51 protein-coding genes (2 of these 51 cut by a window edge) are annotated in these 57,671 nt (G+C 41.9%); 28 read left to right on the top strand and 23 right to left on the bottom strand.

Annotated elements, in window-relative coordinates:
- The 8 genes from QZT69_RS02820 to QZT69_RS02785 all read left to right on the top strand — a co-directional run.
- Nucleotides 1-103, top strand: the 3' end of a protein-coding gene (locus QZT69_RS02820; protein ID WP_294670314.1) for a hypothetical protein. It extends 614 nt beyond the left edge of the window; only the last 103 of its 717 coding nucleotides appear in the window; its start codon lies beyond the left edge, outside the window; its stop codon occupies nt 101-103.
- A gap of 281 nt (nt 104-384) precedes the next feature.
- Nucleotides 385-1,005 (top strand): TetR/AcrR family transcriptional regulator, encoded by a 621-nt coding sequence (locus QZT69_RS02815; RefSeq protein ID WP_294670313.1) that lies wholly within the window; start codon nt 385-387, stop codon nt 1,003-1,005.
- Nucleotides 1,006-1,031: 26 nt separating this feature from the next.
- Nucleotides 1,032-2,333 (top strand): TolC family protein, encoded by a 1,302-nt coding sequence (locus tag QZT69_RS02810; RefSeq protein ID WP_294670311.1) that lies wholly within the window; start codon nt 1,032-1,034, stop codon nt 2,331-2,333.
- Nucleotides 2,334-2,372: 39 nt separating this feature from the next.
- Nucleotides 2,373-3,422, top strand: coding sequence for an efflux RND transporter periplasmic adaptor subunit (locus QZT69_RS02805; protein ID WP_294670309.1), 1,050 nt, complete (start codon nt 2,373-2,375; stop codon nt 3,420-3,422).
- Between the two features lie 12 nt (nt 3,423-3,434).
- Complete coding sequence (locus QZT69_RS02800) at nt 3,435-6,575, top strand: efflux RND transporter permease subunit (protein WP_294670307.1); 3,141 nt, start codon at nt 3,435-3,437, stop codon at nt 6,573-6,575.
- A gap of 115 nt (nt 6,576-6,690) precedes the next feature.
- On the top strand, nt 6,691-7,713 hold the full coding sequence (locus tag QZT69_RS02795) for a hypothetical protein (RefSeq protein ID WP_294670306.1): 1,023 nt from the start codon (nt 6,691-6,693) through the stop codon (nt 7,711-7,713).
- Nucleotides 7,710-8,597, top strand: a complete 888-nt coding sequence (locus tag QZT69_RS02790) for a hypothetical protein (RefSeq protein WP_294670304.1) — start codon at nt 7,710-7,712, stop codon at nt 8,595-8,597. Before QZT69_RS02795 ends, QZT69_RS02790 begins: the two co-directional genes overlap by 4 nt.
- 4 nt (nt 8,598-8,601) lie before the next feature.
- Nucleotides 8,602-9,396, top strand: a complete 795-nt coding sequence (locus QZT69_RS02785; RefSeq protein ID WP_294670302.1) for an alpha/beta hydrolase — start codon at nt 8,602-8,604, stop codon at nt 9,394-9,396.
- Between the two features lie 81 nt (nt 9,397-9,477).
- On the opposite strand, the gene QZT69_RS02780 is transcribed toward QZT69_RS02785, so the two are convergent.
- Complete coding sequence (locus QZT69_RS02780; RefSeq protein ID WP_294670300.1) at nt 9,478-10,194, bottom strand: pyridoxine 5'-phosphate synthase; 717 nt, start codon at nt 10,192-10,194, stop codon at nt 9,478-9,480.
- Nucleotides 10,195-10,392: 198 nt separating this feature from the next.
- Between QZT69_RS02780 and QZT69_RS02775 the strand changes: the two genes are divergently transcribed.
- From QZT69_RS02775 to QZT69_RS02760, 4 genes are all read left to right on the top strand, one after another.
- Nucleotides 10,393-11,091, top strand: a complete 699-nt coding sequence (locus QZT69_RS02775) for a YdcF family protein (RefSeq protein WP_294670297.1) — start codon at nt 10,393-10,395, stop codon at nt 11,089-11,091.
- Nucleotides 11,092-11,189: 98 nt separating this feature from the next.
- The gene (locus tag QZT69_RS02770) at nt 11,190-11,852 is read left to right on the top strand and encodes a CBS domain-containing protein (RefSeq protein WP_294670295.1); all 663 of its coding nucleotides are present in this window, start codon (nt 11,190-11,192) and stop codon (nt 11,850-11,852) included.
- A 1-nt stretch (nt 11,853) separates the two neighbouring features.
- A complete protein-coding gene (locus QZT69_RS02765; RefSeq protein ID WP_294670293.1) occupies nt 11,854-12,732 on the top strand; it encodes an NAD kinase in 879 nt (292 codons plus the stop codon).
- A gap of 10 nt (nt 12,733-12,742) precedes the next feature.
- Complete coding sequence (locus QZT69_RS02760; protein WP_294670291.1) at nt 12,743-13,735, top strand: LacI family DNA-binding transcriptional regulator; 993 nt, start codon at nt 12,743-12,745, stop codon at nt 13,733-13,735.
- 361 nt (nt 13,736-14,096) lie between these two features.
- On the opposite strand, the gene QZT69_RS02755 is transcribed toward QZT69_RS02760, so the two are convergent.
- Both QZT69_RS02755 and QZT69_RS02750 read right to left on the bottom strand, forming a co-directional pair.
- A complete protein-coding gene (locus QZT69_RS02755) occupies nt 14,097-15,674 on the bottom strand; it encodes a hypothetical protein (protein WP_294670289.1) in 1,578 nt (525 codons plus the stop codon).
- A 153-nt stretch (nt 15,675-15,827) separates the two neighbouring features.
- Nucleotides 15,828-17,561, bottom strand: a complete 1,734-nt coding sequence (locus tag QZT69_RS02750; RefSeq protein ID WP_294670287.1) for a DUF4139 domain-containing protein — start codon at nt 17,559-17,561, stop codon at nt 15,828-15,830.
- Nucleotides 17,562-17,704: 143 nt separating this feature from the next.
- Here QZT69_RS02750 and lysA point away from each other — a divergent pair, with 143 nt between their 5' ends.
- Complete coding sequence (gene lysA, locus QZT69_RS02745; RefSeq protein WP_294670286.1) at nt 17,705-18,940, top strand: diaminopimelate decarboxylase; 1,236 nt, start codon at nt 17,705-17,707, stop codon at nt 18,938-18,940.
- A gap of 53 nt (nt 18,941-18,993) precedes the next feature.
- Here lysA and QZT69_RS02740 read toward each other — a convergent pair whose 3' ends face one another.
- Nucleotides 18,994-19,647 carry a class I SAM-dependent methyltransferase gene (locus QZT69_RS02740; protein WP_294670284.1) on the bottom strand — a complete coding sequence of 218 codons (654 nt, stop codon included), beginning with the start codon at nt 19,645-19,647 and terminating at the stop codon, nt 18,994-18,996.
- Between the two features lie 37 nt (nt 19,648-19,684).
- On the opposite strand from QZT69_RS02740, the gene QZT69_RS02735 reads away from it, so the two are divergent.
- The 3 genes from QZT69_RS02735 to QZT69_RS02725 all read left to right on the top strand — a co-directional run bounded on the left by QZT69_RS02735 (nt 19,685) and on the right by QZT69_RS02725 (nt 23,939).
- On the top strand, nt 19,685-20,716 hold the full coding sequence (locus QZT69_RS02735; RefSeq protein ID WP_294670282.1) for an alpha/beta hydrolase: 1,032 nt from the start codon (nt 19,685-19,687) through the stop codon (nt 20,714-20,716).
- Between the two features lie 122 nt (nt 20,717-20,838).
- Nucleotides 20,839-21,117: a hypothetical protein gene (locus QZT69_RS02730; protein WP_294670280.1), complete on the top strand. Its 279-nt coding sequence runs from the start codon at nt 20,839-20,841 to the stop codon at nt 21,115-21,117.
- Nucleotides 21,114-23,939 carry a PKD domain-containing protein gene (locus QZT69_RS02725; RefSeq protein ID WP_294670278.1) on the top strand — a complete coding sequence of 942 codons (2,826 nt, stop codon included), beginning with the start codon at nt 21,114-21,116 and terminating at the stop codon, nt 23,937-23,939. Before QZT69_RS02730 ends, QZT69_RS02725 begins: the two co-directional genes overlap by 4 nt.
- A 68-nt stretch (nt 23,940-24,007) precedes the next feature.
- Here the strand turns inward: QZT69_RS02725 and crtD are convergent, their stop codons facing one another.
- On the bottom strand, nt 24,008-25,474 hold the full coding sequence (gene crtD / locus QZT69_RS02720; RefSeq protein WP_294670276.1) for a 1-hydroxycarotenoid 3,4-desaturase CrtD: 1,467 nt from the start codon (nt 25,472-25,474) through the stop codon (nt 24,008-24,010).
- A 102-nt stretch (nt 25,475-25,576) separates the two neighbouring features.
- Here crtD and QZT69_RS02715 point away from each other — a divergent pair, with 102 nt between their 5' ends.
- Nucleotides 25,577-25,984 carry a VOC family protein gene (locus QZT69_RS02715; protein ID WP_294670275.1) on the top strand — a complete coding sequence of 136 codons (408 nt, stop codon included), beginning with the start codon at nt 25,577-25,579 and terminating at the stop codon, nt 25,982-25,984.
- 101 nt (nt 25,985-26,085) lie between these two features.
- Entirely contained in the window at nt 26,086-27,048 is a 963-nt protein-coding gene (locus QZT69_RS02710; RefSeq protein WP_294670273.1) for an NAD(P)-dependent alcohol dehydrogenase, read from the top strand.
- Between the two features lie 60 nt (nt 27,049-27,108).
- Here QZT69_RS02710 and QZT69_RS02705 read toward each other — a convergent pair whose 3' ends face one another.
- The 4 genes from QZT69_RS02705 to QZT69_RS02690 all read right to left on the bottom strand — a co-directional run bounded on the left by QZT69_RS02705 (nt 27,109) and on the right by QZT69_RS02690 (nt 28,972).
- A complete protein-coding gene (locus QZT69_RS02705; RefSeq protein ID WP_294670271.1) occupies nt 27,109-27,684 on the bottom strand; it encodes a Crp/Fnr family transcriptional regulator in 576 nt (191 codons plus the stop codon).
- 10 nt (nt 27,685-27,694) lie between these two features.
- Nucleotides 27,695-28,012, bottom strand: coding sequence for a hypothetical protein (locus tag QZT69_RS02700; protein ID WP_294670269.1), 318 nt, complete (start codon nt 28,010-28,012; stop codon nt 27,695-27,697).
- Nucleotides 28,013-28,068: 56 nt separating this feature from the next.
- Nucleotides 28,069-28,494 carry a hypothetical protein gene (locus tag QZT69_RS02695; protein WP_294670267.1) on the bottom strand — a complete coding sequence of 142 codons (426 nt, stop codon included), beginning with the start codon at nt 28,492-28,494 and terminating at the stop codon, nt 28,069-28,071.
- 175 nt (nt 28,495-28,669) lie between these two features.
- Entirely contained in the window at nt 28,670-28,972 is a 303-nt protein-coding gene (locus tag QZT69_RS02690) for a hypothetical protein (protein ID WP_294670265.1), read from the bottom strand.
- A 187-nt stretch (nt 28,973-29,159) separates the two neighbouring features.
- On the opposite strand from QZT69_RS02690, the gene QZT69_RS02685 reads away from it, so the two are divergent.
- Nucleotides 29,160-29,504, top strand: a complete 345-nt coding sequence (locus QZT69_RS02685; RefSeq protein ID WP_222101995.1) for a PadR family transcriptional regulator — start codon at nt 29,160-29,162, stop codon at nt 29,502-29,504.
- Nucleotides 29,497-30,654, top strand: coding sequence for a hypothetical protein (locus tag QZT69_RS02680; protein WP_294670262.1), 1,158 nt, complete (start codon nt 29,497-29,499; stop codon nt 30,652-30,654). Before QZT69_RS02685 ends, QZT69_RS02680 begins: the two co-directional genes overlap by 8 nt.
- A gap of 67 nt (nt 30,655-30,721) precedes the next feature.
- Here QZT69_RS02680 and QZT69_RS02675 read toward each other — a convergent pair whose 3' ends face one another.
- The 7 genes from QZT69_RS02675 to QZT69_RS02645 form a co-directional block, all read right to left on the bottom strand.
- Nucleotides 30,722-32,686 carry a tetratricopeptide repeat protein gene (locus tag QZT69_RS02675; protein WP_294670260.1) on the bottom strand — a complete coding sequence of 655 codons (1,965 nt, stop codon included), beginning with the start codon at nt 32,684-32,686 and terminating at the stop codon, nt 30,722-30,724.
- 115 nt (nt 32,687-32,801) lie between these two features.
- The gene (locus tag QZT69_RS02670) at nt 32,802-38,285 is read right to left on the bottom strand and encodes a T9SS type A sorting domain-containing protein (RefSeq protein ID WP_294670258.1); all 5,484 of its coding nucleotides are present in this window, start codon (nt 38,283-38,285) and stop codon (nt 32,802-32,804) included.
- A 49-nt stretch (nt 38,286-38,334) separates the two neighbouring features.
- Nucleotides 38,335-39,258 carry a formyltransferase family protein gene (locus tag QZT69_RS02665; RefSeq protein ID WP_294670256.1) on the bottom strand — a complete coding sequence of 308 codons (924 nt, stop codon included), beginning with the start codon at nt 39,256-39,258 and terminating at the stop codon, nt 38,335-38,337.
- The gene (locus QZT69_RS02660; RefSeq protein ID WP_294670254.1) at nt 39,255-40,391 is read right to left on the bottom strand and encodes a hypothetical protein; all 1,137 of its coding nucleotides are present in this window, start codon (nt 40,389-40,391) and stop codon (nt 39,255-39,257) included. The genes QZT69_RS02665 and QZT69_RS02660 overlap by 4 nt, the downstream gene beginning before the upstream one ends.
- A 21-nt stretch (nt 40,392-40,412) precedes the next feature.
- Nucleotides 40,413-40,943 carry a phage tail protein gene (locus tag QZT69_RS02655; protein WP_294670252.1) on the bottom strand — a complete coding sequence of 177 codons (531 nt, stop codon included), beginning with the start codon at nt 40,941-40,943 and terminating at the stop codon, nt 40,413-40,415.
- Nucleotides 40,944-40,983: 40 nt separating this feature from the next.
- Complete coding sequence (locus tag QZT69_RS02650; RefSeq protein WP_294670249.1) at nt 40,984-41,520, bottom strand: phage tail protein; 537 nt, start codon at nt 41,518-41,520, stop codon at nt 40,984-40,986.
- 45 nt (nt 41,521-41,565) lie between these two features.
- Complete coding sequence (locus tag QZT69_RS02645) at nt 41,566-42,111, bottom strand: phage tail protein (protein ID WP_294670247.1); 546 nt, start codon at nt 42,109-42,111, stop codon at nt 41,566-41,568.
- Between the two features lie 560 nt (nt 42,112-42,671).
- On the opposite strand from QZT69_RS02645, the gene QZT69_RS02640 reads away from it, so the two are divergent.
- Together QZT69_RS02640 and QZT69_RS02635 are read left to right on the top strand one after the other, a co-directional pair.
- Entirely contained in the window at nt 42,672-42,866 is a 195-nt protein-coding gene (locus tag QZT69_RS02640; protein WP_294670245.1) for a cold shock domain-containing protein, read from the top strand.
- 89 nt (nt 42,867-42,955) lie between these two features.
- Complete coding sequence (locus QZT69_RS02635; protein ID WP_294670243.1) at nt 42,956-43,402, top strand: cold-shock protein; 447 nt, start codon at nt 42,956-42,958, stop codon at nt 43,400-43,402.
- 101 nt (nt 43,403-43,503) lie between these two features.
- Here the strand turns inward: QZT69_RS02635 and QZT69_RS02630 are convergent, their stop codons facing one another.
- The 4 genes from QZT69_RS02630 to QZT69_RS02615 form a co-directional block, all read right to left on the bottom strand.
- Nucleotides 43,504-43,761, bottom strand: coding sequence for a hypothetical protein (locus QZT69_RS02630; RefSeq protein WP_294670241.1), 258 nt, complete (start codon nt 43,759-43,761; stop codon nt 43,504-43,506).
- Nucleotides 43,742-44,056: a co-chaperone YbbN gene (locus tag QZT69_RS02625; RefSeq protein WP_294670239.1), complete on the bottom strand. Its 315-nt coding sequence runs from the start codon at nt 44,054-44,056 to the stop codon at nt 43,742-43,744. Before QZT69_RS02625 ends, QZT69_RS02630 begins: the two co-directional genes overlap by 20 nt.
- A gap of 6 nt (nt 44,057-44,062) precedes the next feature.
- The gene (locus QZT69_RS02620) at nt 44,063-44,680 is read right to left on the bottom strand and encodes a peroxiredoxin (RefSeq protein WP_294670237.1); all 618 of its coding nucleotides are present in this window, start codon (nt 44,678-44,680) and stop codon (nt 44,063-44,065) included.
- Between the two features lie 155 nt (nt 44,681-44,835).
- Nucleotides 44,836-45,282 (bottom strand): DNA starvation/stationary phase protection protein, encoded by a 447-nt coding sequence (locus tag QZT69_RS02615; protein WP_294670235.1) that lies wholly within the window; start codon nt 45,280-45,282, stop codon nt 44,836-44,838.
- A 174-nt stretch (nt 45,283-45,456) separates the two neighbouring features.
- Here QZT69_RS02615 and QZT69_RS02610 point away from each other — a divergent pair, with 174 nt between their 5' ends.
- Both QZT69_RS02610 and QZT69_RS02605 read left to right on the top strand, forming a co-directional pair.
- Nucleotides 45,457-46,377: a LysR family transcriptional regulator gene (locus QZT69_RS02610; RefSeq protein ID WP_294670233.1), complete on the top strand. Its 921-nt coding sequence runs from the start codon at nt 45,457-45,459 to the stop codon at nt 46,375-46,377.
- Nucleotides 46,378-46,480: 103 nt separating this feature from the next.
- Complete coding sequence (locus QZT69_RS02605) at nt 46,481-47,011, top strand: gamma carbonic anhydrase family protein (protein ID WP_294670232.1); 531 nt, start codon at nt 46,481-46,483, stop codon at nt 47,009-47,011.
- A 101-nt stretch (nt 47,012-47,112) separates the two neighbouring features.
- Here QZT69_RS02605 and QZT69_RS02600 read toward each other — a convergent pair whose 3' ends face one another.
- Nucleotides 47,113-48,687, bottom strand: a complete 1,575-nt coding sequence (locus QZT69_RS02600; RefSeq protein ID WP_294670230.1) for a hypothetical protein — start codon at nt 48,685-48,687, stop codon at nt 47,113-47,115.
- Between the two features lie 314 nt (nt 48,688-49,001).
- On the opposite strand from QZT69_RS02600, the gene QZT69_RS02595 reads away from it, so the two are divergent.
- Nucleotides 49,002-49,349 (top strand): group III truncated hemoglobin, encoded by a 348-nt coding sequence (locus QZT69_RS02595; protein WP_294670228.1) that lies wholly within the window; start codon nt 49,002-49,004, stop codon nt 49,347-49,349.
- A gap of 203 nt (nt 49,350-49,552) precedes the next feature.
- On the opposite strand, the gene QZT69_RS02590 is transcribed toward QZT69_RS02595, so the two are convergent.
- Nucleotides 49,553-52,237, bottom strand: coding sequence for a PKD domain-containing protein (locus QZT69_RS02590; RefSeq protein WP_294670226.1), 2,685 nt, complete (start codon nt 52,235-52,237; stop codon nt 49,553-49,555).
- A gap of 196 nt (nt 52,238-52,433) precedes the next feature.
- Between QZT69_RS02590 and QZT69_RS02585 the strand changes: the two genes are divergently transcribed.
- The 3 genes from QZT69_RS02585 (at nt 52,434) to QZT69_RS02575 (ending at nt 57,104) form a co-directional block, all read left to right on the top strand.
- A complete protein-coding gene (locus tag QZT69_RS02585) occupies nt 52,434-55,451 on the top strand; it encodes a sensor histidine kinase (protein ID WP_294670224.1) in 3,018 nt (1,005 codons plus the stop codon).
- A 3-nt stretch (nt 55,452-55,454) separates the two neighbouring features.
- The gene (locus QZT69_RS02580; RefSeq protein WP_294670222.1) at nt 55,455-56,180 is read left to right on the top strand and encodes a LytTR family DNA-binding domain-containing protein; all 726 of its coding nucleotides are present in this window, start codon (nt 55,455-55,457) and stop codon (nt 56,178-56,180) included.
- Between the two features lie 93 nt (nt 56,181-56,273).
- Nucleotides 56,274-57,104 carry a DUF4412 domain-containing protein gene (locus QZT69_RS02575; RefSeq protein WP_294670221.1) on the top strand — a complete coding sequence of 277 codons (831 nt, stop codon included), beginning with the start codon at nt 56,274-56,276 and terminating at the stop codon, nt 57,102-57,104.
- Between the two features lie 247 nt (nt 57,105-57,351).
- Here QZT69_RS02575 and QZT69_RS02570 read toward each other — a convergent pair whose 3' ends face one another.
- Nucleotides 57,352-57,671, bottom strand: the 3' end of a protein-coding gene (locus tag QZT69_RS02570) for an NAD(P)-binding domain-containing protein (RefSeq protein WP_294670220.1). 466 nt of this gene lie beyond the right edge of the window; 320 of the gene's 786 nt are visible here — the last part of the coding sequence; its start codon lies beyond the right edge, outside the window; it ends in the stop codon at nt 57,352-57,354.

Raw genomic sequence — 57,671 nt, 5'->3', positions numbered from 1 at the left:
CCTGAGAGCGCCAACGCAGTCTATATTTGTTGGTTTTGCAATCTCCCTTTACTTCAATAATCAACGCTCCGACGTATTCCTGGATGAACCATCAGGAGAATAGAAATGTTCAAAAGTTTAAAGAGTTCAAAATAAATTCAATTGAACTTTGAGCATTTTTTTCTTTTTATTTAGCAGTTTCCACCATTCACGGTGTTCTGGTTACCATTCGCCGATTTTTGGTGGTATGCTAATCGTTCCGTACCGAAATTTGCCCTGTTTAATAGCTGATTTAATTCAAAGCACTTGATTTTACTGGTGTTTTTGGTAATTCATCTAATTAAATCGAATTAATTTAAACGCTTGTTTAAAATTGTTGTTTAAATTTGTCGCGATTTTAAAAATATGAGCAAAGAACTATCTACAGAAGAAAAGATCCGGGAAGCTGCAAAGAATGTCTTTATCGCTAAGGGATTTGACGGCTGTACCTCCCGCGAAATAGCGAAAGCTGCGGGAATGAATGTGGCGCTTGTAAACTACTATTTCTGCTCCAAAAAACAACTCTTTAAGCTTGTCTTCGAAGCGGTATTGGAAGATTTTATGCTTTCAACAATTGAGGTTTTTCGAAAAGACCTGAGCCTGGAATCAAAAATGCGGATTTTCATCGAACGGGAATTTGAATTCCTGACTTCTCATCCGGATATTCCGCGTTTTATTCTATCTGAACTTTCAAGAGGGGATAAGTGTGAATTCGATCATGCCGGAATCCTTGATAAGATTGCCAGTACAGGTGTTTTTGAAGAATTGTTGGAAGCACAGGAAAAAGGAGTGATACGCAAAATAGACCTCACAAATATCATGTTGCTGATCATGTCAAACTGTCATTATCCATTTATGGCAAAACCCCTGATGAAATACCTGAACAATTTGTCGGAGGAACAATACCAGGAGCGTTTGATGCTCCAGAAACAATATGTTACGGAAATGCTTATCGGGTATCTGTTTAACCCGAAAACAAATAGTTAAACACTTCATTTAAACAAAGATTTAATATGAGAAATGGTTTTTTAGGTGTACTCATGGTTTTAGGAGTCGGAAGCAGTGCTTCGGCTCAGGTTCTGGACCTTGAAACATGTTTGAAGATGGCGGATACGGCCAATTTATCCATTGTTAATTCCCGTTTGGACGTAGCAATGAATAAAAGTCAGGTTTCTTCCTACTTAACTGCGCGTTACCCGAAGATTGTCGCGAATGCCGATTATCGTTACAACGCAGTTATTCCCGGACAGCTCTTGCCGGCAGAGATTTTCGGAGGTGCTCCGGGACAGTATGCAACCGTAAAGTTTGGGGTTCCATACGTTTTCAGTAACTCCGTTCAGTTACAGCAGATTTTGTTCAATCCGCAGATTAATTATGGGATCAGTACCCTGAAAATTCAACAGCAGGTTGTAGAGATCCAGCAGAAAATCACTGAGCGCGACAGTAAAACGCAGGTTGCCAACACGTTTTTCAATCTACAGGCAGTGAATAAACAAATTGATTTCGTGGACTCAAACCTCGTAAATATTGATCGACTGATCGCGAATATGGAGGCGATGGAGAAGCAGAAAATGATTGTTAAGACAGAAGTGGATAAACTGCGTATTAACCGTTTGAATTCAATAAATGGAAAGCAGACGCTCCTGGCTAATAAAGATCAGTTGGAAATGCTGCTGAAGATCCTGATAGGTTTGCCGGAGGATCAAAAGATTACACTTGCTTCGGATGATTTGGTGGAGAAGTCCATTTTGGTTGATGCATCTACGATCAATTACCCGGAATTGGAATTAATTGCCGCGCAGGTCCGTATGAATGAAGAGGAAAAAAAAGGAACGAACATGAATTACCTGCCGTCACTTTCTTTTATTGCCGGATACAATTACACCTATAACATGAAGCCGGAGGATAATGTGCGCCAGGGAATTCCTTCTGCATTTTTAGGGATCCGCCTGGATTGGACTTTGTTTGACGGAATGGAAAAGTATTACAAGCAAAAGGTTACGAAGGTGGCTCACATGAAACTGCAAAACCAGGAAGAATTATTGAGTCAGCAGCTGCATATGCAGACTGAAAATTCAAAACGCCAGATCGGGATTCAGGTAAATTCACTGGCAATTGCACAGGAACAACTGAAACTTTCTCAAAGTGTTTACAAACAAACAGAACTGCAATATAACGAAGGAACGGTTGATTCCAACGATCTTGTAAGGGCAAGTACGGATTTGCAGCAGGCCCAGACAAATGTTGTTTTGGCATACGTTCAGTTGCGCCAGGCAGAATTAGAGTATTTAAAGAATATCGGAAACGTTAAATAAGAGAAAGCATTGCTTTTATAAAAATATAAAAAAAGTAAAATGAAAAGAGTTATCACTATAGTCATCGTAGCAGTAGTCTTGGTAGGACTAATTGTATTCAAATTAAAGACGAATCAGAAAGAGGTTAAAGCGAAAATTTTCATCAACGACGTAAACGCAGCGGTTTTGGTAAAGACCGGCTCTCCGACTATTCATTCATTTGAAAGTTCATTGGCTTTTCTTGGAACTTTCGAGCCTTCCCGCCAAAACACGATTGGATCGGATGCGAACGGGAAATTAGTAAGTATTCGTTTCGAAGAAGGAGACCAGGTACGACAAGGTCAGCTGCTTGCAAAAGTAGATGATGAAATGCTGCAGCTGCAGCTTGAAAATGCTGAAGTTGGTTTGGAAGGACAAAAGAATGATGACAGACGCTATTCAAACCTGGAGAAAGAAAACGCAGTCTCCGGAGTTCAGGTAGAGAAAACACGTTTGGGAGTCCGCTCCGGTGAATTGCAGAAAAAGCAAATCCAGAAACAGATTAAAAGCACTTCAATTGTTGCACCGTATTCCGGGGTTGTGACTAAGAAAATGATCGATTTGGGATCATTTGTAGGACAGGGAACTCCATTGTTTGAACTAACAGATATTTCGAGCCTGAAGTTGACCGTAAATGTTCCGGAAAGAGATGTGTTGAAATTCCGTTTGGGACAGGCGGTTGCTGTTCGTGCTGATATTTACGGAGACAGAGAATTCTCCGGGAAAATCACCAATATTTCCGTAGTAGCCGATAGAGCACACAACTTCAAAGTTCAGATCACGGTTCCGAACCCGAAAAGAGAATTGATGGCTGGAATGTATGGTTCTGTTCGTTTGAAGAACAATGCAAGTGTTACAAGGCTTGCGGTGCCGCGTGTTGCTTTGGTTGGTTCGTCTAAAAATCCGCAGGTATATGTGGTGCGTAATAACGTAGCTCATTTGACCACATTCAATGCCGGAACTTCAGACGGAGATTACATTGAGGTAGTGAGTGGAATTAATAAAGGAGATGTCATCGTTGTAAAAGGACAGGTGAACCTTCAGGACAAAGCAAAGATCAAAACCAATTAATAAACTAAGGTCATGACATTAACGGAACTATCCATTAAGAGACCGTCCTTCATTATTGTAATTTTTACAATTCTGATTGGTGGAGGTCTGATAAGTTACAATCAATTAAGCTATGAATTATTGCCGGATTTCTCACCGCCAATTCTTACAGTGACTACTTTATACCCGGGGGCTTCTCCTGCAACTGTCGAAACGCAAGTTGCCAAACCCTTAGAGGATGCCTTGAGCGGTTTGGAAAATATTTCCGAGGTGACAACTTTCTCGATGGACAATGCATCCATTGTAATGCTTGAATTCAAGGCTGCGGCAGATATTGACGTTGCTTTGGAAGATGCACAACGAAAGGTGAATACGATCCTGAACGATCTTCCGGAAGGAGCAAAATCGCCCACCATTGCCAAAATCGAACCGAATGCGGCGCCGGTATTGCAGGTAAGTGCGATTGCTAAGAATATGGATGACCGGGAATTCATGGAGTTGATGGACAAGCAGCTTCTTCCGCAGATCAAACAAACAAAAGGGGTTGCTGAAGTACAGGTGATCGGAGGTGAAAAACGAGCATTCCGTGTGGATGTAGACAAAGACCGCCTTAAAATGTACGGATTGACTTTAGGGCAGGTAAACCAGATTGTTGCTGCTGCAAACGTTGAATTTCCAACGGGTAAACTGAAGAATGAGACCGAACAGATGACCGTTCGTTTGGCTGGAAAATTCCAAACGGTGGATGATTTGAAAAACCTGATCATATATACGGACGGAGCTTCATCTGTTCGTTTAGGAGATGTGGCTGATGTGACGGACGGATCGGAAGATGTAGTAACTGTTAGCCGTTTCAACGGATTGAATGGTATCGGTCTTCGGATTAAAAAGCAAAGTGATGCGAATGCCGTGGATATGGCAAACCTGACGAAACAGAAGTTCAAAGAGATCGAAGAGAAATACAAAGAAGAAGGAATCAAGTTTACGGTTGCAACAGATACTTCACTTCCGACAATCGAATCCGTAGATGCGGTATTGCACGATTTGGAATTGGCTGTCTTATTGGTAGCGGCAGTAATGATGCTGTTCCTGCATAGCTTTAGAAATGCATTGATCGTATTGATTGCTATCCCGGCATCATTGATCTCTACATTTATTGCCATGTATATGCTGGGGTACACACTTAACTTGATGACGCTTCTTGCCATGTCTTTGGTTATCGGTATCCTCGTGGATGACTCCATTGTGGTACTTGAAAATATTTACCGCCACTTACAAATGGGTAAAGGGCGCAGAAAAGCGGCATTGGACGGACGTAACGAGATTGGATTCACGGCATTGGCAATTACCCTTGTAGATGTTGTGGTATTCTCGCCGGTTGTTTTCATCGAAGGAACTATTTCGGATATTTTGCGCCAGTTCTCAGTGGTTGTTGTGGTTTCTACATTGATGTCGCTATTGGTTTGTTTCACCCTGACTCCATGGCTGGCTTCCCGTCTGGCTAAGGAAGTAAAGTTGAATCCGAAGAACCCGTTCCAGTTGTTCCTGATCTGGTTTGAGAACATGATCAAATCGTTTACGGAAGGATATGTGAAACTGGTTGCGTGGTCTTTGAGACATAAGATCATTATGGGACTGGGAATCGTTGTAATCTTCTTTGCAAGTATGGCTACGATGGGGCTTGGAATCGTCGGACAGGAATTCGTTGCCCAGGGAGACCAGGGGAAATTCATGATTAAACTGAAATACGATAAGAGTACAACGTTCGAAGAAAACAATGCAACGACTCTGGAGATCGAACAGATGATCCTTGCCCAGAAAGATGTGATCGATATCGTTTTTGCCAATGTCGGCGGACCTTCTTCCGGAATGGGAGCGGCTTCTTTCGGACAGGAAAACAGATCAGAGATTACTGTGAAAATGAAGAAGGATATGCAGAAAAAGTATCCGACTTTGAATTACATGAGTGAGATCCGAAAGAAAATCCAGGACAAATACCCGGGAGTTGAAGTGAAAGCTTTGAACATGGGAATGGTTGATTCGGAAGAAGCACCTATTGAGATTTTCCTTTCTTCAGATGATTCTGACTTATTGATGAAAGAAGCAAAAAGGCTGAAAAAGCACATTTTGACTATTCCGGGAGCCAAAGATCCGAGTATTTCCACGGATGAGTTCTCTCCGGAAGTACGTATCGATCTGGACCGCGAGAAAATGGGTCAATTGGGATTGCCGATTGCAAGTGTCGGAATGCAGCTCCAAAACGGATTAACCGGGAATGATGATGCCCGCTTTGATGTGAAAGGAGAAGAATACGATATCCGCATCATGTTGGATAAATACGACAGAAGCAATGTAGATAACATCAATGAAATGACTTTCGTTACAAACGACGGAAAACAGGTGCGCCTGAGTGAATTTGCAGATGTTTCTATTGAGAATGGTTACGGTCAGCTGGAAAGAAAGAACCGTATTTCGAACACTACTTTGAGATCTTACGTGTTGGGTACAGCATCCGGTACGGTGGCGGATTCCATTACAGCCTACCTGAAAAAAGAACCATTGGATAAAAATGTCCGCATGCTTTGGGGTGGTGAAGTGAAACGTCAGAAAGAATCGATGGGAGCATTGGGTATGGCTATGGGAATCGGTTTGATCCTGGTTTACCTGATCATGGTAGCACTTTACGACAACTTTGTATATCCGTTCGTAGTATTGTTCTCCATCCTGGTTTCATTGATCGGTGCGATCCTGGCATTGAACTTAACGCAGTCGAACATGGGAATCTTTACCATGCTCGGAATGTTGATGCTCCTGGGGCTTGTGGCCAAGAATGCCATCCTGATCGTTGACTTTACCAATCACCTGAAGACGGAGGGAAGATCAACATACAGCGCGCTTCTGGAAGCAGTTCGTGAACGTATGCGTCCGATCCTTATGACAACGATTGCGATGGTAATCGGTATGATTCCTATTGCAACTGCAACAGGTTCAGGAGCTGAATGGAAGAACGGATTAGCATGGATTTTGATCGGCGGCTTGACAAGTTCAATGTTCTTGACTATTATTGTAGTACCAATTATGTATTATGTCGTAGACAGATTACAGGTAAAATTGACTAGAAAGAAGATAAACCTTGAGGGGGAAGACGATGCTACCGTTCACGGAGTGATCTAATATTTAACTAGCACAAAAGAATGGGGAATCCGGCAGACTATCACTGCCGGATTTTTTGTACTCAATTTCGATGTCAACTGAGTATTTATTGTAATTTCGATGAAGTTTGTTTTAAATGAGGAACTTATCAGCTTTTTTATGTCTTTTCATCGCTTTTTGGAGCTTTTCCCAGGAAGATGAGACTTTTCATCCAACCGATATTTCATTTGATCTGAATCGACTGAAAACCTCGGATTTTGGCACAGATTCTCTCGATGGAGACAAAGTCCTTTTCCAATTATTTCCGGCTCCGATGCAGGAAGAAGATCCGGAATTATCTGAGTGGAAAACATCCGCTTTCTGGAGTTGTTCTTCTTGTGCCAGGTATGATTTCGTTTCCTATGAAGACGATGAAATTACCGAGAAGGAAACACTTCCTTATGCTGCGAATTATACCTGGTGTACAAATATTTTGTATTACCAATCGGAAAAAGGGAACTTACGCGCAATTGTGAGTTTTTCGACTTCGCAGATGAATGACGGCACCGGAAGATTTACACGCGGTTTATTGAGTTTGGCGAATTTTGAAAAGCAGAACGGAACCTGGAAATTAATGAATTTCGAGCCATTTGTCAATTTCCAGGGATCGTTTACACAGGCTTCCCCGGTTGATGAGGTCATGATCGGAGAAAATGGCAAGATTTACTTCCTGATTCATGGTGGAGAGGCAAATGGGGTTTCTGCAGAAGAATACTGGCCGTTATACCAGGGATTGTACATCCTGGACGGGGACTCTCTGAAAGAAATTTTTCACCAGCAGGCTGCCAGCTGTTCAGAAAACGGAGATGCTGTTGGGAGTAACTGGATAACTGCAGTGAAAAAAATAAAAGGAACTTCGGAGGGAGTTCAATTTATCCTTGAAACAAAAGGATTGTTAGTAAAGGAGTTTGATTGGTACAGACCCGGGATGCTTCAATTCATCAGTAAGGAGGATTTTGATCAATTACCGCCGCGTTTCGAATTTGAAGCTGTCCAGCATGTAACAAAGCCGGAAAAAGGACTGAAAGTTGAAAAACCGCTTGTTTCTGTTACTTATAAGGATGAAAAAGGAACGATTCGAAAGCAGATCATCGAAACTCAAAATACACCCGTTAAATGAAAACACTAATTACAAGCTTACTAATTTTTACAGGAATCTCATTGGTGCAGGCACAAGAGAAAAAAGTATACATTGATGAGTTTCGAATAACAGACCAGGTTATTCACGGAACAATCGATGATAAATATGCGATCACCATGTACCTGAAATTTGAAAATTTCTTTGATGATGGTACCAGTCACACGGTTTCGGGATGGTACTATTACGACAATGTCAAAAAGAAAATTCCCTTGATTGGAGTTTGTGCGGACCGGTTTTCCCTTTACCAATTCACGGATCAAAAACGGGCGGACAGTATCCGTGAATTCAATTCACCGGTTTCCAGTATGTGGGAAGTTATGGATGATCTGAGCAATCGCTCGGGATACGTCGAAAAGTTTGAATTTGAGTATTCGGACTATGCTTACAATGGAACCTGGAAAAACGACAAAAAGGAACTGAAAGTCAATTTCAATACCAGTGATATTAATTTGACCGGCAGAAATGAGTTTTTGGTGCTTCAGTTTGGTGCTCAGAACAAAAAGCATTTTGATATGAAACAGTTTGGCCCCTATTATTACGGCTATTCTGTTTTTGCCAGTAAGATGGATGCAGCAGGCTGTAAGGTGTTGTTGAAGTACGAACTGAGTTCCCGGTTGAATCCCAATGGGATGTGCGGGGCCGGACAGGAAATAGGATTCTTGCTGTTAACTTTTGATACTAAAGGTAATTTACTGGATTACCGGGATGAACAAGTAGAAAGCTGTTTGGGAAATATTTGGTCTGAAGTAACCGAAACTCCGGATACAGGCGGAAAGAAACTTACTTACAAAGTCATGTACTCCGACGATAAAGAGCGCTCAGTTATCATAGACGGCATAAACTTTACCCTGACCTCTAAGTAAATTCATGAAACGAAGGACAAAGCGGTTTTACATGGTGTTGTCCGGGATTTTTGTCCTGACAATTACGGCTTTTGCTTCCATGTCATCCGAATACGAAGCCGTTTCTACGGATATCCAAATTGAAACATTTGAAGTGCTTGATAGTGTGCGGAACCGCCTCATTCCATACGCCTTGTATTCACCGGTTCCAAAGGAAAAGGTCAAAGATTCTATCCGGTTGGTTATTTTTAGTCATGGATATGGTTCCAATTATTCGCGGAATTACCTGAATTATTCTTACCTCACGAAAAGATTGGCCAAATCGGGGTTCTGGACTGTGAGTATCCAGCACGAATTATTGGGTGATCCGTTAATCCCCAAAGAAGGGATCATACAGGTTGTTCGCATGCCTTTTTGGATTCGTGGAGAAGAGAATATTTTGTTTGTACTGAACGATTTTAAGAAGAAATTTCCCGAATTAAAAATTAGATCAATCGACCTAATAGGCCATTCAAACGGGGGAGATATGAGCATTTTAACAGCAAAAGATCATCCTGAGCTGATTCGGAAAGTCATTACGCTGGACCATTTGAGAATGCCTGTTCCGCATGTTCTAAAGCCACAGTTTTCGAGTTTGCGTTCTACAGATAAGACGGCCGATTCGTTGGTGATTCCTTCCAAAGACGACTGTCAGAAATATGGAATTCAAATTGTTCAATTGAAAAAGATTACGCACAATGAGATGAACGATGAGGGATCGCGAAAGCAGAAAAAGCAGATCAATTCGTACATTCAGAAAATCCTGGAAGACAGGTTTTAACCACATAGGAACATAGCACACATAGAATATTGTGCTGTATTTATGAAACTATGTGACCTATGTTCCTATGTGGTTTTTGAATTAGTCTCTCAGCAAGTAATTATACCGCTGTATCGTGTTTTCCAATCCCAAATAGATCGAATCTGAGATCAAAGCGTGCCCGATTGAAACTTCCGCCAGTTGAGGGATTTTTTCTTTGAAATAACGCAGGTTTTCCTGGTTCAGATCATGTCCCGCATTCAATTCCAATCCCAATTCCAAAGCGCGGTTCGCAGCTATCACAAAAGGTTTGATAGCCTCTTCCCGGTTTTCAGCATACTTATCAGCATAAGGTCCCGTATACAATTCTATACGGTCAGTTCCTGTCTTGACAGCGTATTCAATATTTTGCAGGTCGGTATCGACAAAAATGGAGGTGCGTACTCCCCAGGATTTGATCCGCCGGATGATATCCTGAAGCACTTCCAGGTGCTCTTTGGTATTCCAGCCGGCATTGCTTGTGAGAACATGAGGTGGATCAGGTACCAGGGTTGCCTGTGCCGGGCGAATAGCTTCGATCATCTGCATGAAACGTTCATCCGGATATCCTTCGATATTGAATTCGGTGGTGACAACTTTCGATAAATCCACCACATCCTTTCCGGTAATGTGTCTTTCATCCGGTCTTGGATGAACCGTGATTCCCGCGGCACCAAAGCGCTCACAGTCAATGGCTACCTGTACGACATTAGGGGTGTTCCCCCCGCGTGCATTTCGAATAGTAGCAATTTTGTTGATGTTTACGCTTAGTTTTGTCATAACTTTCTTTTCTTTGAGTTGCGAACGCTTAGGCTTGTCCTGCTTCACCAAAGCGGTTAAGCAAAGGTGAAAGCTTCAGCGACAGGACCAAAGATAACGAGGATTTAACTTTTAAAGATGTTAAAGTTATTAAAGTTCTATCTCTGATTTTAACGTTTTCTAAGAATATATATATTTTCAAAACCGTATTATTGACTTATGAAAATCATTTCAGTAATCACTTATTTATCCCTGACCATGCTGCTTGGCGGGTGTTTTTTGTTTGCTCCGTCAGCAGAAAAAACGAATCGAAAGTACTTACCTAAAGCACCTTACGATGTCATCATTGTTCCCGGAGTTCCTTATGATGGAAAACATTGGAGCGAAGCTATGAGGAACCGTGTTCAGTGGTCAAACTACCTTTACAAAAAAGGAATTGCAAAAAATATCATTTATTCCGGATCTGCCGTTTATACCGAATATGAGGAAGCGCATGTTATGGCACTGTATGGAGAAGCGCTGGGAATTCCGAAAGAACATATTTTTCGGGACCCCAGGTCGGAACACAGTACTGAAAATGTTTACTATTCTTATCGTTTGGCGAAGAAGCAGGGTTTTCAAAAAATCGCATTAGCCACAGATCCGTTCCAGTTGAACGGCATGCGCCAGTTCATTAAGAAGTTTGAGCTTCCGGTTGACCTGCTTCCGATCATTAAAGATACTTTGTTGAAACAGGATCTTCGCGAACCAACTATTGATGCCAGTGCCGCAAAGCGACCTGATTTCATTTCAATTGTAAACAGGCAGTCCAAATGGCAGCGGCTGAGAGGGACTTTCGGACAATACATTTGCTGGAAAGAAGAGGATCTGAAAACAAAACACCTGCGCAAAAAATACGGGGATCGCATTGAACCTTAGAGACAGCGAATAAAGGCCCGAAAATTGCTGGTTGCAATAGATTAAATTTATACAAAGTTTTCGCTCATAGCGACCTTTTTAGTACTTTGGCACACAACATGACAGCAAAAGAAGTAATAACAGACGAGATTCCCCCGTTAATTCATACAGATTCAGGGGAGAAGGCATTGATATGGATGGAAGAGTTCAAAGTTTCTCATCTCCCGGTATTAAAAAACGGCAACTTTGTAGGGGTGATTTCCGAAAGCGATATCCTGGATAAAAAAGACCTTGAATTGCCGCTTGATACACTATTTGATCATCTTCCAAGACCTTACGTACCGGAAACAGCTCATATATACGAAGTATTAGCAAAAATGGCTGAACACCGCATTTCCGTTTTGCCGGTATTGGACGGCGCCGAACAATATTTGGGGTGCACCAGTGTTCATCAATTGATGACACTGATCGCAAATACCGCAAGTATCAAGGAAGTGGGGGGGATTGTTGTCCTGGAAATGAACCGGGTGGATTACTCCCTGGCTCAGATTGCCCAGATCATTGAGAGCGAAAATGCAAAAATCCTTTCTTCATTTATTATGTCTTCGGGAGACAGTACGAAGCTGGAAGTTACTCTTAAAATATCCGAAGTAGACTTGTCGCGCATTATCCGTTCTTTTGAACGGCACGATATGGTGGTTAAGGCGAGTTTCCAGCGTTCAACGGATCAGGACGATATGCAGTTCAGGTACGACGCACTGATGAATTATCTAAATATTTAAGATGCTTGTAGCTGTTTATAGTAAGAAAGTCAATAAAGTTACGATCCCGATATTTAAACATTTCGTAGCCCTGACCGAACGTTTCGGCTGGAAGCTGGTACTTGAAAAAGAACTCAAAGAGCAATTAGTAAAGAAGGTCGGTATTTGCAAAGATGCAGAGGTGTTTACAAACCATTCGGATTTTCACAGCGGAATTGACCTGGCATTCAGTATTGGAGGCGACGGAACATTTTTAAGAACCGTTGCTTACATCCGGGATTCGGGAGTTCCGATCCTGGGGATCAATACCGGAAGATTAGGTTTTTTAGCAACATTGGGTGATGAATCCTTTGATAATGCGTTGGAAATGGTCAACCAAAAACGCTATGATTTTCAGAAAAGATCCCTGCTTCGCGTGGAAACTGAGCGAAGTATCTACGGTGCAGATAATTTTGCGATGAATGAGGTGACACTTTTAAAGAAGGATACATCTTCCATGATCACGGTGGATGCTTTTTTGGATGATAAATACCTGAATTCTTACTGGGCAGACGGTTTAATTGTTGCTACTCCGACAGGTTCTACCGCATATAACTTAAGTTGCGGCGGACCAATTGTAACGCCTGGCTGCCAGGTTCATATTATTACACCGATTGCACCTCATAACCTGAATGTTCGTCCGGTAGTGGTTCCCGACAATATGCCCATCAAATTAAGAATTGAGGGTAGAGAACGGAATTATTTGATCTCCATTGACGGGAATGCCAAAAGTATCAAACAGAACGAAGAAGTTTTGATCAGAAAGGCCGAATATATGATTAATGTAATTAAATTAGAGGACACTAATTTCTTGGATACTATTCGAAACAAAATGTCGTGGGGAAAAGACCAAAGAAACTAACGTTTTAGGAATGAAATCAAAAAGGACATCACTTGCGGATATTGCCGAAAGTTTAAATGTTTCAAAATCTACGGTATCGTTTGTATTGAATGGCAAAGGAAAACAATTCAATATCAGTGAAACGACACAGAAATTAATTTTGGATAAAGCAAAAGAGTTGAACTATGTTCCGAACTATTTTGCGAAAGGTTTGAGAGAAGGTAAGACACAGACCATCGGTTTGGTGCTGGCGGATATTTCGAACCCGTTCTATTCCGAATTAAGTAAAGCCATCCAGGAGGCACTTTACGAAAAGGGATACAGCTTGTTCATCGTTTCTACCAATGATGACAGTACAATGGAATTGAAGCTGATTCGTGACTTGATATTGCGCTCGGTAGATGCGTTGATTATTGCTCCGTGCAATGGGATCCCGGCATTGAAACCAGTTTTGGATGAAACACCTATCCCGGTTGTTTGGGTAGATCGTATCGGAGATGAATTTGCTGACTTTGTGGGAGTTGATAATTATATGGAAGCTTCTATGCTGGTCAGGAGATTCTCGGTAAAACCTAAAAAAGTGGGAATTCTCTATCCTAAAAAATCCGATGTAATGACTATTCAGCTGCGTATCGACGGGACAAAATCAGCTTGTGAAAAACAGGGAATTCCGTTTGAATATGCCCAGTTGAGCGAAAACCAGGACGAAAGTGTGGAAAGCATCAAACAGTTAATCGACAATGGCGTGGATTCGTTTGTGGCATTAAACAATAAAGTTGCACTTCATGCAATCAATGCATTGAATATTTTGAAAGCAGAAATCCCGAAAAAAATCCGGATTATCTCATTTGATGATTCAGAGGCATTTTCTTATTTCGCACCTCCGGTAACAGCTTTGAGACAGCCGGTAAATGGTATTGGTAAAGAAACGGTGGAGAGATTGATGGATCGATTGAAAGAATCTACTGAAAATCGCAAACACCTGATGATGGAATGCTCATTTATTGAGCGTGGATCACATTAAATAAGTTCAAAATGCTTACGCAGACCTTGCTCCACCATCTGCGTGCCGCTGAAGCTTTAGCAGAGGCGCAAGCGGTTACGCAAAGGTGAAGAGCTTCAGCATAGGCGCAGAATTCAAAGGTTCAAAGATTTAATTTGAACCTTTTTTTACGCTTAAACTTTTTTAACTTCTCAATAGGGCAAAAAAAGCCGCAGACAAACTCTGCGGCTTTGTGTCGGTAATAGATGTGTTAGAATTTCTTCTCTAACAAATATATCCAAGGCCGTAACTACTTCCAAATTAAAACACTAGTTCATTTAAATTATTCGGCAAGTGTTAAAAAAAATGGGGCGAACACCTATAGATAACAGTATGAATGATTTTATTTTTCAATGAAAAAGCGTTGGTTTTCAAAGATTGTTTCCTGTTTGTTCCACGATTTAAGGATGTAAATCCCTTGTGATGCAGATGTAATTAATTGGTTTTCAGATTTTTCATCATTATTTAAGATTTCAGTGATCGCTTTTCCATTCAGGTCGAATACCTGGTAATAAATAGATTTGTCCGCGAAATGAATGGATATCACACCGTTATCTGAAGTAAGTCCTGTAATCAGTTTTTTCGAATCCACAGAGCAATTGAAGGCAGCTATGAGATCGCTGTATTCCAGTTCTCCGTTAAGATCAACAGATGTCAGGCGATAATAAATCTGCTTGTCCCATTTGCGTTGATCTAAATAAGTATATTCCAATGGCTCATCCGAATTACCACTGGCCTGGATAATTGCAAGCGGGTAGAAAAGTTGGCCGTCATAAGTGTATTCAATAGAATAATGGTCCAGACGGGTTTCGGTTTCAGCCCTCCAGAAAATTCGGTTGAATTCACCTTCGCAATTGGTTTTAAAAGCGCTTAACTCGACCGGAAGCACGACTGTTGAGGGACAGAAATACTGCTGATTGTTCAAACCACCTGTTGCGGCAGTAGCTCCCCAGTATACCGTATTGTCCCCTCCGAATACGGAAGTTACAAAATTTCCATTGCAGGTAAGGCGCAGGCTTCCGTCGACATAGACTCTGAGATTCTGTGTTGCAGGATCCCATGAGATCATAATAGTATGAACAGCACCATCATCTAAGTTCGCAAGTGAAGCAAATGCTGCTACAGGACCACAATAAGGAGCCCCTGGTCCCTGGAGGTTTCCATCTATTTCAACAGCAATGTGATCTGCGAGCATATCGTAGACGTGAGCAGGATTGTCATTGTCATAGGTGTCAAATTCGATCACCAGTGAATTGGAAATATTTCCTGCTCCGAGTTGTCCTCCGGCAGTTCCGCATGCTGTTGGATTCGGCTGGAATGTAAATGTGGTTCCATCCGCACCGTTGATATTGTTCCCGAAATAATAATTCAAAGAGAGATTGAACGGCTGATTGAAATCAATTACGGTATTGTTCCATGCACATCCTGTTTGATCGGACGTTTCAGGAGTGAGTTGGATACAGCTTTGCCCGCCGATTGTCTGATAGCTGGCATTTCCGTTTAGACAATAACTTCCTGTGTTTGCAACCATTTTGTAAGCCAGGGTTACATTTGAAGTCAGATCGTGTACACAGTTGTATTTCGAAATCAGGATACGGATTGTACCTGTAAAGGTTGCAGTCCAGTTAATTGAGGCATTGGTTCCGCAAATATCATCGGCGTAAACGATTTCGGTCGCTCCGGCTGCATCCAATATCGTTAATTGCGAATCCATGGAAGACGAACTGCCTCCCGCGCAAAAGGTAAATTCATATTGGTTGCATTGAACGACGTTTACCGTGTAATACGTTCCGTTTTGAGTTGCCACTGTTTGATAGACTGCTGTTGGAGTGAGTGCTCCGGATGAGGTTCCGCCGGTGCATGCATATGCACGAATGAGGAACAAACCACTAAAAATTAGTAGTAGGATAGTTTGCTTCATAATCATAGTTTGAAACAAACATACTAAAACGATGTAGTTAATTCCTAATGTTTTAACAAAAAATTTACTAAAGATTTAGGTTTGCTTTACATAACATAAAAAAACTCCCTATTAAATAAGGAGTCTTTCATTTTTAACAGTATGTTTTGGGCCTTAAAAACTTGGGCTGCTAACCGTTTTGAAAGTCCTGGTCAAAATTTTGGCATTTTTAGGATATCTGACCGAATAACCGATCTCCAGGTTTGCGGTTTCTCCCGGCTGGAGGGTCACCATGTAGGATACTTCACCGGTGAGGTCATTCTTTTTGCCTGTACCGATAGTTTCTACCGTAACGGTGATCTCGCTTGAATTTGATAATGGAATTTGATCAAATACATTGATTTTTACAGGGACTGTTCGGTTGTTTCGGACCTGAATATCATAGTAATAGGTGTCCTTTTTCGTGCTTCCGGAAATTTTCTTGGTGCTCATTTCAGATTTTAGCTTACGCAATACCTGTATCTTTGAATCACGCCCGAAAGAAAGACTGAGCGTATCGTCTACGTTATTCGTATTGATTTCGCTGACTCCCACATAATTTCCTGCAAAATATACATTCGTTGGTCCGGGAATGAGATCCAGGTCCTGCCATCCAACAATGTTTGCCAGCAAGAAAGATCCCTGGTCTAATTTCGGAATAGAAACATGTGTGAATGTTGCCGGCATGTTGATTTCCTTGATTTCTACAATATAAGGTTTTGCATCTGTCGGGCAGGAAAACGGATGAGTGATCACGAATTCTGCATTCAGATCAGAAATCTCAATTTGCTTCATGGCAACCGTGCTGACTTTTTTACCTTCATTTTTACCGCCGAATCGATCAGAACTCAGGAAACCTGCCGTATTCTCGGTTACTTTTTGATCAAGCACGTAATTATCATAAGCGCGTTGGTTGGCCATGTTAATCTCGTTCATTACTTCATTGCGGTAATCAGCTTTTTGCTGGATAGGCTGAACGTATGATTTTTTAGTGTATTCCGCCTGCTCTCCGTAACGGATATAAAACGGGTTTAAAACAGGAGAAGCGGCACTCAAAAGCGGATCGGATGTACTTAAAGTCAAAATAACGTTTTTCCACTCGTTTCCGGTGTTGTTATACACCTGTGCCTTATATTTCAGGTTGATGGGCTGATTCAGGTCTGTTGCCGAAAGGTCGTAAGTTGCTGCCCAGCCGCAATCAGAAACGAGGTATTTCAAAGTGCCTGAAATATCGGTGTTATTATCTGCATCGATCAATACAATCACCTGGTTACTGCGTTGATTTTCCGTATAATTCAATTCCGTCAGCTGGAAACGGGTGTCGTTGATCTTTGCGGAAAGAATATCTTGTTCTTTTTTGATTTTGGTAATCGTTTTATTGATCTCAAAAGTACGGGTGCGGTAGTATTCTCCGGCTGCTTTGATTTGATCAATCGTCAGCGTGTTTTGGCCTTTTAAATCCTTATTGGTGTTCAAAATCCCCAGTTCAGCCTGGTAAGAACTCAATAAATCCACATTCAGTTGATGGCGGTCTTTCAAGTGTTCCAAAGAATCTGCAAGGATCTTAATTTTCGGATTCCATTGTTCGGCAGCTAAAAAATCCATTTCTGTTGAAATAGAAACCATTCGAAAAGAACCTGAACCGGTAAATTGGATGGTTCGTGGGTCTGCAAATGCCGAAATTCCCGAAAAGATGATCTTATTTCTTCCCTTCGTTAATTTCACCTGCGTTTCGTGGGTCATTTCACCGGCAGTAAGGAAAAGCTTTACACGTTTGATTTCCGTTTTAAGAACCTGCTCATGAATGTTCTGTGCAAAAATTGCCAGGGGAAAAAGAACCATCAATAGGTTTAAAAAGTGTTTTTTCATAGAATTGGTTTTAGCGTAATACATATAAGCAGTATTTCCGTTCAAAAATAGAGTGTTTTATTTCGAACAAATTGTGTTAAAACAAAAAATTTGTGAAATAAATTATTTGTTTTTAATTTTGCACCCTGAAAAGTAGTAATAAAATGAACTCAAGACTCTTAGAATCTGTAGCCGGTGAATATGGAACCCCGGTTTATGTGTACGATGAAGCAAAAATTATTTCGCAGTACAATCGTCTGAAGAACGCCTTCGGAAAGCAGGAAGTGAAATTACACTATGCCATGAAGGCATTGAGCAATATCAACGTATTGAAAACACTCAAAGAGCAGGGAGCAGGTTTGGATGCTGTTTCTATAGAGGAAGTTCATTTGGGGATTAGAGCAGGTTTTGAGCCGGAAGAAATTATGTATACTCCGAATGGTGTGGCATTTTCTGAGATTGAAGAAGCGGTTGCTTTGGGAGTCATGATTAACATAGACAACCTGAGTGTACTGGAACATTTCGGGATGGTATTCGGTGGTTTGGTTCCGGTTTGTATCCGGATAAACCCGCATATTTTAGCTGGGGGACACGCCAATATCTCAGTCGGTCACATCGATTCCAAGTTCGGAATTTCAATTCACCAGTTAAGACATATTCAGCGAATTGTTGAACACTATAAATTACATATTGTTGGTCTGCACATGCATACCGGAAGTGATATCGTGGATGCAGATGTGTTCCTCCAGGGAGCCGATTTGCTTTACCAGGCTGCGGGTTATTTTCCGGAATTGAAGTTCATGGATTTCGGATCGGGATTCAAAGTAGCTTACAAAGAAGGTGACTTCGTGACTCCTATCGAAGAAATCGGAACAAAGATTGGAGAGTCTTTTCAAAATTTCTGCAAGGAATATGGTCGTGAACTGGAATTATGGTTTGAACCCGGAAAGTTCCTGGTGAGTGAAAGCGGAGTGCTGTTGGTTTCTGTCAATGTGGTAAAGCAAACAACCTCAACCGTTTTTCTGGGAGTAAACAGCGGACAAAACCATTTGATCCGTCCGATGTTTTACAATGCATATCACCGCATCGAAAATATTTCGAACCCTGCAGGACAGAAAAAATTGTATTCCGTGGTAGGTTACATTTGTGAGACAGACACGTTTGGCTATGACCGGCCGATTTCAGAAGCAAAGGTTGGAGATGTACTTGGGATTTACAATGCCGGGGCTTACGGTTTCAGCATGAGCAATCAGTACAATTCGCGTTTGAGGCCTGCTGAAGTTTATATCAGGGACGGAGTTCCGCATTTGATCAGAAAGAGAGAGACGCTGGATGACGTTATTCGGAATGAAATAGATTTGACTTTAAGTGCTGAATATGTCGCAAAAATGACTGAGTAAGCAACCAGTTTTTGTTCATCAAATCTTTCTTGAGTCGGCAATTGATTGTCGGCTCAGGGAGTTTGAAAGAAACTTTTTTTTCGTGCAATAATGATCAAATCGGTATCAGATTCAGTTTCTGAAACAGCGAAAGGCTGTTTTCGGACAGAGATCATGTGAAAACCGATCTGTTCCAGCAGGCGCAGCAAAAAATCAGCTTCGTAATAATGCATCATCAACTCTTCACCGGTACTCGATTTTTTCAAACGTGAGTTTTCGTAAAGGTCTTCCATCGTGCTTAAGTAAATGATCCCATTTTCATTCAGTTTCTCGTATACTTTAAACAGGAATAGCTCAACCTGGTCTATCGAAAGATAGGGAAAAAGAAACCCGATTACGACCGCATCAAAACTCGATTCCAGCTGATCGATCAGCAGGGCGTCGTAAACCAAAAAGCGGGCACCGGGATTGTTTTTTCGGGCAAGGTCAATCATATTTGGCGCCAGGTCTATGCCCAGCAGTTTTAATCCTGGTAGGTGTTCCAATAAATAGTGACTGATATTTCCGGGACCGCAGGCGATATCTAAAACATTTGAACCATCTTCCAACTGTTCCAAAAGTATTTTTAAGGATTCCTCATAATGATCTACGGAAAAGAAACGTTCCTGGTAAGAATCAGCCAGTTTATTAAAGAGGTCAACTGCTTTTTGATTATTTGTTGAGTTCACAATTTTTTCGGGTAAATTAGCAAAAATAGTTGCTTTTATGATGCGCGTTTTAGGATTTGTGATCGCCTTATTGTTAATGCATCCACTTTTCTCGTCCTGCTCGGATAACGGTAAAAAGAACCCGAAAGGAAAGTCGGAAGGAAATGAAAGAAAAACGAGAAACAAGAAAAGTACGGAGGAGGAAAGATCGACCGCTTCCCCTAAAAATTATGAGTTTGTCCATAATGACTCATTGAGTGATTATATCAACGCTTACAATAAGACGCTATCTCTATTTGAGCTTCCGATAACTGAAAAGGACATTCCGACGCAATTTGGAAATGCACATGTTTTGGTATGTGGAAACTCTAAAAATCCGCCATTAGTGCTGCTTCACGGTATGAATGCGAGTTCGACGATGTGGTACCCGAATATGAAGAGTCTGGCCCAAAAATATCGGGTTTATGCGATTGATTTTTTATTGGAACCCGGAAAGTCGACATGCACTATGAAACGGCTGAATAAAGATGAAATAGCGGGCTGGTACGATGAAATATTCTCAAAACTGGGTTTGAATTCGTTTTACCTGGTAGGATGCTCACGCGGAGGATGGCTTGCTACGGCAGTTGCATTGAATACACCTGAAAAAATAAAGAAATTGGTATTGCTGAGTCCTGCCCAGACATTTACATGGATTCCGCCGAGTTCTGCTTTGTTGAGTAATATCACATACTGTATTTCACCTGACAAAGAGAAGTTAAAGAATATCCTTGCCGGGTTATCTGTAAGGAGTATTAAGATAAGTAAAACCTATTTTGATCAATATTACCTGGGAACAGAAAAAGAAACTATTTCTGCGTGCATTTTTGAAATGACTCCATATTCACGGAAATCAATGAATGCCTTAACAATGCCGGTTTTGGTATTGATAGGAGACAAAGATATCATCAATAACCAGCGGTGTCTGGAGAAAGTAATGAAATGGGTGCCAAATCCTGATACCGGCACAATCCAACATGCAGGACATTTTCTAAGTTTTGATCAGCCGGATATTGTCAATTCACGTATACATTCTTTTTTAGGGAATTAATAAGTTGTTCAATAATTAACACTTGGTTATTATTTAGTTAATCATTTGGATTTCATAAGAATTAGGCAACTACTTTGTTGTAAATTCGTTCCTGAATTAGAATTTGTAAATAATTCAACACTATGAGATTACTACTACTAGCAACAATAGCTACGGCTATTGGGGCAACTACTACGCACGCACACGAAACCGTTGTGCCCTTAAATTCTGTTTGCAAATTATCCGGTGATACACTTTCTGTCGATTCTTTGCAAAAACTCTACCGGCAAATTGATCTGCTATCCGTATTCGATTTGAAGAAATGGCGTGAATCCTACATTTACAAAAACAGGACACAGCCTTCCGATCTGAATAAGCAAATACTGGTATATATCGAAGAACGCTTAAAAGTTGTCAAATGAAAAAGCTGATCTACTTTTTTGTCTTCGTTGTGCTCAGTGTTTCAGGCTTTGGACAGCCGCCCTGCGGGTCAAATCCTGCTGCCGGGAATACTTGCGCTACTGCAACCCCTATTTGTGAATTGAACGGCTATTGCGGGAATACGTCTTCCAGTTACACTCCGGATGCATGGGGTTCAGCAGCAACATCTTTTGGATGCGGATTCTTAGGATTAAGTTCGTGTCCCGGAACAGGACTTCTCGGTTCGTTTTGCGGATCTGTTGAAAATGATTCCTATTTATCATTTGTAGCTTCTTCATCATCGATTTCGTTTAATTGTTGGGTATACAACTCCACATATGGTGACGGAATCCAGATTATGATCTTCTCAGGGACTTGCGGTGGAAATATTACCTCTTATTATTGCGATCAGCTTGCTCCATCAGCATCTTCTCAAACCGTTTCTGCTACAGGGCTTACTCCCGGAAGCACTTATTACATCATGATAGATGGGTACGCCGGGGATATTTGTGATTATACCTTTGCAGCAAATACCGGGGTTGCAATTCCGGTAGATGTTACTCCGGCCACATCAACTATTTGTGCCGGGCAATCTGTAACATTGACAGCTACGGGAGGAAACGGGGTATACAACTGGGCGGCTTCACCGAATTTAAGTGGAACAACCGGTTCTACAGTAACGGCAACACCTCCGAGTACTCCCGGGACGTACACCTACACCGTGAATTCCTCCGGGGGAAATCCTTTGTGCCCGTCGTCTACTGCCGCAACAGCAACAATTACGGTCAATTCTTGCGGTGGATGCACGGTTACAGCCGGAAACAGCGGTGATGTCTGCCAGGGAACAACAACCTTTAACTTAACGGCAACCAATGTAGCGGGTGCTGCCTGGAATTGGGTAGGACCAAACGGATTTACATCCAATGTTCAGAACCCAACGAATGTTCCGGTTCCGGCAGCGGCAGGCAGTTATACCTATACCGTTACAGCAACTGTTGCCGGAACACCGTGTACTTCTACAACAACTATTGTTGTGAATCCTACTCCCGTTATCAATGCTCCGCTGACGACCATCTGCATTGGAGGGACAAGTAATTTAACCGGTACGGGGACTGCACATGCTTCAACTCCATGGGCATCATCCAATACTGCTGTTGCAACAGTCTCAGCTTCGGGAATAGTAACAGCTGTTTCTGCCGGAATAACTACTATCACTTATATGAATTCCGGCGGATGTACAACTACACAAACAATAACCGTTGTTTCCTTACCTACAGCAGCAATTTCAGGAACTTCCAGCATCTGTGAAGGACAGAGTGCAAGCATTACTTTCACCGGAACTCCGGATGCGACAGTCACCTACCAGGCTGGAGGAACAAACCAGACGACCGTTCTGGATGCTGCCGGAAACAGTACTGTTTCGGTTTCTCCAACGGTAACCACAACCTATACATTGGTCAGTGTTCAGGTGAATCCACCGGGTGGGTGCAGTTCAACTTTATCAGGTTCTGCAACTATTACGGTTACTCCGAATCCCTCTGCCAATGCACCCGCTCCGATTACTGTCTGCTCGAATGCGGCAGTTGTAGTTCCTGCATTTACTTCTGTTCCTGCAGGGGCAACCTTTACCTGGGTAAACAACAATACAACAATTGGTCTGGCAGCGAACGGTACGGGAAATATTACATCGTTTACCGGCTTAAATCCGGGATCAGGTTCCAATACCGGAACAATTACCCTAACACCGACTTTGAACGGATGCCTGGGAACAGCAGCAGCTTTTACAATTACAGTTGATTCTCCTCCGGTTGCCAATGCCGGAAATGATATCAGTATTTGTTTAAATGCCCCCGGTGCAAATCAGATCGGTGGGGGATCGACTTCCGGAGTCAATTATTCATGGACACCAATTACCGGATTGAACAATGCAGCTATTTCGAACCCAACTTTCGACGGAAGTGTTCCCGGTGTGACCACTTACACAGTTACAGCAAGTGTAGGAGCTTGTTTTACAACAGATATGGTTACTGTAACTGTTTTTGACCTGCCGGTAATTGCATTTAATAGTGATATTACCTCCGGATGCAATCCGCAGGAAATAACATTTTACAATAGCACTCCGAATGCATCCAATTGTACTTGGAATTTTGAGGGAATTGGAACGGATAATACTTGCGGAACGGTTATTCAAAATTATACCAATGATGGTGTTTTTGATGTGAGTTTAACGGTTACAGATTCGAATGGATGCGTGAATACATCTTCTGTTAATGACATGATTACCATATTTCCGCAGCCGGATGCAAGTTTTGATGCCACTCCGACTGAGCTTTCAACTTACAATCCATTCATAAATACAGACAATAATTCCACCGATGCGGTGAGTTATTCCTGGGAATTTGGCGATGGAACGACTTCCAATGCTTTTAATCCTGGTCATACTTACCCTGACAGGGCAGGATCATACACCATCACCCTGTATGCAATGAATGGGATTTGTATCGATTCGGCAACCACAACGATTGAAGTAAAGGAAGATTTAACATGGTTTATCCCGAATTCATTCACACCGGATGGAGACGAGTACAACAATGTTTTCTTACCGATTTTCAATGATGCGTTTGACAAGCAGTCTTATACCATGCTGATCTTTAACCGATGGGGAGAAGTAATTTTCGAAACGCATGATACGGCATTTGGCTGGGATGGAACATACAATGGAGAACTTTGTAAAGAAGGGGCATACTCCTGGAAGATCGTCATCAAGCAAAAGGTAAAGGATTACCGCGTAGATTTGATTGGACATGTGAATCTTTTGAAATAAGGACCAGAAGCGGATATGAATAAAATCGATAATCCCCGGTTAGCAATTGCTGATTGGGGATTTTTTAATTAGGCATTCGGAATGAGTTCCGTTGTGATTTTAGCTGAAAGCAGACATAAGGGAATTCCACCGCCGGGATGTACGCTTCCGCCAGCGAAATAAAGTCCGTTTATTTTGGAGAAATTCGGATGTCTGAAAAACGCTGCCATGCGGTCGTTTGAGCTTGCGCCGTAAAGTGCTCCGGCAAAGCTGTTGGTGCGTTCTGAAATTCTCAGAGGATCCAGGTAATCTTCTTCTTCGATCAGGGATTCGATATCTGTTTTCAGAAGTCGGTTTATTTTTTCGATAACCTGTTTCCTTATTTTGGGGCGGAGTTCCTCCCAATCCTGTCCCTGATTGCTGGGTACATTGATCATTACAAACCAATTTTCTTTACCTTCCGGAGCGTCATTGGGCACAAGTTTGGATGAAATGTGAATGTAGACTGTAGGATCACTGCTCACCGTGTTTTCTTCAAAAATGGATTTGAATTCTTTTTCGTAATCACCGCTGAAAAGAATGTTATGTACATCCAGCTGCGGAAAGGATTTTCCAATCCCCCAATAAAAAATGAGTGCGGAACTGCTTGGTTCCTGCTCCATCGTTTTTTTGGGCGTTTTCTGATCGGAGATTAACTCATTGTAACTTTGTTTGACATCGCAATTGCTGATCACCAGTTCTGCAGGATAAAATCTTTTACCGGTTTCTATTCCGGCTGCTTTTTTTCCGCTGATCCGGATCTTTTCCACACGTTCATTGAAATGGAATCGTACACCCAATTCTTCTGCCAGTTTCAGGCAGGCTTTCAAAATGTGATGCATTCCTTCTTTGGGGAAATAAGAACCGATCCCGAATTCCAGGTGCGGGATGCTGTTCAAAACGCCGGGAGCTTTGTACGGATTGGAACCATTGTAGGTGGCAAACCGGTCAAAGAGCTGAACCAATTTCGGATGGTTCAAACTTTTCTCATTAACCGCGTGCATGGTATCGAACAAATGCAGTTTAGGCATGGAAGAAACTGTTTTCAGGATATCCAAAGAAATATAAGTGTTGAACTTATGCAGTGATTTTTCCAGGAAAGAATGACGGGTTCGCTCGAAAATATAGGAACTGTGATCCAGGTATTCTTTCAACGGAGCAGAGTCGATCTCTAGCTTTTTTGATACTTCTTCCAGTAGTTTTTCCTGATCGGCAGGCGTGTGCAGAACTGTTCCGTCCTCGTAGAAGTAATGGCAAAGCATTTCGAGTTGCTGGTAATTGAAATAATCCCGGGGATTTTTTCCTGCAAGCTCAAATAATTCGTCAACCAAATAGGGTAAAGTGAATAGGGAAGGACCAGCATCAAAACGGTAATTCCCTAATTGGATGGTGGTGAGCTTTCCTCCCGGGTAGGTGTTTGCTTCAAACACTGAGACCTGGTATCCTTTCAGGCTTAAACGGATTGCGCTTGCTATCCCGGCAATTCCGGAACCTATGACAATGGCTTCTTTTCCCATGATCTAAAGGTAATTAATGCATTTCTAAAGGGAATGATATATTGGCTTCCTTTTTTCATACAGATTTAATAGATTTACACAGATACATTCAAAAACGGGTCTATGGGAAGAGCAATTGGAATCGGTGGGATTTTCTTCAAATTTAAGGACGAAAAAGCCATGATAAACTGGTATAAGGAGGCATTGGGACTCAATCCGAATGATTATGGGGTGTTGTTTTCGTTTAACGGAAATTCCGATCCTCGTGCTTACCTGCAATTGGGTGTCTTCCCGGAGACCAGTGATTATTTCGGAACGGAAAGCCAGCGTGCAATGATCAATTTCCGGGTAGAAGGAATAGAAAGCCTGCTGGTGCATCTTCAAACAATGGGTACGGTCATCTGCGATAATGTTGAGACTTACGAATACGGTAAATTCGTACATATCCTGGATCCGGAAGGAAACCGTATCGAATTATGGGAACCGGTGGATTCGAGTTTTGATACCGAAAATATCCAGCCAATGCGTTAGCATTCAAAATGTAAAACGGGCGAGTGTTTCTTAACCCAGGTCAATGAATTTGAGAAAACGACAGGATACTTTTGTGTTTGTATTCAAAATCGAACAAGCACATGAAAGCAGTCTATTGTACAGCATATGGAACACCGGGAGTTTTAAAAATGGTAGAAATCCCCAAACCAATCCTTCGGGCTAATGAACTATTGATCCGGATTCATGCTACGGCGGTTAATTCCGGTGATGTAAGGATTCGCAAAGCCGATCCCTGGGCAGTGAGATTGTTCTTCGGACTTTCGAAACCCCGAAAACCTGTTTTAGGAGGCGTTTTTTCAGGGGAAGTAGTGGAAGTAGGCAGTGCTGTCAGCAAGTACAAAGCGGGAGATACTGTTTTCGGCTCTACCGGAATGGGGTTTGGAGCTTATGCTGAATTCAAAACCCTTGCAGAATCGGCTACGATCACTTTCAAGCCGGAGTCATTAAGTCATACTGAAGCGGCTATTATTCCTTTCGGAGCCATGACAGCTTTGGATTTTATCCGAAAAGCAAAGATTCAGCCCGGTCAAAAAGTGTTGGTTTATGGAGCATCCGGAGCTGTAGGTTCAGCGGCTGTTCAGCTGGCTAAATTTTACGGAGCTGAAGTCACAGCCGTCTGCAGCGGTGCTAATGCCGAATTGATGCTAAAGATCGGAGCGGATAAGGTGTTGAATTATCAGCGGGAAGATTTGGTATTAAACAAAGAACAATACGATGTCATTTATGAAGCGGTAAACCAATTAAGCTTTTCGGAAAGTATCCGTCATCTGAAGAAAGGAGGGATTCTTATTTTGGGAGCAGCTGATTTTTCAAAAATGATCCGTGCCGATTTCGCAAGAATGGCCGGCAAAAAAGTGATAACAGGTGTGATCAAAGAATCCGCTGAAGGAATGGAATTCGTGAAAGAATTAATCGATCAGGGAAAATACCAGCCCGTTTTGGATCGGGTATATACTTTGGACCAAATTGCAGAAGCACATGAGTATGTGGATCTGGGACATAAGAAAGGAAATGTGGGAATAGAAGTAATTACGAGTTCCTAATTATGAACTCCGAATTCGTGGGGCTGGAGAATTTTTAAAAATGTAGAATGACCTGTTAATTCACTTTTGAACTAATCTTTTTCGGATCCTGCTCAGTGATTCCGGCTTCACACCCACATAACTGGCGATCAGGTATTGAGGTACACGCTGGAATAGCTCCGGTCTTGTCTGCATAAGTTTTAAATACCTTTCTTCGGGAGTATCTGTGAAATACGAACCTGAAAGCTCCTGTTGTTCGGCAAATACTTTTTCCATGACTTTGCGGGAAACGGTTTCCAGTTTGGGAAATTTCGCATAAAGCTGCTCTTCCTTCTCCCGGTTCCCTACAACCAGTGTACATTCATCGACGCATTCCAGGAAATGCTTTGAAGGGGAATTGCTGCTCATGCTCTGCATAGAAATGACCCACTGTTCTTCGGTGAAAAAGTTGTTTGTTTTTTCTTCACCGTTAACCAGGAAATATTGTCTTACGCAGCCCTGAAGTACAAAATAAGCTTCCATGGATACATCTCCTTCTTTCAGTAGAATGGTTCCTTTGGGAAATGTCTTAACCTTAAGTGTTGCCACAATTCCATCGATTTCCTCCTTGGAAAGAGGAAGGATCTTTGAAAAATAAGAGAGAAGTTTTTGTTCCATGAAGTTCAGATTAACATTCCTCCAAACGCAAATAACGGTCTGACGCAATTGTGGTGTAATAAATCGCAGCGAATGTTCCCAAAGGGTTATGCTTTGCAAAACTGGTCATTTGAAACGATTTTTTCTCGTTTTCTCCAAGGGTAATATTAATGATATTGCTTCTTCCCCAATCTATTTTTGCTTGTATGGTATGATTTCCTTCAGCAACCTCAAATATGGTTGTTTTTCCGTTAGCTATGGAACCAACTTGTTGATTGTCGATGAAAATCTTAATCTCTCTCAGTCGATTGGCATATTCACTGGAACGGATAATCTCTATTTGTGGCATATTTGAAGAATGAGTTATCGAACAAAATTATCTTTCCTTTCCAACAAATCCAACCTTTATTTATACTTTAAGCGCACACCAATCCCAATTCCGATATTCCATCTTCCATTTGCAACGGCAGTCTTTGCATTGTAGTAAAGCGGTACCTGGAAAGCGATCATTTTATAACAATAGGTTACACCGATTCCCAGATTAGGGGTTATCGGAGCGTTTTTAAATATTCCGTTGTCTTCTTTATAACGTAAAGACGGAAGCATTCCCAGGATAATTTTAGAGTTTTTATGCGTGAAGCTGATATTCGGACCGGTGAAGTTCAAAAACGCTCCGTTGTCAACATATCCGGCTATGATTGTTCCGTCAAAGGGATTGAATTTGATAACGGGTTTTGTGAAGTCTTTCGGATTTTCATCCGATTTTGTTTCCTGTGCAAAGGAATTAGATAGAAGAAGAGTCAGAAGGTAGAATAAGAGTGTTTGTTTCATCTTTTTTTCTGCAAAGGGAATTCTTTTTGGAAAGAATAGGAAGTGAGGTGTTGATGAATGTACTAAGTAGTATAAAATATGTAATGAAGTTTTTTAAATAGCTTGGTTTTAAAGGGATTCAGAATTGGCGTTGAAATACATACCATGGTAAAAACAGGATAAGTGTACACTTATCCTAGGTAGAGAATGACCAGCGGATTTTCTCCCAGTCTTCCAGGAGATCTTCATTTTTCGCCCAAAAATATTTGTTTCCGATATAGAACCCCTTAATCAAACCACTTCGCTCGATCAAAGTTACATGGTGGTTAATCGTTTTCTCATGTAATAAAATAAATTGCTCTAGCATTGGAACATTCATTATTCCATAACGATCTAAATATTCTAAAATCTCAATGCGCGCCGGAGCAGATAAAACCAATCCCAAATCTGCATTTCTGTTCGTTTGATCACTAAAAATATGTTTCTTTTTTGCTCCCATAAATTGTCTTTTCCTAATTAAATTAATGAAAAACAGCACTTTGTGCAATAGGAGGTGATTTTTTAAAAAAATTAGCATTTAAGTTTAATCAATTGATTTACAGCGTTTTAGTTGTTAAGCAAGAAGCAATACCTAATTTTCTTAGGTAAAAATTTGTATACCTAAAATTCTTATGTATATTTGTCCTATGTATTCATCAGAACTTTTAAAAGGTACGCTTAAAACAATCGTTCTCAATTTGCTCAAGGACAACGGCAGAATGTACGGTTATGAAATTACCCAACGCGTCAAAGATCTCACCGGTGAGAAAATCCAAATAACCGAAGGAGCACTTTATCCGACACTGCATGCGCTTGAGTCACAGGGCGAATTGCAGACGGAAGAAGTCTTTATCGGTAAAAGGGTGCGTAAGTACTACACACTCACCGAAAAAGGGCAGTCGACAGCCAAAGAGAAAGTCAACGAATTGGTAGATTTTATGAATACCATGAAGTTTCTGTTGGATTTAGAGCCAAGAACTGGAAATGGTTAGAGTTTCGGACGAGCAAGTTGATTTTATTCTTCAGGAAATTGAAGCGCGTGGGGTTACTATTGAAGATCTGCAGTATAACCTACTGGATCACATGTGCTGTATTATTGAGGATGAAATGTCTGAAACAGACGACTTTGACCAGTTCTTTCAACGGCTCTTGCCTCGATTTTTCAACGACAACTTGCGTGAAATTCAGGAGGAAACAGAATTGTTATTAACCTTCAAACATTTTTACGCCATGAAAAAAACAGTAAATATTTCAGGACTTTTAGCAGCCGGTTTTACCCTCACAGGGTCGGTTTTTAAAGTCATGCACTGGCCGGGAGCCGGGGTTGCCTTTGTATTAGGGATAGCTATCTTCAGCTTCATTTTTCTCCCATTGATGATTGCTCTTAAATTCAGGGATGAAGGAAGCAGAACCGATAAATTAGTCCTGAGTTTCGGATTTTTAGTCGGGATCATCGCTTCCCTGGGTTTTTTATTCAAATTAATGCATTGGCCGGGCGCGAACATGCTCATGCTTTCAGGCCTGGTGTCATTTACCTTTGTGTATGTTCCCATCTATTTCTTCACAAGAGTCAGAAGACCTGAACTGCGTTTCAATTCGACTGTCAATTCGGTTTTGATGATGGCCTGCGGAGGTTTGTTATTCGCTATGTACAATTTGGGATATTCCACGAAAATAGAGGAATCTTCTCAACAGGCTTACCGCTTGCTGAACGAAGAAGTTCAGAAGATGGAACGGTCAAAAGTGGTGTCTGTGAATCAGCAGGACGTGAAAGCACTTCAAAAACAAGTGGTGAAGCTGAACCGGGAAATTGTGGAAATGAAATCATTGATTATCCGGAGTTCAGCCAAAATGACAGAACAAGAGTACAATAAAACATCAGAAGATGAGGCCTACAGCCGTTTGCCGAAAGAAGAAGCTATGTCGCGAGTGCTAAATGCTTCGATGAAAAATAAATGGGAAACTATTTGCAGGCTTACCGAGGAAGTTAACGGGAAGCTGAAAGCGGCTTACCCGGAACATAAGGACCTGGTGTTTGAGATTACTTCCATTGATTTGCCATCAAATACAACCAAAATAGCATTGCAAAATCTGACATTGATACAGATGCATCTGAACCTGTTGAAATTAATCGCCGCTTAAATCATCATTTTTTGAGTGAACAAAAGCAAGAGAGGGGATTGAAAAATTTCCTCTCTTTGAATGCTGTTTATTTTAAACGCGGACCATATTGAGCAACTTTTTCCCTGTTTCCGGCCTGTTCATAGGAAATGATCATTAAACGCAGGGCATTCGTGTTCAAAGTATCCTTGTTGTAAATTCCTTCAAAAGTCTGTCCTGCTTCTGTGTATTTGGCCGCTGCGCCATAAGTATTTCCCAGGTTTGAAGCCATTTCGGTATCATTCGGATATTTTTGAAGCCCTTTTTTGAAAGCGGCAATTGCTTCTTCATACCGCTTTAAATTAAAGAGCGAGATTCCGTATCGTTTATGGTGTCCCGAAGTCGCATTTTTCCATTTAGTAACCCGTTTTAATGTATTGACTGTTTTTCGATAATCCTTTAAGGCAAAATAAGCATCCCCTAAATTTCCATAAAGAGAAGTGTCTTTCGGGTTCAGTGCAATTGCTTTTTGGGTATAAAGAACAGATTGATCGAACTGATTTAACCGGTATTCGACAACGCCCAGATTTGTGAAAGAATTCAAATCCAATGAGTCGATAGAAATTGCCTTTTTGAAACTGGAAGCAGCGAGTTGCAATTGATTCCTGTTAGCGGATGAACCTTCGCCGGCAGCATTCATAATCACGACGCCGTAATTGAATTGAACCCGTGCACTATTAGGACTGTTTTCAAGATCTGCCGTAAAAAGAGTCGTATTGGATTCCCAGACTTTATTGCGCTGAATGGTTTGAACAGCAAATAAAATTCCGACTACCAGTGAGGTTAAAACGGCCCCGGATTGCCATTTTGATGCTTGTTCTGCTTTAAACAGGGTAAAAAGAACCAGGACGATAGAAAGAATAATACCCAGTGAAGGAGCATAAATTAACCGATTGGCGTAAGTGGTACCGATCAAAGAGAAAATGTTGGTGACCAGGGCAATCGATATTAAAAAAAACAGGATCCCAAATCCGATTTCAGGTTTTGACTTACGTGTTTTTAAGATGACCAGCCCTAAAAGAACTACAGCCGCTAAAGTAGCTATCACAGGAGGAGAAGTAAAGCTCAGGCATGGAAGCTGATTGTAGGAATAATCATAACTCAGATTAAAGGGAGCAACAGTTTCCAGTAGATAACGCCCCAAAATACTTATTCCGGTTGCGTAACGCGAACCATTCTCGCAGGCAACCAACGAATTGTCGTGGTAAGTATATTGAATAGGAGGAGTAGGGTCTGAATGAATGACAAGTTGGTGCAAAATCAACCAAACACCTGCAATGACAATTAGCGGAACCAGTTTTCTGAAAGCAGAGAAAGCAGTTTCTTTTTTCATCATCCAAAAGTAGAGCCCGAAAATGGGGAGGTACATAATGCCGGCTTCTTTGGATAATAAACAGGCCAAAAATAAGAGCGCAGGTTTAACCAGATCCATTGGTTTTCCGCTTCTGACCTTAAGCAAACTTAGAAAAGTGAGCAGGAAGAATAAGAAACAAAGAATTTCATCCCGGCTCTTAATATTTGCCACTACTTCCGTATGACTTGGATGTGCCATAAATATCAGGGTAACAGCGAATGAAACCCAAACCGAATATCCGGGCAGTAATTTGAGCAGTAATTTAAAAAGCAAACCAATTGTCAGCGCGTACAAAAGCACATTTACGAAGTGGTGGAGGGCAGGATTATTCGGAGAAATAGCCCATTCTATTGCGAACATGACCATTGATAAAGGACGATACAATCCGGCATTAGCATCCCAGAAACCTTTCCAGTAGAAGGTGGAAAACAGGTCGGGGATTCCTCCGAAACCTTCCTGTACAAATTTGTTGTTTTCGATTACCGCCAGGTCATCCAAAACGAACCCGTGTCCGATTGTAGGAGCAAAGAGTAAAAACGCAGCAATGGAAAGTATCCAAAAAAGTCTTCGCTGTATTACCAGTGAATTATCAATTAATGGAACTGCTGCAGCTGCTTTTTGTGATGACTGCTTACTGGAAGAGGTGTTTTTCTTTGGCATAGCAATGCTAAATTAGACTTATTTGTTGGTTGTTAGCCTGGTTGATTAAAAAAAAGAGATCCAATAAAAACGGCGGTCAATTTGACCGCCGTTTTTAACCAAGTAGTATTTGGTTTTAATTCTTAACGATTCGTTTTAGAACTTTTCCGTTTTCTGTCTCAATGGATAAGAAGTAAACTCCGTCTTCGTAAGAAGCTAAGTTGACCTGTTCTCCATTAGTGATTTCTCCGGTATAAACCGTTTTCCCCTGAGCATCCGTCATAACCAGTTTTGCCTGATTGAATGTCATGGAAATAGTCACGAAATTCTCCGTTGGGTTAGGGGATACCTGAACAGACGCTGATTCAAATTCCTCTAATCCTACATTGTCAATCACAACACAGTCAGATGTATCCGAACATACTCCCGAATTGGTAACAATTACGGCATAAGTTCCGTTCGCTGTCACAGCAAATGTTTGACTCGTTGCTCCTGCTATCGGAGTATTTGTCGTACAGTTGATCCACTGATAAGAAGATCCGGTAGACGCAGTAATAGTTGCATCTCCGTTATCTGTTGCAGTAACAACAGGAAGACCTGTAACAGTCAGGTTCAATACAAAGATTGAATCACAACCGTTCATATCAGTCAGCGTGTCGGAGTAAATTCCTGAAGCAGTGTAAGTCGTTCCGTTTTGTGTCCATGTATAGCTGTCACAAACAGTTACTGATTCTGTCGAAGTAGAACCTCCGATTGTCAGGTTCAATGTAATAACTGAATCACAACCTGCAGCATTTGGAATGGTATCCGTATAAACTCCAGAAGCAGTATAAGTCATTCCGTTTTGAACCCATGTATAAGTTCCGCAAGCAAACTCAGATGAACTTGAGCTTGTAGGAGTGGTGATTGTCAAATCTAAAGTTACGATTGAATCACATCCGCCTACACTTGGGATAGTATCAACATACATTCCGGAAGTTGTATAAGTCATACCGTTTTGCGCCCAGATATACGAATTACAGCTGCTTTCAGTAACTGTATTTGTAAGTGTTGGGCTGATAGTTAAGGTAAGAGTTACCGTAGAATCACATCCGTTTGTGGCTGTAAATACTTGTGTATAAACCCCGCTTGTTGTATGTGTTTGAGTTCCCCAGGTATAAGAAGCACAAGCTGTATGAGAGAAACTGCTGGTAATCGGTGCAGATTCCGTAATAGTGAAAGCTTGAGTACTTTCGCATGCATTCGCATCAGTAACTGTTACTACATAAGTTCCGGCTGCTAATCCTGTTGCTGTAGCAGCAGTTCCTCCTGAAGGAGCCCAGGAATAAGTATATGTTCCGGTACCACCAGTTGGTGTTACTGTTGCTGATCCTGTAGAACCACCGTTACAAAGCACATTTGTCTGTGAATTGTTTGAAAGATCCAAGGCTGTCGGTTCTGTGATTACAAAAGATTGAGTAGCTGTACATCCGTTAGCATCGGTAACCGTTGCAGTATATGAACCGGCAGTCAATCCTGTTGCTGTTGCAGCAGTTCCCCCGGAAGGAGTCCAGGAATATGTGTATCCTGTAGTTCCGCCAGTTGCAGTTACTGTTGCAGTACCGTTTGCTCCACCGTTACATGAAACTTCCGTTTGTGAAGCGCCCGTTATTGCTAATACAGGAGGTTCAGTAATTGTAAATGAAACGGTCGCTGTACATCCGTTAACATCTGTTGCAGTTACCGAATAAGCACCTGCTGTCAATCCTGTAATAGAAGTAGTTCCATCACCTGTTGGTGTTCCCGGAGTCCAGTCATAGGTAAAGGCACCTGTTCCACCCGTTGCAGGGTTTACCACTGCGGCACCGTTTGCACCTCCGTTACAGGAAACGTTTGTTTGAGAAGCTGCAGTTAATGAAACCGCTGTTGGTTGTGTAACTGTAAAGTTTACAGAAGCAACACATGAGTTTGCATCTGTTACTGTACAAGTCCATGTTCCTGCAGTCAGTCCTGTTACAGAAGTAGTTCCGTCACCGATTGGATTACCCGGAGTCCAGTCGTAAGTGTATCCACCTGCACCACCTGTCGCGGCATTTACTGTTGCAGCCCCGTCTGCACCTCCGTTACAAGAAATGTTTGTTTGAGAAGCCGCAGTTAATGAAATAGCCGTTGGTTGTGTAACGGTAAAATCTATGGAAGCAACACATGAATTAGCATCTGTTACTGTACAAGTCCATGTTCCTGCTGTCAGTCCTGTTACAGAAGTAGTTCCGTCACCTGTTGGATTTCCCGGAGTCCAGTCGTAAGTGTATCCACCTGCACCACCTGTTGCGGCATTTACTGTTGCAGCCCCGTCTGCCCCTCCGTTACAGGAAATGTTTGTTTGAGAAGCCGCAGTTAATGAAAGAGCCGTTGGTTGTGTAACGGTAAAATCTACGGAAGCAACACATGAATTAGCATCTGTTACTGTACAAGTCCATGTTCCTGCTGTTAGTCCTGTTACAGAAGTAGTTCCGTCACCTGTTGGATTTCCCGGAGTCCAGTCGTAAGTGTATCCACCTGCACCACCTGTTGGAGTATTGATAGAAGCTGCACCGTTTGATCCACCGAAGCAAGAAACATTTGTTTGGGAAGCAGGAGTCACCGAAATAGCGGTTGGTTGAGTCACCGTGAAATTTTGTGAAGCAACACATCCGTTTGCATCCGTAACAGTGCACGTCCATGTTCCGGCACTAAGACCCGTTACAGAAACTGTTCCGTCACCTGTTGGTGTACCCGGAGTCCAGTCGTAAGTGTAACTACCGGCACCACCTGTTGGAGTATTGATAGAAGCTGCACCGTTTGATCCACCGAAACAAGAAACATTTGTTTGGGAAGCAGGAGTCACCGAAATAGCGGTTGGTTGAGTCACCGTGAAATTTTGTGAAGCAACACATCCGTTTGCATCCGTTACAGTACATGTCCAAGTTGTTGCAGTTAATCCCGTTACAGAAACTGTTCCGTCACCCGTTGGTGTACCTGGAGTCCAGTTGTAAGTGTAACCACCGGCACCACCTGTTGGAGTATTGATAGAAGCTGCACCGTTTGATCCACCGAAACAAGAAACATTTGTTTGGGAAGCAGGTGTAACAGAAATAGCCGTTGGCTGTGTTACTGTTATTCCGGAAACTGTTCCCGTACAAGCATTAGCATCTGTAATTGTAACAGAATATGTTCCTGCTGTAAGACTTGTTCGGTCTTCCGTAGTTGGTCCGCTGACCCAGGTAAATGTATATGGTCCAACCCCGCCGGTAGGAGTAAGGTTGATTGCACCTGTGTTTCCACCGAAACAAGCTACGTTTGTAACTACTGTAGTTCCTGAAACAGCTGCTGTAGGCTGCGTTACAGTTACGTTAACCGTTCCTGTACAAGCATTGGCATCTGTAATTGTTACAGAATATGTTCCTGCGGTAAGACTTGTTCTGTCTTCGGTTGTTGGTCCGCTTGCCCAGTTAAAGGTATAAGGTCCTGTTCCACCGGTAGGAGTAAGGTTGATTGCTCCGGTATTTCCACCGAAACATGCTACATTCGTTACCACTGTTGTTCCTGAAACCGGAGCTGCAGGTTGCGTTACGGTTGCATTAACTGTTCCCGTACATGCATTGGCATCTGTGATTGTTACGGAATATGTTCCAGCTGTAAGACTTGTTCGGTCTTCCGTAGTTGGTCCGCTGACCCAGTTGTAGGTATAAGGCCCTGTTCCACCTGTAGGAGTAAGGTTAATTGCTCCTGTATTTCCACCGAAGCAAGCCACGTTTGTAACTACTGTTGATCCTGAAACCGCTGTTGCAGGTTGTGTAATAGTGAAATTGGTAGAGGCAGTACAAGTATTCGCATCCATTACGGTGCAAGTCCATGTTCCTGCAGTAAGTCCTGTTACGGATGTTGTTCCGTCACCGGTTGGGTTACCTGGAGTCCAGTTATAAGTATATCCACCTGCACCACCTGTTGCAGTGTTGACACTAGCTGCACCGTTCGCACCTCCGTTACAAGAAACATTTGTTTGAGAAGCGGGTGTTAGAGATAAAGCCGGTGGCTGAGTGACTGTAAAGTTCACAGAAAAAGTACAAGCATTTGCATCCATTACGGTGCAAGTCCATGTTCCTGCAGTAAGTCCTGTTACGGATGTTGTTCCGTCACCGGTTGGATTACCCGGGGTCCAGTTATAAGTATATCCACCGGCCCCGCCTGTTGCAGTATTGACACTAGCGGCACCGCTAGCCCCACCGTTACAAGCAACATTTGTTTGAGAAGATGCTGTGAGATTTAAGGCAGTAGGTTGTGTAATTGTAAAATTTCTGACACCTGTACACCCATTTGCATCTGTAACAGTACAAGTCCAGGATCCGGCGCTAAGGCCACTTACAGAAATCGTTCCGTCACCCGTTGGGTTTCCTGGTGTCCAATTGTAGGTATAACCTCCGGTTCCACCTGTCGCAGGATTCACACTAGCTGCTCCTGTAGATCCACCATTACAAGCAATATTGGTTTGTGACGATGGAGTAATTAACGGAGTAGAAACTGTAAGAGTTGCCTGGGAAGAAGTTGTACTACACGAACCATCTAATGCAACGCATCGGTAAAGGTAGCCGTTCATTCCGGAAGTAACTCCTGTAATTGTAAGAGTTGAGGTCGTGGCATTAGAGTAAACACCTCCATTTGAAATGTTTGTAAATCCAGAACCAGAGTTTTCTTGCCATTGGTAAGTTGTAGCACCTGATGCTGTAATGCTAAAAGTTGTATTACCTGCATTACAAACAACTACACTGGATGGAGGCAAAGTGATTGTTGGGTTTGTACAAGTTGCGTAATAAGTACAACCTCCGGGGATATTTATAACAGTGGTGTTTGTAGAACCTCCTGATGTCCAGTTACCCAGGTTCATGATAGCGTTTCTTAGAGCGCTTACAGTACTGTATGGAGTTCCAGTACAATTGAATTTAGCATGGTCAATGTTCGGAGATGCACCTGGCAATCCTACCATGAAGGCACTTACTCCGTCGTTAAGTCCAGGAGGAATTAGTGATGATTGAGGCCCGTAAGTGCACCCTGCACCATTCCATGAGGTTGTAGTTGTTGTTCCACAACTAACAGCCCAAGTTATACCGGTGATCATGGTAGCAGCTCCGCTGGTAGGATCTCCTGCACCTCCCTGGAAAGCAATGATCTGGTCTCCTGCATTACCAAGTGAAAGACCAGTAATCCCGTTTCCACCTGCAATTATGGCAACTGTTCCGTTTGGAACACCGCCAACTCTTGCTGCGCTTCCGCCGAAACCTGCAATTTCAACCTCCTGCCCAATGGCTAATGCTGAACCGGAAGTCCAGGAGATAGTTCCTTCAGTAGAACCACTTGCTTGCCATGGACCACCTTGATATCCACGGTCGGTAAAATAAATAACCGTATTTGCACTGATTGGTGTGAGCAGCACAAATGAGAGCGTATCCGGTGTAACTCCGGCTACTGCAACTCCGGAGTAACTGGTGAAGAGGATATCTCCCGGAGCCAGTGTGGTCTGAGCTTGTGATCTGTTTTGTATCCCAAAGAGGAGACAAAACAAGAGCATGAGCCCGATGTTAATTTTGTTAGTTTGCTTGTTCATAGAATTTAATTTAGATTAACGCTAAGGGCCAAAGGTAGAATAAATAAATTTAGTTAAGACGACTACCCGGCACTATTCCGAATTCAAATAATTTGTTTCCTTCGAAGTACCCTTCGTCGGAATGTATGATTGTGATGTGAAGTTTTCGATTGTCTATACAATGTACCAAAAGTGTATTGTCATCTCCTTTGGAAATTGTTCCCGGAGATGAGGTATCACTGGTTTCCCCGGCATCCGAAACTGCCAGAATGCGGAAGTTCCAATGACCATAACTGGTATATGCTCCTTTATTCCATGGGTTGCAGGCACGAGTCAGCGCATCGATAGAACTACTATCCATCGTCTGCCAATTGATTTTTACATCATTGAGCCCTGGACGTTTGTAATAAGCCGCATCTTGTTCCGATTGCTGCTGGCCTTCAAGTACAGGAGATTGACGCAAAAGATGAATTAATTGCAGGGACATCTGTGCATTTAAGTTCGCCATCTGATTGCAAAGCACCCCATGAGTGGTGTTTTTATTCAATGAGATTTTTTGAGTCATCAGAATGGGACCTTTATCGATCTCCGGAGTAACAATGTGAATGGTTATCCCCGTTTCACTGCATTTTCTGCGAATACTCTCAAAAATAGGGTCTACGCCTCTCATTTGAGGAAGAAGGCCATAGTGAAAGTTTAAAAAGTTATTTGGAAAAGCAGCTAATAATTGAGCGGGAATCTTCCACGGAAAAGTCATCAAAAAAATATGGGATGCTTCTGTGGTTTCAAGCCAGTTTAAAGTATCTTCCTCCAACGTTTTTCGTGCCAGTTTTCGAATTGAAACTGTACTTTTTTCGAAGAAATAGCGGCATTCCTGTTCCAGTTCATGATTGGTTTCGGGAATGCCTATACCCTCCAAAACCCCATTTTGTGCCATGGTTTGGAGAGCTGGAATAGCCATTCTGTTATTGCAAAACACGATTACTTTATTCATGATTCCAGGCAAGGGTATGCATTGTGCCAACTATTGGTAGTTTGATCACCATACGTTTTTATTTCCTTCAGTAACTGTTCTCTTTCCTCATTGGCGGATGAAATCTCTGAAACGACCTCAAGCTTACAGAAACCATTTTCGGACTCTGTAACCTCGCACTGATAAACAGGAGATTCCAGGTAATGTGTATCCGGATTCATCCGAACATGACCGCGCGGAGAGTTGAATTCACAAGAAGACCAACTATCGATTACGGATTCAACCGGACCTGAAATCACATAGGACAACAATATTCCGGCTTCCCAGGCTATAACCGAAAATACATTTGCTTTTCCGGGTTTGCTGAGTATTTGTTTAAATTCTTCATTTTCAGAATTTTTCAGTGATCTTGCCCAGGAAGAAACTGCTGTGATTTTCTGTCCCGGATATGGGATCTTGTCAAGCCAGACTTCTTCGATCATAAAAGGAGAGCCGAAGACAGCAGCTTTGCCATCAGGATTTATTTCTCCTAGAGATCCGTAAAAATCCATGGCCATATCTCCGCAAAAAGCAGCAAGGATTCCCTGGCCTTCGCGAAGAGCAATCTGTTCTTTTATAGGTTCGACAGTAAATTCAGACCGTTTTAACGCTGTAACATGGTTGAAGGATACTTGCCCGCCATTGTTTTCCAGCGCATTGCTGAAAGAGAGCGGACCGCGGTACCCTGCATCGTAAAAAGAGCAAGTAAAGATGTTGTGAGTAAATCCTGATTTTACGGCAATACTGGCAGTTTCCCGGCAACAAAGCATACCTTCCATAGATATGAAAAAGGCATTGGAAAGTTTGTTTTGTGGGAGGAAATGCATTCCGCTATCCAGTACCAGCAATATTTTATCACTGGCTGCAAACAGTCCGTGGACATATTCCGCCGTTGACGGGTTGATGTATGCAACAACAATGTCCGTACCATTCATAAGAGCTTGTTCACAACTGGCAAAAACATCCTGTTCACGTGCAGCAACGCCGATATTATGAATAGTTAAGCGGGGGTCTTCGACTCCCGCTTTTTTTAAACTTTCCTTTATTCCGTCAACAATATCAAAACCCATGGTCGGATAGAGTACGGAACGTGGTATTAGTAAACTGATATTCATATTAAATAGTTCAGGTTACGATTAATTTCTGGATGGATAAATTCCCTGCAAGCAGATGATTATGTTCATCCCTAAATAAGGCTGTTCAATATTTAAAGGGCTGCTGGCTCCTGCTGTTCCTACAACTACGGCACCGCCGATTGGAGCAAGAAATGAATCTGCCGTTACACCGGTTTTGTAAAGACCATTGATGGATGCAAGTAAGGATCCGCTAGGATCACCCGATGAACCTGATTCTGAATATGTAGGAACACTTATTGTACTGGATCCCGGGTGATTGTGAGCCGGAAGCTGAATTTGGGTTAAAGTGACATTTGGTGTTCCTGCCATTTCTCCTAAACTAACCGTGCTTAGACCCGGGCCCTGACCGGTCCCGACAGGAGTTCTTCCTGCAAAATTGGGCAAAGCGAAAGTTGTTTGTCCATTTCCTCCGTAAGTGGTTCCTAACAGACTGAAGAGAGCTGTGTTTTGTGCAATTGGTAATAGTTGTCCTTGGCAATAAGCCCATGTTTTCGGGCTGAAATTTCCTGCAAAGAAGCGTATTTCTGACATTGTACCTTCCATTTTGTTTCAGTTTTTCAATGTTAATAAATTAGTTTCTGGAAGGGAAAATACCCTCCATGCAAATAATGTAGTTGAGTGCTAAATACGGCTGCATAACCGAGAACGGAATACCCTGACCAACCGGCTGCAGTGTTACAGGCGATGTAAATGCATTTAAGGAACTGTCAGTTGGCTGGTTCGTATATGCATTCGTTAAACTTGAAAGTATAGCACCGTTCGGATCTCCTCCACCAGTTTCCGAGTAGGCAGGTATCCGAATACTGATAGTAGTGGCATGCGTGTGCATTGGCATTGTTTGATTCGTCAATGTTGCATTCTCATGTCCGCCTGTTTGCCCAAGTTCGTAAACAGGAAGCCCCGGACCGTTACCTGTTCCTACAGGAATTCTTCCACGGAAGTCCGGTAAAGCAAATGTGGTTTGCCCGTCGCCACCGTAAGTAGTCCCGATAATTGAAAATAAAGCAGTGTATACTGCAATGCTTTGCAAGGAACCATCGCAAAAGTTCCATGCTCCCGGAGAAAAATTTCCTCCAAACATTCGGATTTCTCCTATATAACCTTCCATAATTTTATTCTTTTTTAGTGAGTGAAATTGATGAGTAACTTTTGATTAGTTTCGATAAGGAAATACCCCGTACATGCAGATAATGTAATTCATTCCTGTATAAGCTTTCGTCAAAGACAGGGGTTGTCCCATTCCGCTTACTCCATCGGTAATAGTTGCGCTGAATGGTGCTAAATGTGAATCGGATCCTGCAGAGGCTGGGGCAAACATTCCGTTCAAAGCAGACAGGTGGTTCCCATTGGGATCTGCCAGTGTACCTCCTTCGCTTAAAGCGGGAATAACCACATTTGCAACACCTGTGTGTGTGTGCGGAGGTAAGTTACTCGAATTAAGTGTAGTTGTATTGGTACCTGCTCGTTGTCCTAAAGAATAAACGGTCCCTGTTACGGCATTTCCGGCACCTAATGCAATCCTGCCACGAAGATCAGGCAGTGCGAATGTTGTTGTTCCGTCACCACCATAGGTTGTGCCCAAAATAGAAAACAAAGCTGTGTTAGCTCTAATAGCAATGATAGATCCATCACAATAGCTCCATGATTTCGGGGCAAACGTAGCGGCAAACATGCGAATTTCGCCAATTGTTCCTTCCATAAGTTAATTGTTTTAGTTTATATTGATTTTTAGTAAATACTGATTAATCACTATAAAACATATAATCAACAAAGTAGAGGGGGGCTCGGAAACCTTGAAATAATTCGTTTTTTGCAGAGAATAGTTCATAGTGAAGTTGTGTAAAATTGGATCGGATCAAAACAGACTGGCTGAACGTATTTCCGATTGTAAATATTAAATTCCTTGTTTAACAGGGGGCATTAAAGAAAATCCGGGCATTGTTAGAAAGTGGTGTTTTCATCAGTGAAAGTTTAATTTATGGTTTCAGACAAATATAATGTTTAAAAAGAAATAACCTAATAATTAAGTCGAAACAAATTTAGGAATCATCTTGTAACAGAAATCATTCAAACTGAATAACAAGGGGAAACCCTTAGGGTTTGTGAGCTTGTATAGCTTGCTGTTTGGACGTGTGAAACACGAAATATTACGGCCGATTTGATAAGTGCCGAAACGTTAATTTAGCCGAAAGAAATTTTATTTCGCCGATTTACTGATTTTAAACCGTACCTTCGTTTAAATATTTAATAATAAGTTTAATGAACAAAGGAACAGTAAAGTTCTTCAATGAAACTAAAGGATTTGGTTTTATTAAGGAAGACGACTCCGCAAAAGACCATTTCGTACACGTTTCAGGATTAGTAGATGAGATTCGTGAAGGGGATTTAGTAGAATTTGAATTAGAAGAAGGTAGAAGAGGAGTGAACGCAGTAAATGTTCGCGTAATCCAATAATTGATTTTAATAAATGAACCAAAGAGTTTGTTTGTCGTTTGACGAATAAACTCTTTTTTATTTTATCAGTGTAAATTTTAAAAAGTTAAATGGCAAGATCACAAGAAAGTTTTAATAAAAAAGAGATCCAGAACAAAAAGGATAAAAAGCGTAAAGAGAAAGAAAAGAAAATGCTTGAGCGCAAAGAGAACGGGAAAGCAAGTTTTGAAGATATGATCGTATATATTGACGAGAATGGAAATCAAACAACTACACCTCCGGATAATTCTAAACGTGTTGAATTCAACGCTGAGGATATCGTTATCGGTGTTCCGAAAAGAGAAGATGTGGAACCGGAAGATAAAATTCGCAAAGGAACAGTTACTTTTTACAACGATTCAAAAGGGTACGGTTTTATTAAAGACAGTACGTCAGGAGACAGTGTATTTGTTCACGCAAATCAATTAACTGAAGCAATTACCGAAGGGAACAGAGTCATTTTCGAAGTTGAAAAAGGACAGCGCGGACCAACTGCGGTAAGGGTTAAGAAAGATTAATACAAAGATCTGAAAGGTTCAAATAGTTCAATAGTTCAAAAAATAAAGTTGGACGGTTGAACTTTTTGAACAAAAAAGGCTCCCTTTCGGAAGCCTTTCAATTATTTATCAATGGAACCGGTAACCCGCTTCATGAATTCATTCAGTGCATCTTTCTGAGATTTTCCTGCTTTGATTTCTTTGTGAACTTCGATTGCCCCGGAGAAATTGGAAAGCAATTCTCCAATAACATCCAGTTCTTCGTCTTTCAATCCCGGTGCATCGATCAAATGCTCCAAAGTTTCGATTGTTTCGTTCACGTAGTCTTCATCGTTCTCTTCGATGAAAGCCACCATGTGTTTAATTACCGGCAACCGCATCTTTGATCTCCTGAATGATTTCCACTTTATTTCCCTGAGCTTGTTTTACCAATTCTCCGTTCACAAAGCCCGCGAAAGTCGGCAGGTTCGAAACATCTGCAAATTTGCGTGAGTTCGGTAATTTCTCTGCATCCACATAATAGAACTCTATTCCGGGATTTTCTTCAGCCATTCGCTTGAATTTCGGCTTCGTGATCTTACAGTTACCACACCAGGATGCTCCGTATTGAACCATCACTTTTGGATTGGTACTCAATAACTGCTCTAAATTGTCTTCCGTTAACTCTGTAAACATCACTTCTTAGTTTTTGCTTAAATATTCTGCTGTACTTGCAAGGCTCGCTTTCATAGCATCTTTTCCTTCTTCCCAGTTTGCAGGACAAACTTCACCGTGATTTTGCACGTGCGTGTATGCATCTACCAAACGAATATACTCTTGTACATTACGTCCTACAGGCATGTGGTTCACTGACTCATGGAAAACTGTTCCTTCTTCGTCAATTAAGTATGTTGCACGGTAAGTAACATTGTCTCCGGCTGAATCCTCATCGTAAGGATCGAAATCCAAAATATCCAACTCTTCAGCCAGACGACGTGTTGAATCTGCAATCAAAGGAAACTTAACCCCCTCGATTCCTCCCTGGTCTTTTGGTGTGTTTAACCACGCAAAATGTACTTCTGCTGTATCACAAGAGGCACCGATTACCAATGTGTTGCGCTTTGCAAACTCAGCTGAAGCTTCCTGGAAAGCATGGATTTCTGTCGGACAAACGAACGTGAAATCTTTCGGGTACCAGAACAAAACCACTTTTTTCTTGTTCTCAATCGCATGTTTCAACACATCGATTTGGAAAGTATCTCCCATTTCATCCATTGCATTTACCAATACCGAAGGGAATTTTTTACCTACTACACTCATTTTCTTGTTTTTTATATTTGATTATTAATTACTAGTTATCGAGCCAGAACTTAATCATTTATCAATGTTCGCAAAGAATAGGAAATATTCCTATGACTTAAATCAAGTTCTTAAGTTGATAAAAGTCATGACTTTTGTCTCCTGGCTCATTTGCTCTATTTCCCCAGCCATGCGGCGAACATCCAGTTTGTTTTTTCCTTTTCACGGACCAGGTCACTCATCATAGCGTTTGTTCCTTCATCACCCAAATCCGCCGATTCGGATAAAATCTCGCGTTCCAGTTTCAGGATGGTTTCCTGCGCATTCAGAATGTAGGTCATTCCTTCTTTCCCATCATGAATAGTCACGTTTTCCTTGATATCGCTGTTCTTCAGGTAATCTTCGAAACGGTGAAGCGGCGTGACTCCTAATGTCAGGATACGTTCTGCCAAATCATCAATGATCACCTGTGTACGGGTGTACAATTCTTCGTATTTCAAATGCAGTTCGAAGAAATTTGAACCTTTTATATTCCAGTGGATCGCACGTAGATTTTGGTAATGTACCTGGTACGTTGCCAAAAGGCGATTCATCTTAGTGTTTAAATCTTGTTGTGAACTCATAGTTATTGTTTTTAGACTAAAAGACTTTGAGAGGCATGAGTCAAGACAGTTTTTAATATTTGTATTGTCTCCTGACTCCTGAAGTCTTGTCTCTTATTTCATAATTCAAAGTTGCCGATTATTCAAATATAAATGTTATTGATTAACTTTATAAATGCATAGAATTAATTTATAATGATTTCACCACAACAAATTGCATACATTCTGGCTGTTTATGAAACGGGATCGATCAGCAGAGCCGCTGAGCAATGCTTTGTAACCCAACCCACACTCTCCATGCAGTTAAAGAAAGCAGAAGAACTACTCGGGCATTTGATTTTTCACCGGGATACCAACTCCATGGAGCTGACAGATTTCGGGAGGTCCTTAATACCGCTTTTACAGCAGATACAGGGTGATTTCGGTGCTATTGACCGTATCAGCCAGATTTATTCCGGAACTTACAAGGAACGGTTGCGAATTGGTGTCATCCCAACGGTGGCGGCTTATTTGTTATTGGATAATTTCCAGGAGTGGCAGACTTTGCTTCCCAGTACGCAGGTATTTGTAGAGGAATTAAAAACCGAGGAACTCATCGAAGCTCTTGACCAGCGAAAGGTTGATCTGGCAATTCTTGCCGGGCCGTTGAACCAGAATAATTACCGTATTACACCTTTGTTTATGGAGGAAATCCTGGCCTATGCACCAAGTGTTTCCGGAGAAGTATTACTGGTAGACCAATTAAAAGACCTGCAGCCATGGCTTTTGAATAAAGGGAATTGTCTGCGAACGCAAATGATGCAATTCTGCGCAATTGATGATGATATGCCTTCCAGGTGGAATTACCAGGGCGGAAATATGGATTTGCTGATGCGGATGGTGGACCAGCAGGGAGGATATACACTCATACCGGAATATTATCATCCGTTTGTTTCGCAAAGCACGGAGTTCAAATCAATTCGCGATAACCAGGGATCTTTTCCGGGGAGGTCTATTATTGCAGTGAGTGCTTTCCGGCATGCGAATTGGGATTCGATGGAAAAAATCATCCGCTCGATTCAGCACAAGTACAGCAAGCCTGTTTCAAAGGAACTGGAGTTGTTGAGTTGGAAGTAAATTATCAATTATGAATGATAGAATTATCAAGAAAAGGAGACTTAGTGAAGCAGAAGTCCCTTGATAATTGATAATTTAGCAATTGATAATTCCAATTAAAAATATGGCCTTAATAAAATCATGCAGAGGAATAGAACCTCAATTCGGAGAAGATGTTTACCTGGCAGAAAATGCAACGGTAGTCGGTGATGTAGTGATGGGAGACCGATGTTCTGTTTGGTTCAATGCAGTTATCCGCGGAGATGTGAATTCCATCCGCATGGGGAACCAGGTGAATGTACAGGATGGAGCAGTGATCCATTGTACTTATGAGAAAACGAAAACGACATTGGGAAATAATGTTTCTATCGGACACAATGCGCTGGTTCACGGCTGTACGGTTGAAGATAACGTACTGATCGGAATGGGATCCATTGTAATGGATAATTGTTACATCGAGTCCAACTGTATCATTGCGGCCGGTGCGGTTCTTTTGGAGAATACACATGTAGAAGCATGGAGCGTATATGCAGGAATTCCGGCAAAGAAAGTGAAAACACTCTCTCCCGAACTATTCGAAGGAGAAGTACAGCGCATCGCGAATAATTACGTGATGTATTCGGGGTGGTTTAAGAAATCCGCAGAGGCCGATTGATTCGATACAGACAAACGGCAGTGCGGTCGTAATAGTAATTAAAAAGTAAGGGTTCTGAAGGTTTTTAAACTTTTGAACCCTTTTTTAATACTCCGGGAAGATCAGATTTGAAGATAGTTTTTCAAATCATCTGATGATTTAATTCTATCAGTGATTTTTTCCATTTGTAAAACAGGTTCTTTTTTCGTGAAATCTACGGTTGATTGAAAGGCATAGATTTCCCCGGTTTCGGTAAACAACAGGAAAATATTTTTTCCCTTGGAATTGCATGTAATCTGGTTCGGATCAAAACTAAACGAAGCGTTGATGTCCTTGTCGATCAAACAAACAATATCTTGATTCTTGATTTGCTTTTTAGTCGATGCATCCAGGTATTTCGGAGAGATAGCTACCTGGTTTTGAACCCGGTAGATCTGGTCACAGTTGTAGACTCCGAAGGCCGGAGAATTCAGTCCTCTGACTAAATTCGGATATTGATGTCCTTTGTCGGATCCTCCTAAAAGAGTGTTGTTTTGATCGCCTTCAATAGCATTGTTATCCCATTCCATCCTGTTGGTTTCATCAAGGATCAGTTGGACCAAAGCTTCCACATATTCCGGACGTACTTTCAATTCGTAATTATCTGAAAGATCCTGTGCAACACTTTCTTGAATTTTTTGTGGTTCCTTTTTTATCAAATTGCGATAAGCTTTCCGGGTATCTTCACGTAGCGTAATCGTTGAGTAAGGTTTGGTTTTTGTCCAAGACAGCCTGGTTTCATCTTCCGGATTTGAGTCTCTCTTAATCCGATTCTTATTAACAACTCCGTTCTCAACCGGATTTGCATGATTACCCAGATTAAACAAATCCTTGTTTAGAACGGCCCATTCACCGGACTTGTCGTCCATCTGGTAGAAATTGATACCTGCTTCCTTTTTCGTGCAATTGAAATCAACAGCCACATCTTTTTGCAGTTTGAGGGATTTTCCCTCTTTTGTTCCACGTATTTCATACATGCCGGCTGAATTGAATTGATAATTTCCCGTCTTATCACTGTAAGTCATTGGAATTCCGGAGAACGCCATTTCTGCAGGATCCTTGTATTCCCGATAGCTAAAGGTATAAGATCCAATCACCTTTTTACCGTCTTCATAAACAACTGCATCTGCAGGAATATGAATTTGTGTTCCGCTGGGATGTGAGAATGTTCCACCCAGGGAATTGTCGATAGTGAACATGCTTGAAGGATTTGATTTATCTTCTCTCGAAACTCGGGCAAAAGCATTCTTTGTAGATTCTCCTCCGGTGTATAAACGGAAACCATGAAAATAATTCGCAGCCTCTACACGCGTTTCTGCTCCGGTTTGTTCAATCCAAATAATTTCAGGATGATCAGTTTTTAACCTTGGCAGTAATTGTTGTAGCCGGTACATCCGGTCTTCATTTAATTGGACCTGGTCAAAATCCGGGTTTTCCTTAAACCGGGTGTAAATCAATTCGACACGCGTTATCTTTTTTGATTGAAGTTGACCCAATGATTTGGATTCGTAAATGGTCTCATGAGAGAATGAACTGGGAATTTCGATGCAATTTTTCTCTTTTGCTTCAACTTTTACGACTTCTTGTTGTTTGTGATCGGTTTGAGACCAACCTATTTGAGCTATAAAAATGATCGGAATAAGAATAAAAGGTTTCATAAGTTCTTTTTTAGGTTCCATGCTATAATGTAGAAAATAGAAAAAGGTAACATTTTAGCCCTTTAGATACAAAAAGCATCCGTCAATTGACGGATGCTTTTTGTTTTGGGTTTTAGATTTGGGTGGCAGCTAAAAAAACTAAACTAAAAAACTACGAAGTATGGATAATTATCAGGTAATGTCCGGATTTCAAAAAGGTAAACAAGGTTTTTGAAAAAAAAATGAAGACGAAGAATCTTTTCTTCGAAATGTCATCTGCAGATAAACTGATTTTTATCAGATTTTCTTCTTCCGAAGAGCGTTACTTTTGAACTATGAAAGAGATCGAAACAAAAGCAGATGTCGAATTACTAATAGATGTTTTCTACCAAAAACTGGTAAAGGATGAACTGGTTTCTCATTTTTTTACCCATCTTAACCTGAAGGAACATTTACCCCGGGTGGTGCAGTTTTGGAGTTTTATTTTGCTGGACGAAGCCGGTTACAGTGCCAATATGATGGAAAAGCATGCGAGCCTGAACCTGGATGAAGCATCCTTTGACCGCTGGCTGAAATTATTCCATGAAACAGTGGATCAGTTCTTTGTCGGGGAAAAAGCCGAATTGGCAAAACAGCGCTCCACGCTCATTGCCTGGACGATGAAAACGAAATTTCTTAAATAATTGAAAATTTAAAAACGCTTGCGCTAAAGCTCTTCACCTTTGCGTAACCGCTTGCGCCTCTGCTAAAGCTTCAGCGGCACGCAGATGGTGGAGCAAGGTCAGCGTAGGCGCATGGATAATTGAAACGGGAATTATTCTTTCAAGGAAAGTAAATTGTTCTACTTACTGATTATTCTAAAACTTTTCAATTTTACAATTCTCAATTAACGCAATAGCGTTACATGTCCTGTGATCACTTCAGCGTTTGCATAAGGTGCGCAGGAAGTATATGTAATCACATAACTGTAAATATCGTCCTTACATGGAATTCCGGCAAACGTTCCGTCCCAGCGCTCCCGGTAATCAGTAGAGCGATAAACTTCTTCTCCCCAGCGGTTGAATATTTTCATATCCCATTCAACAGGTTCTAATCCCATTTTCGGATAGAAATCATTGTTGTGCTCATTTCCATCAGGGGTAAAGGTATTCGGAACATAAACCACGAAAGGTTCAATAGCAATGCTTCGGAAAGTGGTATCGCTGCAGCCGAATTGATTGAATACAATCTGAGTCGGGTAATGCATTCCATCCGAAAAATAAGTGTGTACCGGATTCGGATCTGTACTTCCGGAGTTAAATTCGTTGAAGAAATAAGAAATATGGGTTGCTCCCTGTGATAAATCCGTAAACTGTACTTGCGAATCACAAATAGTGGTTTCTGTTTTATCTACTGAGAAATCTGCTACCGGTTTCGGGTGAATGGTAACCAGATCCTGTTGCAAAAGCACAAAGGTGTCCACACAGCCAACGGTTGATATGACTGTCAGTTCGACCGAATAAGTTCCCGCGTTATAGTAAATATACAGCGGATTTTCTTCAGTGCTGGTACCGCCGTCACCAAATGTCCAGGAATACAGCAACGGTGCTTCGTATTGGCTCAAATTGATGAATTGAGCAGGATAAGGTTCACACTTTAACTCATCACTGATCGTAAATCCAACCGTTGGAACAGAGAAAATGAATACGCTTGATTCAGCGCTTTCCGAACAATTCAGAAAGCTTGCAGTTAGAGTTACCGGGTAACTTCCCGAGGTATCATAAACCACATTATTTACATTCAGACTTGTTGCATTGGACGGATTCGCGTGACTTCCGAAATCCCAGGAATATTGGGTGATTGACGGGCCGGTAACGTTCCCCACAAAATTGAAACTATTATTAGTTACGCAAAGGGAATCATTGTGTGTAAACGAAACATTCAACGGTTCGTAGATCGTAATGTTTTGGACCATCGTATCGGAGCAGTTTGGTCCGCTGCTAGCAATTAAAGTAATCGGGTAGGTACCTTCTGCAGGGAAAGTATATGTTGGCGAAACTGCCGTACTGACATCTGTTGTGATTCCCGGAACACCAAAATCCCAGGAATAGTTCAACATGGCCCCGGTTGAATTGTTGGCAAAGGTCTGTGTATACCCGATACACTCATGATTTGTTTGGAACCCGACCTGCGGATCCGGCTTGTCGTAGAAGAAAATAGGCTTCGAAACAGTATCCGCACAAACATCGTATGTCCCGATCAGGGTTACAACATTCCCGGTCGACGAACTGAATGCGACATTATTCACGGTTGCAGCCGTAGATGTTCCCGGGGTGGCATTCGGGCCGAAATCCCAGCTGAATTGCGTTGCAGGCGGACCGTTGATGATCTGGCTTTGGAAATCAAGTGTATTATCTATAAAACAGGTAGAATCAGCAAACGTAAAATCGACTTCGAAAGGATTTTGAAGGATCAATTCCATATAAGTAGTGTCGGTACAAGGCCATCCGGGATTTGCAACCAGCATGACATTATAAGTTCCCGGCTGTGGGAAAAGATAAGTAGGTTCAAAAGCCGTACTATTGTCCGTTGTAATTCCGCTAACACCAAAATCCCAATAATAGCTGGATGCCCCGAAACTTTGATTTTCGAAGGTAAAGCTCAATCCCTGGCAATAAGAAATAAATCCGGGGGTATCTTCCTGTTCCGTTACAATTGCAGAAAGCTGTACATTACAGTTTACAACACGAAAGAGGAAATCCCTGGTTACGTAACTGATCAAAACCCCGTCTCTCCATTCATTCACCCGGATTCCGACAACGTAAAGTCCCAGGTTGTTCGCATCTACAAACAATTGTCCCGTTACCGGGTTGATAGTTGTAGTTGAGCCCGGGCCAAGCGGAACTGCCTGGTTGAAAGAACCTCCCCAGACTACATCCGGGTATGGAGGATTGGGAATAGGATTCGGAGCCGGGTTCAAGGAGTTTGCGCCGGCATGCGGTGTTACCAATTCATAAGACAAACTGTCTCCGTCGGGATCCGTCGCACTGTGGTCGAAGTTCAGGTTCTCATTATTACAGATAACCAATGGCGGGTAGTTTACGAAACGTGCAGAACTGTTGATGTACTGGTTTTGACCTCCCGGAGGAATGATTGCCTTGATCGTTAAACCGGTATCGTCCGGACTCACCAGGTTCGTGATATTAGGCCCGCGGCAGCAACGCTGGTAAGCCACAATATATCCGCTCACGGAAGGCGGTAAATTCAGGATTACGGTATAAATGGCTCTTTCGGTACAAATACCGCTCGGAGCTGTAATACAGGGATTGTTGAATATGATTGGAAGAACAGTGCTTCCGGGGAAAGTAACATTCTCATCCGATATCCGGATTCCCGTACCCGTAAAAACACTCAATGGCATGGGAGAATCATAAGAGGCACCGGTAGAAGCGCAATCACGGTAAAGTGCTATGTAGAAACGATAATTATTGTTGCCCAGGTAGTCGTAATAAATTTCGCCTCCCACAATGTGTGATGCCTGGGACGGAATCGACCAGAAAATCAGGAATAACAGTATGAGGTTTTTACACATAAGCGGAGAAAAGCAGTATAAAATTCAGTAATTTTTTTTTAATCGTTAAAAGTTTGTGCCTCTATTGATTAAACGGTTTAATTTATCATGTTAACGGGATAATTTTAATCAAAGTTCATGCCAATCGAAAAGTAAACAGATAATATTCTTATCCAAAAACGAACGTTATTTAAAATATAGTTTCGAAATTGGTGACATGAAATTCCGGCTTTGGTTGCTTTTTTCACTGTTAAATCTCTCTCTTTTCGCTCAGAGGGGCCTGATCCAGTATTCCAAAGAGAACGGATTGATTTCGAATGAGATCAGGGATGTTGCCTATGACCAAAAAGGATTCATCTGGCTGGCGACTCCAAAAGGTATCGAACGATTTGACGGGCAGCGTTTCATTCACTTCAAACACGATCCTGTGGATTCCCTTTCCATCGCATCGAACGACATCCAGGGGTTGGTTTTTGACGGTGATAAAACGATCTGGGCTTTTACCTATAACAAAGGATTGATAGCCATTGAAACGGAGACATTCCGCATTTCCAATTACAACAAACGCAATATTCCATACTTCGGGAGTAACCGTATCAGTGCTTTGACCATTTTAAACAAAACGATCTGGTATACTTCCGTTGAGGGGAAACTCTATTCTTTTGACCCGAAAAAGAAGAAAACCCGGCGTTTTTCATTCTACCCAACGGACGAAAAAGTCACAGGTTTAAATGAAATTGTGCCCGACCGATTGGATCCTGATAAATTATGGATTTGTGCAATGGACGGTTTATACAAGTTTGAGATAAGGAAACGCCAATGGAAATCCTTTAAGTTCAAACGTTCCACCGATATCAATCCCGGGTCGACCTTCAGTTACCGGAATGATATGACCTGTGCCGTCCAGGATAGTAAAGGGAATTTGTTTATCGGATTAAGAAAGGGAGGTTTGCTGTATTTTGACCAATACCAGGGCTTGTTCAAATCTTTTCCGATCTCTATAGACGATTTGAAATACCAGGAAATTTCATCCATCGAATGGCGCGACCCAAGGTATCTTTATCTGTGCATTTTGAATAAAGAGATCATACTTTTCGACACCAGCAAGAAAGAATTTGTGCGATACGAAGAATCGGAAAGAAGCGCTGTGATGCCTTTTCACATTACCAAATTCGGTTCTCAACTGGCAATTGCAAGTTCCAATGCCGGACTTTTTGTGCATGACGAATCATTGATTTATGGCACAAAGATCAAAACCGATATGCAATTGCATGCGGTACGCTATTCGCCGGATAAAAAGAATGGTTACCAGCTTTTAGACGGTTCGTTTACCACTTTAAAACGTATATTGGGTAATGGTCCTGAAATGCTGCGGTTGGATGGTTTGGTTGATGTGAAATCGTTCTATTACCTCGCAGACGGAAGCATGGTGGTAGTAGGGGCAAACGGTCTTTTGCGTATTGATCCGCAATACCGGATAGCGAAAAAAATGCTCTATCCTGACCATCAATCCATTGATAAGCGTTTTCAGAATTCGCTGCTAGTCGGGGATTCGTTATTGTTTATCGGTACCCTGGATGCCAGTTTGCTTTGTTACCGGCTTTCCGACTTCTCATTCAGCCGAATCTATTCCATTTCCACAAAGAGCAAACGGGATGAGACCCGGGAACATTTTCCGCTCACAATGGTTAACCAGGGCAATTCGGTCTATTTTTCTGAAAATGAGCAATTGTACCGTTACCATATTCAATCAAGGCAACTGGAGCGTATAAAATTGTTTAACCACGAAAATACCGACCAGATTACTTGTCTGGCAATCTGTCCCCAAAAAAAGTTATGGATCGGGACGCGTGCAAGTGGTGTTTGGTGTTATGACCTTAAGACCAAAAAACTTCAGAACAAATTTACGTCTTTCAACGGTTTGCAGAATGATGAGGTAAACCAGTTGGTTCTCGACCATTCAAACAGGCTGTGGATATTGAATCCGTCTTGCATAGCCATCGTGAATACCATTTCCGGAAAAGTTCAGAGCCTGGAAAAACGGAACGGGGTTAACGATATATTCAGTATAAATATAACTCCGGATTCAATTTATTTCCTGCAGTCAAATTCCTACATCGTCGGTGAGTTTTCCAAGCAGCTGCCAGTTCGCAAAAAAGCGGTCCCTTATATCATGCAGGTCCGGGATATGAACGGAATGAGCAGGTTCTCTACAGATAAGTTTAAGTATGATTATGATCAGAATAACCTTGTTTTCGAATTCGGGATCCGGGATTTTTCAAATGCGGAGAATAACCTGGTGAGTTACCGCATGCTTGGACTGGATAATAAATGGATCAACGGGAATCAAAAGAACGAAGCACTTTACCACAATCTTCCCAGTGGGAAGTATATTTTCCAGGTACAGGTTGCGGAGGGAGATGAATCCACAATTACTTCCTATTCATTCAAAATCACCAAACCGTTCTGGAGGCGCTGGTGGTTCATTACCCTGGCTTCCCTGGTTATTGCTTTTAGTATCTGGTTCTTCATGCGTTCGCGTATTAAACGCATCCAAAGCACCGAGCAGATGAAAGCGGAATTCAGCCTTCAGATCAACGAACTGGAGTCCAGAGCGCTTAGAGCTCAAATGAACCCGCATTTCCTGTTCAATAGTTTGAATTCGATCCGCTTGTTTATTTTGAAAGATGAGGTAGATAATGCGGCTGATTACATTGCTAAGTTTTCCAAATTGCTGCGTATGATCCTGAATTACTCACGCCAGGATATGATCACGGTTTATGATGAAATCCAATCCCTGAAATTATACCTGGAATTTGAACGTCTGCGATTCGACCAGGATTTTGATTTTGACCTCCAGATCGACGGACAGGAGGTGTTGGATTGCCAGATTCCGCCAATGATCATCCAGCCTTTTATTGAAAACGCGATTTGGCACGGCCTGATGCCAAGGACCGAAGAAGGCGGGAAAATTCGGGTCTCCTTCCAGAAACAACACAGCGGATTGTACGTAATGGTGCAGGATAATGGTATAGGAAGAGAGAAGGCCAAAGAAAACAACCGTAAACGTTCGCTGAAAGAAGGAAGCGTCGGTCTTCAGATTACGAAGGATAGATTGCGCTCACTGACTTTACGAACGAAGAAACAGAACGAATTTGAAATTGAAGATTTAATTGACGAAAATGGTCGGGCAATCGGAACTTTAGTTACCTTGTACTTTGAAACTCCAAACTAGAATATGAAATTACGTGCAATTATTGTAGATGATGAAAGGCACAGTTTAGAAACTACTGCTATATTAATTCGAAAGTTTTGCCCTGATGTAGAGGTGATTGCAGAATTGCAAAATCCGATCGACGCAGTCGAAGTAATTAATACCGAAGAGCCGGACCTGCTCTTTCTTGATATATCAATGCCTAAGATGAACGGCTTTGAATTATTGAACGTATTGACCTACAAAGAAGCGGATGTGATTTTCACTACTGCTTATGACGAATACGCATTGGAAGGCTTTAAACAGGGAGCTGTCCATTACCTGGTAAAACCCATCGATGCAGAAGACCTGGTGGAAAGTGTTCAACGAGTAAAAAAGAAGCGCACGGAAGGAAAATCTATGGGATTGAACGGAATGGGCTTAAAACCTAAAATTCCGATTTCATCGCTGAATGGGGTAGAGCTCATCGAAGTTGACCAAATCATCCGTTGTGAATCAGATGGCAATTATACAACCATCGTCCTTCACCAGCGCAAGATCACTGTTTCGAAAACCCTGAAGGAAATCGAAAAACAACTGGTTGATTTCCCTTTCTTTTTTCGTTTGCACAATTCCCATTTAGTGAACCTGAACCAGGTGGTGAAATACATCCGGGGAGAAGGAGGTTCTGTAATCTTGTCCAACCAGGAAGAAATCGGTGTGTCCAGAAGTAAGAAAATGGAACTGCTGGAAGTTTTAGGAATCAACTGATTCGGGAAATTACTCACTGAAAGGAAAGAACCACAAATTTTTAGATATCCTGTTCCGCGTGTTTAATTACATTTGACGGATAATAATGATCTTATGAAAGCACTTCTACTAGCGTTAATCGTATCTTGTTTAGCTTCCGTTGGTTTCGGACAGCAGGGATTGGTAAAGTCCATCGGGAATACTGCCAAAGAAAAAGCAAATGCCCAGGATTTTAATACAACCAGAAATAACAAGGAACGCGGTAACCTGATGGATGTGCAAAAGTCCGGCGAAGCGGCACCGGCACCTGCCTCAGCACCTGCAGAATCTGCTTCACCGGCTGAAACGGAACCATCCGGTGATTACCAGGCATCTTATACATTTACAAGCAGTGTTTCCTACAAGATAGAAAGCGCTAAAAATCCCGGTGAATCCCAGGTAATTGATTATGATTTCGGAGACCAGGTGATCAAAATGGCCGCAACTCCGGATATGTCTTCGATCATCGATTCTAAGAACGGGGTGATGATCCTGTTGAACAACAAAGAGAAAACCGCAATGGTGATGTCGACTAAAGCCATGGAAGCTGCAATGAAACAACAGCAGATGAACCAGGGAAATAAACCGGCAGCGAAAATCACGAAAACCGGAAGAACCAAAACTATTTTGGGATACAAGTGTGAAGAAATGCTGATAGAGACAGATAAGAAAACTGAGGTCTGGATCACTAAAGATGCTGGAATTGATGTAAGCAACACTTTCGCAAATATGAACAAAACATCCCCTTCCCAAATTCCGAACGAAGCGTTTACGGAAGGAGGTATGCTGATGGAAATGACCGGTTATGATACTGCGGGAAAAATGGAAGTGCACATGCTGATGACAGCGCTTTCAAAAGAATCCAAAACTGTAAACATCGGTTCTTACAAGATCACGAAGTTGTAGTAGATTTCAAAACAAAGAATTACATTTTTTAATAAACCGCTAAGAGCGCGGAGTCGCAAAGTTTTTTCGAAGCTCATGGAGCCAAAAACGTATTGATTTTCCGCCTTTACTCTAAATGCTTAGGGGTTAAGCATTATAAAAAAGTATTCTTTTAAAGTGTAAAAACTCTGCCGCAAAGGGAGAAAATCTCATATACTCCTCAGCGTTCTCGGAATCTTTGCGGTGAAAAAAGAGACCATTCTGTGGATTAGGCAATAGGAAAATCTTCCGGGTTCGGATAAATGTATTTGTAACCGAGATCAATAGAAAGTTGATTTGAAATAATCCGCTCGGAGCGTATTCTGTCTTCAAACAAAGGCGGATTAATTCCCAGCCTGGAAGCCATTCCGGTATAGAATGCCCCTTTGAACGGATGTTCCGTGGCGCACCCGTTGATCGTTTTATTCCATAGTTTCTGCTGTATGACATGTTCTGTCAAACCAATGGCGTCTTCCAGGTGAATTAAATTCACACGGTCCATTGCCTGGTAGGTTTTCCCCGATTTGGCCATGGCGGTGACCGGGTATC

This window comes from uncultured Fluviicola sp. (assembly GCF_902168135.1).
In the GTDB taxonomy this organism is placed as follows: Bacteria; Bacteroidota; Bacteroidia; order Flavobacteriales_D; family Crocinitomicaceae; genus Fluviicola.
This window is presented reverse-complemented; position numbering and strand designations above follow the sequence as displayed.

Coding starts and splice junctions, on each gene's coding strand:
- QZT69_RS02765 (WP_294670293.1), top strand. CDS start 11,854: ATGCTTGTAGCTGTTTATAGTAAGAAAGTCAATAAAGTTACGATCCCG.
- QZT69_RS02730 (WP_294670280.1), top strand. CDS start 20,839: ATGAGATTACTACTACTAGCAACAATAGCTACGGCTATTGGGGCAACT.
- QZT69_RS02635 (WP_294670243.1), top strand. CDS start 42,956: ATGGCAAGATCACAAGAAAGTTTTAATAAAAAAGAGATCCAGAACAAA.
- QZT69_RS02610 (WP_294670233.1), top strand. CDS start 45,457: ATGATTTCACCACAACAAATTGCATACATTCTGGCTGTTTATGAAACG.
- QZT69_RS02770 (WP_294670295.1), top strand. CDS start 11,190: ATGACAGCAAAAGAAGTAATAACAGACGAGATTCCCCCGTTAATTCAT.
- QZT69_RS02795 (WP_294670306.1), top strand. CDS start 6,691: ATGAGGAACTTATCAGCTTTTTTATGTCTTTTCATCGCTTTTTGGAGC.
- QZT69_RS02630 (WP_294670241.1), bottom strand. CDS start 43,761: ATGCGGTTGCCGGTAATTAAACACATGGTGGCTTTCATCGAAGAGAAC.
- QZT69_RS02670 (WP_294670258.1), bottom strand. CDS start 38,285: ATGAACAAGCAAACTAACAAAATTAACATCGGGCTCATGCTCTTGTTT.
- QZT69_RS02585 (WP_294670224.1), top strand. CDS start 52,434: ATGAAATTCCGGCTTTGGTTGCTTTTTTCACTGTTAAATCTCTCTCTT.
- QZT69_RS02595 (WP_294670228.1), top strand. CDS start 49,002: ATGAAAGAGATCGAAACAAAAGCAGATGTCGAATTACTAATAGATGTT.
- QZT69_RS02695 (WP_294670267.1), bottom strand. CDS start 28,494: ATGAAACAAACACTCTTATTCTACCTTCTGACTCTTCTTCTATCTAAT.
- crtD (WP_294670276.1), bottom strand. CDS start 25,474: ATGGGAAAAGAAGCCATTGTCATAGGTTCCGGAATTGCCGGGATAGCA.
- QZT69_RS02700 (WP_294670269.1), bottom strand. CDS start 28,012: ATGCCACAAATAGAGATTATCCGTTCCAGTGAATATGCCAATCGACTG.
- QZT69_RS02790 (WP_294670304.1), top strand. CDS start 7,710: ATGAAAACACTAATTACAAGCTTACTAATTTTTACAGGAATCTCATTG.
- QZT69_RS02650 (WP_294670249.1), bottom strand. CDS start 41,520: ATGGAAGGTTATATAGGAGAAATCCGAATGTTTGGAGGAAATTTTTCT.
- QZT69_RS02675 (WP_294670260.1), bottom strand. CDS start 32,686: ATGCCAAAGAAAAACACCTCTTCCAGTAAGCAGTCATCACAAAAAGCA.
- QZT69_RS02615 (WP_294670235.1), bottom strand. CDS start 45,282: ATGAGTTCACAACAAGATTTAAACACTAAGATGAATCGCCTTTTGGCA.
- QZT69_RS02645 (WP_294670247.1), bottom strand. CDS start 42,111: ATGGAAGGAACAATTGGCGAAATTCGCATGTTTGCCGCTACGTTTGCC.
- QZT69_RS02590 (WP_294670226.1), bottom strand. CDS start 52,237: ATGTGTAAAAACCTCATACTGTTATTCCTGATTTTCTGGTCGATTCCG.
- QZT69_RS02760 (WP_294670291.1), top strand. CDS start 12,743: ATGAAATCAAAAAGGACATCACTTGCGGATATTGCCGAAAGTTTAAAT.
- QZT69_RS02580 (WP_294670222.1), top strand. CDS start 55,455: ATGAAATTACGTGCAATTATTGTAGATGATGAAAGGCACAGTTTAGAA.
- QZT69_RS02600 (WP_294670230.1), bottom strand. CDS start 48,687: ATGAAACCTTTTATTCTTATTCCGATCATTTTTATAGCTCAAATAGGT.
- QZT69_RS02710 (WP_294670273.1), top strand. CDS start 26,086: ATGAAAGCAGTCTATTGTACAGCATATGGAACACCGGGAGTTTTAAAA.
- QZT69_RS02640 (WP_294670245.1), top strand. CDS start 42,672: ATGAACAAAGGAACAGTAAAGTTCTTCAATGAAACTAAAGGATTTGGT.
- QZT69_RS02800 (WP_294670307.1), top strand. CDS start 3,435: ATGACATTAACGGAACTATCCATTAAGAGACCGTCCTTCATTATTGTA.
- QZT69_RS02810 (WP_294670311.1), top strand. CDS start 1,032: ATGAGAAATGGTTTTTTAGGTGTACTCATGGTTTTAGGAGTCGGAAGC.
- QZT69_RS02690 (WP_294670265.1), bottom strand. CDS start 28,972: ATGGGAGCAAAAAAGAAACATATTTTTAGTGATCAAACGAACAGAAAT.
- QZT69_RS02605 (WP_294670232.1), top strand. CDS start 46,481: ATGGCCTTAATAAAATCATGCAGAGGAATAGAACCTCAATTCGGAGAA.
- QZT69_RS02785 (WP_294670302.1), top strand. CDS start 8,602: ATGAAACGAAGGACAAAGCGGTTTTACATGGTGTTGTCCGGGATTTTT.
- QZT69_RS02625 (WP_294670239.1), bottom strand. CDS start 44,056: ATGTTTACAGAGTTAACGGAAGACAATTTAGAGCAGTTATTGAGTACC.
- QZT69_RS02705 (WP_294670271.1), bottom strand. CDS start 27,684: ATGGAACAAAAACTTCTCTCTTATTTTTCAAAGATCCTTCCTCTTTCC.
- QZT69_RS02620 (WP_294670237.1), bottom strand. CDS start 44,680: ATGAGTGTAGTAGGTAAAAAATTCCCTTCGGTATTGGTAAATGCAATG.
- QZT69_RS02815 (WP_294670313.1), top strand. CDS start 385: ATGAGCAAAGAACTATCTACAGAAGAAAAGATCCGGGAAGCTGCAAAG.
- QZT69_RS02755 (WP_294670289.1), bottom strand. CDS start 15,674: ATGAAGCAAACTATCCTACTACTAATTTTTAGTGGTTTGTTCCTCATT.
- lysA (WP_294670286.1), top strand. CDS start 17,705: ATGAACTCAAGACTCTTAGAATCTGTAGCCGGTGAATATGGAACCCCG.
- QZT69_RS02715 (WP_294670275.1), top strand. CDS start 25,577: ATGGGAAGAGCAATTGGAATCGGTGGGATTTTCTTCAAATTTAAGGAC.
- QZT69_RS02685 (WP_222101995.1), top strand. CDS start 29,160: ATGTATTCATCAGAACTTTTAAAAGGTACGCTTAAAACAATCGTTCTC.
- QZT69_RS02735 (WP_294670282.1), top strand. CDS start 19,685: ATGATGCGCGTTTTAGGATTTGTGATCGCCTTATTGTTAATGCATCCA.
- QZT69_RS02575 (WP_294670221.1), top strand. CDS start 56,274: ATGAAAGCACTTCTACTAGCGTTAATCGTATCTTGTTTAGCTTCCGTT.
- QZT69_RS02680 (WP_294670262.1), top strand. CDS start 29,497: ATGGTTAGAGTTTCGGACGAGCAAGTTGATTTTATTCTTCAGGAAATT.
- QZT69_RS02660 (WP_294670254.1), bottom strand. CDS start 40,391: ATGAATATCAGTTTACTAATACCACGTTCCGTACTCTATCCGACCATG.
- QZT69_RS02805 (WP_294670309.1), top strand. CDS start 2,373: ATGAAAAGAGTTATCACTATAGTCATCGTAGCAGTAGTCTTGGTAGGA.
- QZT69_RS02655 (WP_294670252.1), bottom strand. CDS start 40,943: ATGTCAGAAATACGCTTCTTTGCAGGAAATTTCAGCCCGAAAACATGG.
- QZT69_RS02725 (WP_294670278.1), top strand. CDS start 21,114: ATGAAAAAGCTGATCTACTTTTTTGTCTTCGTTGTGCTCAGTGTTTCA.
- QZT69_RS02780 (WP_294670300.1), bottom strand. CDS start 10,194: ATGACAAAACTAAGCGTAAACATCAACAAAATTGCTACTATTCGAAAT.
- QZT69_RS02775 (WP_294670297.1), top strand. CDS start 10,393: ATGAAAATCATTTCAGTAATCACTTATTTATCCCTGACCATGCTGCTT.
- QZT69_RS02665 (WP_294670256.1), bottom strand. CDS start 39,258: ATGAATAAAGTAATCGTGTTTTGCAATAACAGAATGGCTATTCCAGCT.
- QZT69_RS02750 (WP_294670287.1), bottom strand. CDS start 17,561: ATGAAAAAACACTTTTTAAACCTATTGATGGTTCTTTTTCCCCTGGCA.